The organism is Pseudomonas sp. CJQ_9 (assembly GCF_043106615.1).
Classification (GTDB): Bacteria; Pseudomonadota; Gammaproteobacteria; order Pseudomonadales; family Pseudomonadaceae; genus Aquipseudomonas; species Aquipseudomonas juntendi.
On record NZ_JBICMS010000102.1, the window covers coordinates 1 to 56,741 of the forward strand.

Annotated in this window: 49 protein-coding genes, 2 tRNA genes and 2 pseudogenes (1 of these 53 running past the window's edge); 19 read left to right on the forward strand and 34 right to left on the reverse strand. The window is 63.0% G+C overall.

Annotated elements, in window-relative coordinates; genetic code table 11:
• Positions 1 to 34: 34 nt before the first annotated feature.
• From ACF8SD_RS23045 to alaS, 5 genes are all read right to left on the reverse strand, one after another.
• Positions 35 to 111: transfer RNA gene (locus ACF8SD_RS23045), tRNA-Arg, on the reverse strand.
• 106 nt (positions 112 to 217) lie between these two features.
• Positions 218 to 308 (reverse strand) — tRNA-Ser (locus ACF8SD_RS23050).
• Between the two features lie 72 nt (positions 309 to 380).
• Positions 381 to 569 carry a carbon storage regulator CsrA gene (gene csrA, locus ACF8SD_RS23055; protein ID WP_003254503.1) on the reverse strand — a complete coding sequence of 63 codons (189 nt, stop codon included), beginning with the start codon at positions 567 to 569 and terminating at the stop codon, positions 381 to 383.
• 166 nt (positions 570 to 735) lie between these two features.
• Positions 736 to 1,971 carry an aspartate kinase gene (locus ACF8SD_RS23060; protein WP_009681473.1) on the reverse strand — a complete coding sequence of 412 codons (1,236 nt, stop codon included), beginning with the start codon at positions 1,969 to 1,971 and terminating at the stop codon, positions 736 to 738.
• 145 nt (positions 1,972 to 2,116) lie between these two features.
• Complete coding sequence (gene alaS / locus ACF8SD_RS23065; protein ID WP_009681474.1) at positions 2,117 to 4,741, reverse strand: alanine--tRNA ligase; 2,625 nt, start codon at positions 4,739 to 4,741, stop codon at positions 2,117 to 2,119.
• A gap of 265 nt (positions 4,742 to 5,006) precedes the next feature.
• On the opposite strand from alaS, the gene ACF8SD_RS23070 reads away from it, so the two are divergent.
• Positions 5,007 to 6,284, forward strand: coding sequence for a M91 family zinc metallopeptidase (locus ACF8SD_RS23070; protein WP_392484025.1), 1,278 nt, complete (start codon positions 5,007 to 5,009; stop codon positions 6,282 to 6,284).
• Positions 6,285 to 6,292: 8 nt separating this feature from the next.
• On the opposite strand, the gene astE is transcribed toward ACF8SD_RS23070, so the two are convergent.
• From astE to acs, 13 genes are all read right to left on the reverse strand, one after another.
• Entirely contained in the window at positions 6,293 to 7,300 is a 1,008-nt protein-coding gene (gene astE / locus ACF8SD_RS23075) for a succinylglutamate desuccinylase (protein WP_392484026.1), read from the reverse strand.
• Positions 7,301 to 7,310: 10 nt separating this feature from the next.
• Complete coding sequence (locus ACF8SD_RS23080) at positions 7,311 to 7,601, reverse strand: hypothetical protein (RefSeq protein WP_009681477.1); 291 nt, start codon at positions 7,599 to 7,601, stop codon at positions 7,311 to 7,313.
• A gap of 13 nt (positions 7,602 to 7,614) precedes the next feature.
• Positions 7,615 to 8,964 (reverse strand): N-succinylarginine dihydrolase, encoded by a 1,350-nt coding sequence (gene astB / locus ACF8SD_RS23085; protein ID WP_392484027.1) that lies wholly within the window; start codon positions 8,962 to 8,964, stop codon positions 7,615 to 7,617.
• Between the two features lie 23 nt (positions 8,965 to 8,987).
• A complete protein-coding gene (astD, locus tag ACF8SD_RS23090; RefSeq protein WP_392484028.1) occupies positions 8,988 to 10,451 on the reverse strand; it encodes a succinylglutamate-semialdehyde dehydrogenase in 1,464 nt (487 codons plus the stop codon).
• Positions 10,452 to 11,480 carry an arginine N-succinyltransferase gene (gene astA, locus ACF8SD_RS23095; protein WP_054912724.1) on the reverse strand — a complete coding sequence of 343 codons (1,029 nt, stop codon included), beginning with the start codon at positions 11,478 to 11,480 and terminating at the stop codon, positions 10,452 to 10,454. It lies immediately after the preceding gene.
• Positions 11,481 to 11,558: 78 nt separating this feature from the next.
• The gene (gene aruF, locus ACF8SD_RS23100) at positions 11,559 to 12,578 is read right to left on the reverse strand and encodes an arginine/ornithine succinyltransferase subunit alpha (RefSeq protein WP_392484029.1); all 1,020 of its coding nucleotides are present in this window, start codon (positions 12,576 to 12,578) and stop codon (positions 11,559 to 11,561) included.
• Positions 12,579 to 12,713: 135 nt separating this feature from the next.
• The gene (locus tag ACF8SD_RS23105; protein ID WP_392484030.1) at positions 12,714 to 13,934 is read right to left on the reverse strand and encodes an aspartate aminotransferase family protein; all 1,221 of its coding nucleotides are present in this window, start codon (positions 13,932 to 13,934) and stop codon (positions 12,714 to 12,716) included.
• 372 nt (positions 13,935 to 14,306) lie between these two features.
• Entirely contained in the window at positions 14,307 to 15,287 is a 981-nt protein-coding gene (argR, locus tag ACF8SD_RS23110; RefSeq protein ID WP_009681484.1) for a transcriptional regulator ArgR, read from the reverse strand.
• 98 nt (positions 15,288 to 15,385) lie between these two features.
• Positions 15,386 to 16,150 (reverse strand): ABC transporter ATP-binding protein, encoded by a 765-nt coding sequence (locus ACF8SD_RS23115; protein ID WP_009681485.1) that lies wholly within the window; start codon positions 16,148 to 16,150, stop codon positions 15,386 to 15,388.
• Between the two features lie 22 nt (positions 16,151 to 16,172).
• Complete coding sequence (locus tag ACF8SD_RS23120; RefSeq protein ID WP_029887202.1) at positions 16,173 to 16,871, reverse strand: ABC transporter permease; 699 nt, start codon at positions 16,869 to 16,871, stop codon at positions 16,173 to 16,175.
• Positions 16,868 to 17,557 (reverse strand): ABC transporter permease, encoded by a 690-nt coding sequence (locus ACF8SD_RS23125; RefSeq protein ID WP_392484031.1) that lies wholly within the window; start codon positions 17,555 to 17,557, stop codon positions 16,868 to 16,870. The genes ACF8SD_RS23120 and ACF8SD_RS23125 overlap by 4 nt, the downstream gene beginning before the upstream one ends.
• 88 nt (positions 17,558 to 17,645) lie before the next feature.
• Positions 17,646 to 18,431, reverse strand: coding sequence for an ABC transporter substrate-binding protein (locus ACF8SD_RS23130; protein WP_173888014.1), 786 nt, complete (start codon positions 18,429 to 18,431; stop codon positions 17,646 to 17,648).
• A 536-nt stretch (positions 18,432 to 18,967) separates the two neighbouring features.
• Positions 18,968 to 20,929, reverse strand: a complete 1,962-nt coding sequence (acs, locus tag ACF8SD_RS23135) for an acetate--CoA ligase (RefSeq protein ID WP_173888013.1) — start codon at positions 20,927 to 20,929, stop codon at positions 18,968 to 18,970.
• A gap of 398 nt (positions 20,930 to 21,327) precedes the next feature.
• Here acs and ACF8SD_RS23140 point away from each other — a divergent pair, with 398 nt between their 5' ends.
• Positions 21,328 to 21,582 carry a DUF2790 domain-containing protein gene (locus tag ACF8SD_RS23140; protein WP_009681490.1) on the forward strand — a complete coding sequence of 85 codons (255 nt, stop codon included), beginning with the start codon at positions 21,328 to 21,330 and terminating at the stop codon, positions 21,580 to 21,582.
• 84 nt (positions 21,583 to 21,666) lie between these two features.
• Here ACF8SD_RS23140 and ACF8SD_RS23145 read toward each other — a convergent pair whose 3' ends face one another.
• Positions 21,667 to 23,226, reverse strand: coding sequence for a sigma-54-dependent transcriptional regulator (locus ACF8SD_RS23145; protein ID WP_392484032.1), 1,560 nt, complete (start codon positions 23,224 to 23,226; stop codon positions 21,667 to 21,669).
• Between the two features lie 253 nt (positions 23,227 to 23,479).
• Here ACF8SD_RS23145 and phhA point away from each other — a divergent pair, with 253 nt between their 5' ends.
• The 4 genes from phhA (at position 23,480) to ACF8SD_RS23165 (ending at position 26,316) form a co-directional block, all read left to right on the forward strand.
• Positions 23,480 to 24,268, forward strand: a complete 789-nt coding sequence (gene phhA, locus ACF8SD_RS23150) for a phenylalanine 4-monooxygenase (protein ID WP_173888011.1) — start codon at positions 23,480 to 23,482, stop codon at positions 24,266 to 24,268.
• 39 nt (positions 24,269 to 24,307) lie between these two features.
• Entirely contained in the window at positions 24,308 to 24,664 is a 357-nt protein-coding gene (locus tag ACF8SD_RS23155; protein ID WP_173888010.1) for a 4a-hydroxytetrahydrobiopterin dehydratase, read from the forward strand.
• Between the two features lie 245 nt (positions 24,665 to 24,909).
• On the forward strand, positions 24,910 to 25,038 hold the full coding sequence (locus ACF8SD_RS23160) for a hypothetical protein (protein ID WP_256222019.1): 129 nt from the start codon (positions 24,910 to 24,912) through the stop codon (positions 25,036 to 25,038).
• A gap of 90 nt (positions 25,039 to 25,128) precedes the next feature.
• A complete protein-coding gene (locus ACF8SD_RS23165) occupies positions 25,129 to 26,316 on the forward strand; it encodes an MFS transporter (RefSeq protein ID WP_173888009.1) in 1,188 nt (395 codons plus the stop codon).
• A 44-nt stretch (positions 26,317 to 26,360) separates the two neighbouring features.
• Here the strand turns inward: ACF8SD_RS23165 and ACF8SD_RS23170 are convergent, their stop codons facing one another.
• Positions 26,361 to 29,381, reverse strand: a complete 3,021-nt coding sequence (locus ACF8SD_RS23170) for an FAD-binding and (Fe-S)-binding domain-containing protein (RefSeq protein ID WP_392484033.1) — start codon at positions 29,379 to 29,381, stop codon at positions 26,361 to 26,363.
• Positions 29,382 to 29,532: 151 nt separating this feature from the next.
• Between ACF8SD_RS23170 and ACF8SD_RS23175 the strand changes: the two genes are divergently transcribed.
• Positions 29,533 to 30,417, forward strand: a complete 885-nt coding sequence (locus tag ACF8SD_RS23175; RefSeq protein ID WP_392484034.1) for a LysR substrate-binding domain-containing protein — start codon at positions 29,533 to 29,535, stop codon at positions 30,415 to 30,417.
• Positions 30,418 to 30,695: 278 nt separating this feature from the next.
• Here the strand turns inward: ACF8SD_RS23175 and ACF8SD_RS23180 are convergent, their stop codons facing one another.
• From ACF8SD_RS23180 to ACF8SD_RS23205, 6 genes are all read right to left on the reverse strand, one after another.
• Positions 30,696 to 32,114: an amino acid permease gene (locus ACF8SD_RS23180; RefSeq protein ID WP_392484035.1), complete on the reverse strand. Its 1,419-nt coding sequence runs from the start codon at positions 32,112 to 32,114 to the stop codon at positions 30,696 to 30,698.
• Between the two features lie 702 nt (positions 32,115 to 32,816).
• Positions 32,817 to 33,884, reverse strand: a complete 1,068-nt coding sequence (rluB, locus tag ACF8SD_RS23185) for a 23S rRNA pseudouridine(2605) synthase RluB (RefSeq protein WP_009683647.1) — start codon at positions 33,882 to 33,884, stop codon at positions 32,817 to 32,819.
• A 190-nt stretch (positions 33,885 to 34,074) separates the two neighbouring features.
• Positions 34,075 to 34,845, reverse strand: a complete 771-nt coding sequence (gene scpB / locus ACF8SD_RS23190) for an SMC-Scp complex subunit ScpB (protein WP_392484036.1) — start codon at positions 34,843 to 34,845, stop codon at positions 34,075 to 34,077.
• Entirely contained in the window at positions 34,832 to 35,557 is a 726-nt protein-coding gene (locus ACF8SD_RS23195; RefSeq protein ID WP_392484052.1) for a segregation and condensation protein A, read from the reverse strand. Before ACF8SD_RS23195 ends, scpB begins: the two co-directional genes overlap by 14 nt.
• 125 nt (positions 35,558 to 35,682) lie before the next feature.
• Positions 35,683 to 36,312, reverse strand: a complete 630-nt coding sequence (locus ACF8SD_RS23200; protein WP_392484037.1) for an L-threonylcarbamoyladenylate synthase — start codon at positions 36,310 to 36,312, stop codon at positions 35,683 to 35,685.
• Between the two features lie 13 nt (positions 36,313 to 36,325).
• Positions 36,326 to 37,186, reverse strand: coding sequence for a PHP domain-containing protein (locus ACF8SD_RS23205; RefSeq protein ID WP_392484038.1), 861 nt, complete (start codon positions 37,184 to 37,186; stop codon positions 36,326 to 36,328).
• A gap of 67 nt (positions 37,187 to 37,253) precedes the next feature.
• On the opposite strand from ACF8SD_RS23205, the gene ACF8SD_RS23210 reads away from it, so the two are divergent.
• The 5 genes from ACF8SD_RS23210 (at position 37,254) to ACF8SD_RS23230 (ending at position 41,104) form a co-directional block, all read left to right on the forward strand.
• The gene (locus ACF8SD_RS23210) at positions 37,254 to 37,847 is read left to right on the forward strand and encodes a septation protein A (RefSeq protein WP_029887818.1); all 594 of its coding nucleotides are present in this window, start codon (positions 37,254 to 37,256) and stop codon (positions 37,845 to 37,847) included.
• A 1-nt stretch (position 37,848) separates the two neighbouring features.
• Positions 37,849 to 38,148, forward strand: a complete 300-nt coding sequence (locus tag ACF8SD_RS23215) for a YciI family protein (protein WP_054881893.1) — start codon at positions 37,849 to 37,851, stop codon at positions 38,146 to 38,148.
• 207 nt (positions 38,149 to 38,355) lie between these two features.
• Complete coding sequence (locus tag ACF8SD_RS23220; protein WP_392484039.1) at positions 38,356 to 39,033, forward strand: response regulator transcription factor; 678 nt, start codon at positions 38,356 to 38,358, stop codon at positions 39,031 to 39,033.
• A gap of 257 nt (positions 39,034 to 39,290) precedes the next feature.
• Positions 39,291 to 39,707: a Spy/CpxP family protein refolding chaperone gene (locus ACF8SD_RS23225; RefSeq protein ID WP_392484040.1), complete on the forward strand. Its 417-nt coding sequence runs from the start codon at positions 39,291 to 39,293 to the stop codon at positions 39,705 to 39,707.
• Positions 39,708 to 39,766: 59 nt separating this feature from the next.
• Positions 39,767 to 41,104: an ATP-binding protein gene (locus ACF8SD_RS23230; RefSeq protein WP_392484041.1), complete on the forward strand. Its 1,338-nt coding sequence runs from the start codon at positions 39,767 to 39,769 to the stop codon at positions 41,102 to 41,104.
• 56 nt (positions 41,105 to 41,160) lie between these two features.
• Here the strand turns inward: ACF8SD_RS23230 and ACF8SD_RS23235 are convergent, their stop codons facing one another.
• Positions 41,161 to 41,718, reverse strand: coding sequence for an NAD(P)H nitroreductase (locus ACF8SD_RS23235; protein WP_392484042.1), 558 nt, complete (start codon positions 41,716 to 41,718; stop codon positions 41,161 to 41,163).
• Between the two features lie 171 nt (positions 41,719 to 41,889).
• Here ACF8SD_RS23235 and ACF8SD_RS23240 point away from each other — a divergent pair, with 171 nt between their 5' ends.
• Entirely contained in the window at positions 41,890 to 43,344 is a 1,455-nt protein-coding gene (locus ACF8SD_RS23240; protein ID WP_054881891.1) for a TrkH family potassium uptake protein, read from the forward strand.
• Here ACF8SD_RS23240 and ACF8SD_RS23245 read toward each other — a convergent pair.
• Complete coding sequence (locus ACF8SD_RS23245; protein ID WP_392484043.1) at positions 43,301 to 44,362, reverse strand: AraC family transcriptional regulator; 1,062 nt, start codon at positions 44,360 to 44,362, stop codon at positions 43,301 to 43,303. The genes ACF8SD_RS23240 and ACF8SD_RS23245 overlap by 44 nt on opposite strands.
• Positions 44,363 to 44,514: 152 nt before the next feature.
• Here ACF8SD_RS23245 and ACF8SD_RS23250 point away from each other — a divergent pair, with 152 nt between their 5' ends.
• Together ACF8SD_RS23250 and ACF8SD_RS23255 are read left to right on the forward strand one after the other, a co-directional pair.
• Entirely contained in the window at positions 44,515 to 44,826 is a 312-nt protein-coding gene (locus ACF8SD_RS23250) for an Mpo1-like protein (RefSeq protein ID WP_392484044.1), read from the forward strand.
• A gap of 89 nt (positions 44,827 to 44,915) precedes the next feature.
• The gene (locus tag ACF8SD_RS23255) at positions 44,916 to 45,800 is read left to right on the forward strand and encodes a DMT family transporter (protein ID WP_392484045.1); all 885 of its coding nucleotides are present in this window, start codon (positions 44,916 to 44,918) and stop codon (positions 45,798 to 45,800) included.
• 1 nt (position 45,801) lies between these two features.
• Here the strand turns inward: ACF8SD_RS23255 and ACF8SD_RS23260 are convergent, their stop codons facing one another.
• Positions 45,802 to 46,083: a SelT/SelW/SelH family protein gene (locus ACF8SD_RS23260; protein WP_009683663.1), complete on the reverse strand. Its 282-nt coding sequence runs from the start codon at positions 46,081 to 46,083 to the stop codon at positions 45,802 to 45,804.
• Positions 46,084 to 46,150: 67 nt separating this feature from the next.
• On the opposite strand from ACF8SD_RS23260, the gene ACF8SD_RS23265 reads away from it, so the two are divergent.
• A complete protein-coding gene (locus ACF8SD_RS23265; protein ID WP_392484046.1) occupies positions 46,151 to 48,337 on the forward strand; it encodes a patatin-like phospholipase family protein in 2,187 nt (728 codons plus the stop codon).
• Positions 48,338 to 48,417: 80 nt separating this feature from the next.
• Here ACF8SD_RS23265 and ACF8SD_RS23270 read toward each other — a convergent pair whose 3' ends face one another.
• A complete protein-coding gene (locus ACF8SD_RS23270) occupies positions 48,418 to 48,855 on the reverse strand; it encodes a MarR family transcriptional regulator (RefSeq protein WP_392484047.1) in 438 nt (145 codons plus the stop codon).
• Positions 48,856 to 49,005: 150 nt separating this feature from the next.
• Complete coding sequence (gene recQ, locus ACF8SD_RS23275) at positions 49,006 to 51,153, reverse strand: DNA helicase RecQ (protein ID WP_173888000.1); 2,148 nt, start codon at positions 51,151 to 51,153, stop codon at positions 49,006 to 49,008.
• Positions 51,154 to 51,395: 242 nt separating this feature from the next.
• On the opposite strand from recQ, the gene ACF8SD_RS23280 reads away from it, so the two are divergent.
• The 3 genes from ACF8SD_RS23280 (at position 51,396) to ACF8SD_RS23290 (ending at position 54,019) form a co-directional block, all read left to right on the forward strand.
• Positions 51,396 to 51,977: a UPF0149 family protein gene (locus ACF8SD_RS23280; protein WP_392484048.1), complete on the forward strand. Its 582-nt coding sequence runs from the start codon at positions 51,396 to 51,398 to the stop codon at positions 51,975 to 51,977.
• Positions 51,978 to 51,984: 7 nt separating this feature from the next.
• Positions 51,985 to 52,350: a YbaN family protein gene (locus ACF8SD_RS23285; RefSeq protein WP_173887999.1), complete on the forward strand. Its 366-nt coding sequence runs from the start codon at positions 51,985 to 51,987 to the stop codon at positions 52,348 to 52,350.
• Positions 52,351 to 52,660: 310 nt separating this feature from the next.
• Positions 52,661 to 54,019, forward strand: coding sequence for a TolC family outer membrane protein (locus ACF8SD_RS23290; protein ID WP_009683671.1), 1,359 nt, complete (start codon positions 52,661 to 52,663; stop codon positions 54,017 to 54,019).
• A gap of 574 nt (positions 54,020 to 54,593) precedes the next feature.
• Here ACF8SD_RS23290 and ACF8SD_RS23295 read toward each other — a convergent pair.
• From ACF8SD_RS23295 to ACF8SD_RS23305, 3 genes and pseudogenes are all read right to left on the reverse strand, one after another.
• A complete protein-coding gene (locus tag ACF8SD_RS23295) occupies positions 54,594 to 55,193 on the reverse strand; it encodes a tRNA-uridine aminocarboxypropyltransferase (protein WP_173887998.1) in 600 nt (199 codons plus the stop codon).
• Between the two features lie 93 nt (positions 55,194 to 55,286).
• Positions 55,287 to 56,264 (reverse strand): annotated as a pseudogene (locus tag ACF8SD_RS23300) (methyl-accepting chemotaxis protein); the annotation flags it as partial.
• A 279-nt stretch (positions 56,265 to 56,543) separates the two neighbouring features.
• Positions 56,544 to 56,741 (reverse strand): annotated as a pseudogene (locus tag ACF8SD_RS23305) (PAS domain-containing protein) (its annotated part continues 111 nt past the right edge of the window); the annotation flags it as partial.

The following is a 56,741-nucleotide window of genomic DNA, read 5'->3' on the forward strand; positions in this document are numbered from 1 at the left end:
TGAAGCAGCCTTGAAAACAAAGCCACTTCAAAAGTGGCGGACTCAGCAGGATTCGAACCTGCGACCGCTCGGTTCGTAGCCGAGTACTCTATCCAGCTGAGCTATGAGTCCGTGTCTTGCCGCGCATTATAGGTCGCTGAAACATTTTTGCAAGAACGTTTTCGTTTAAAATCAACTACTTAGCGTTCCTACCCGTTACAGCGCCCTACGCAAATAATGGCGGTGAAGGGGGGATTCGAACCCCCGATACCCTTATGAGGTATACTCCCTTAGCAGGGGAGCGCCTTCGGCCACTCGGCCACCTCACCGCAACACGAGGCGAATATTAAAGAACCTCTTTCACCTTTGCAACCCTTTTTTTGAAAAAAACTTCAAAAAAATTAAAGGCTTGGCTCTTCATCCTTCTCTTTCTTGATCCGCAGGTAGATTTCCTCGCGGTGAACAGCCACTTCCTTCGGCGCGCTGACGCCTATACGTACCTGGTTGCCCTTCACGCCGAGCACCGTCACGGTAATCTCGCCGTCTCCAATGATCAGGCTCTCGGCGCACCGACGAGTCAGAATCAACATAGCTTTCTCCTTACGCAAAACATTCAGGGGTAACAGTCTTGGGGGTCAGGGCCGGCCGCGGACGACGACCAGCCCGGCAGCACGCTACACAGGTTAGGACAGGGCCTGCGCAGCGAGCAGAAACACGAAGGGCGCGGCTGGTGCCGCGCCCTTGCAGTGCAGCGCCTTACTCGCCCTGTCGGGCAGGGGCGTCAAGCTCGAACGCGGTGTGCAGCGCGCGTACGGCCAGCTCGAGGTACTTTTCTTCGATAACGACCGAAACCTTGATCTCGGAGGTGGAGATCATCTGAATGTTGATGCTCTCCTTGGCCAGCGCCTCGAACATGCGGCTGGCAACCCCGGCGTGCGAACGCATGCCGACGCCAACGATGGAAACCTTGGCGATCTTGGTGTCGCCGATCACTTCGCGGGCACCGATTTCGCGGGCGGTGTTTTCCAGAACGCTCTGCGCCTTCTCGTACTCGTTGCGGTGCACGGTGAAGGTGAAGTCGGTGGTGTTATCGTGGGCAACGTTCTGCACGATCATGTCCACTTCGATATTCGAAGCACTGATCGGGCCGAGGATCTTGAAGGCCACGCCCGGGGTGTCCGGCACGCCGCGAATGGTCAGCTTGGCTTCATCACGGTTGAAGGCGATACCGGAAATGATCGGCTGTTCCATGGATTCCTCTTCATCAATGGTAATGAGGGTACCCGGACCCTCCTTGAAGCTGTGCAGCACGCGCAGCGGAACGTTGTACTTGCCGGCGAACTCCACCGAACGGATCTGCAGCACCTTGGAACCGAGGCTGGCCATTTCCAGCATTTCTTCGAAGGTGATCTTCTCCAGGCGGCGAGCCTGCGGCACAACACGCGGGTCGGTGGTGTAGACGCCATCCACATCGGTGTAGATCTGGCATTCGTCAGCTTTCAGCGCCGCCGCCAGGGCCACGCCGGTGGTATCGGAGCCGCCGCGACCGAGGGTGGTGATGCTGCCGTGCTCGTCGACCCCCTGGAAGCCCGCAACCACGACCACGCGGCCTTCCTTGAGGTCGGCACGAATCTTGTGGTCGTCGATTTGCAGGATGCGCGCCTTGTTGTGCGCGCTGTCAGTGAGAATGCGCACCTGGTTGCCGGTGTAGGACACCGCTGGCACACCACGCTTGATCAAGGCCATGGTCAGCAAGGCAATGGTCACCTGCTCACCGGTCGACACGATCACGTCCAGTTCACGCGGAACCGGCTGATCGGTGATCTGCTTGGCCAGGTCGATCAGGCGATTGGTTTCACCGCTCATGGCCGACAGCACGACGACCAGGTCGTCGCCCGCTTCACGGTGTTTCTTGACCTTATCGGCTACCTGCTCGATCCGCTCGATGGAACCGACAGAGGTGCCGCCAAATTTCTGTACGATCAACGCCATTTCAATGGTGCCTCAGCCCATACAGGGCCCCAAAAAACAATCCAACATGAAGGGGTGGCGGAAGTGGCCGGTGACCCTGCTGCCTGCCCCCGGGTGCGGCACCCGGGGGCTTCGCACCCGCCACTGAACCGCCTACCCCTTCATCTCAAAGTCCCTGCTCTGCGAATGGCACGGCCAGCGCCAGGGCCTTGTCCAGCGCAGCGACGTCGACGCCACCACCCTGGGCCATGTCCGGACGGCCACCGCCCTTGCCACCCACCGCCGCAGCGGCTTGCTTCATCAGATCACCAGCCTTGAGTTGGCTGGAGAGGTCTTTGGTCACGCCGGCCACCAACACGACCTTGCCCTCATGCTCGCTGCCCAGCAGGATCACTGCGTGGCCGAGCTTGTTCTTCAACTGATCGACCAGGGCCAGCAGGGCCTTGCCATCCTGCCCATCCAGGCGGGCGGCGAGGACCTTGGCACCCTTGACCTCAACAGCCGCGTTGGAGAGATCGTCCCCTGCGGCGCTGGCGGCCTTGGCCTGCAGCTGCTCCAGCTGCTTCTCCAGCTGACGGTTGCGCTCGAGCACAGCCGACAACTTGTCGATCAGGTTGTCACGGTTACCCTTGACCAGTTGCGCGGCTTCCTTGACCTGCTCTTCGGCAGCGTTCAGGTAGGCCAGCGCAGCGGCGCCGGTGACTGCTTCGATCCGGCGTACGCCAGAGGCCACGCCGCCTTCGCTGATGATCTTGAACAGGCTGATGTCACCGGTACGCTTGGCGTGGATACCGCCACACAGCTCAACCGAGAAATCGCCACCCATGGTCAACACGCGCACGGTATCGCCGTATTTCTCACCGAACAGCGCCATGGCACCTTTGGCCTTGGCGGTTTCGATGTCGGTCAGTTCGGTCTCGACCGGCGTGTTCTTGCGCACTTCGCGGTTGACGATGTCTTCCAGCTGCTTGAGCTGCTCCGGTTTCACCGCTTCGAAGTGGCTGAAGTCGAAACGCAGGCGCTGGCTGTCGACCAGCGAGCCCTTCTGTTGCACGTGCTCGCCCAGCACCTGACGCAACGCTTCGTGCAGCAGGTGGGTAGCCGAGTGGTTCAGCGAGGTGGCGTGCTGAACGTCTGCATCGACCTTGGCCTCCACCGGCGCACCGATCAGCAGCGCACCGCTGGTGACCACACCGTGGTGCAGGAAGGCCCCGCCGGTCTTGGTGGTATCGCGTACGTCAAAGCGTGCAGCACCCGCCTGCAGGTACCCGCTGTCACCCACCTGGCCGCCGGACTCGGCGTAGAACGGCGTGCGGTCGAGCACCACTACGCCCTGCTCGCCCACCCCCAGCTGGTCGACCGATTGGCCGTCCTTGTACAGGGCGATGATCTTGCCCTGGCCTTCGGTTGCGTCGTAGCCGAGGAACTCGGTGGCGCTGTCGACCTTGACCAGGCTGTTGTAGTCCATGCCGAAGGCGCTCGCAGAACGGGCGCGCTCCCGCTGGGCGTCCATTTCGCGTTCGAAGCCGGCTTCGTCGATGGTCAACTCGCGCTCACGGGCAATGTCGGCCGTCAGGTCCATCGGGAAACCGTAGGTGTCATACAGCTTGAACACCACATCGCCGGGTACCACGGCGCCTTGCAACTGGGCCAGATCTTGCTCGAGGATGCGCAGGCCCTGCTCCAGGGTCTTGGCAAACTGCTCTTCTTCGGCCTTGAGCACGCGCTCGATGTGCGCTTGCTGGCTGGTCAGCTCGGGGAAGGCTTCGCCCATTTCGGCCACCAGGGCAGCAACGATCTGGTAGAAGAAGCTGCCCTTGGCGCCCAGCTTGTTACCGTGGCGGCAAGCGCGGCGGATGATGCGGCGCAGTACATAGCCACGGCCTTCGTTGGATGGCAGCACGCCGTCGGCAATCAGGAAGCCGCAGGAGCGGATGTGGTCGGCCACCACTTTCAGCGAAGCCTGGCCGTCATTGCTGCAACCGATGGCCTTGGCCGCCGCTGCCAGCAGGTTCTGGAACAGGTCGATCTCGTAGTTGGAGTGCACGTGCTGCAGCACGGCGCTGACACGCTCCAGGCCCATGCCGGTGTCCACCGACGGCGCTGGCAGTGGGTGCAGCACGCCATCGGCAGTGCGGTTGAACTGCATGAAGACGTTGTTCCAGATCTCGATATAGCGGTCACCGTCTTCTTCCGGCGAACCGGGCGGGCCACCCCAGATGTCCGGGCCGTGGTCGTAGAAGATCTCGGTGCATGGACCGCACGGGCCGGTATCGCCCATGGTCCAGAAGTTGTCGGATGCGTAGGGGGCACCCTTGTTGTCACCGATGCGCACCATGCGCTCGGCAGGCACGCCTACTTCCTTGGTCCAGATGTCGTAGGCTTCGTCGTCGGTGGCGTAGACCGTGACCCAGAGCTTTTCCTTGGGCAGGTTCAGCCATTTTTCCGAGGTCAGGAAGGTCCAGGCGAAGGTGATGGCGTCGCGCTTGAAGTAGTCGCCGAAGCTGAAGTTGCCCAGCATTTCGAAGAACGTGTGGTGACGCGCGGTGTAACCGACGTTTTCCAGGTCGTTGTGCTTGCCGCCGGCGCGCACGCACTTCTGGCTGCTGACCGCACGGGTATAGGCACGCTTCTCGGCACCGAGGAAGCAGTCCTTGAACTGGTTCATGCCTGCGTTGGTGAACAGCAGGGTCGGGTCGTTGTTCGGGATCAGCGAACTGGAGGCAACTCGGGTATGGCCCTGCTCTTCGAAGAAGCGAAGGAAGGCTTCACGGATTTCTGCGCTTTTCATAGGTTCTTCCACGGAAACGGCGGCCGTTTGGGCTAATACGTCGAATCGACGAAACGACGGCAAAGGGCGCCATTATAGCCAGCCTGAACAGGAGATACAGTGTGTTTGTACACCAGAACGGCATTCGGCGGATGAAAAGCCGTTCATCGACACTGTCAAGGTCGCCAGGCAAGGCGGCACGGCCACGCAGGCGGTACATAAGCAACACCTGGCCACCCAGCCACCAGGGGATGCTGCGCCTTTCTTCTCGATACCGGAATGCGCCATGCCTGAGCTGAACCTGTCCAAACTGCACTCGGACCCACACCCGCTCCCCCACCCTACGCCATTGATCAATGCCAGCCCCGTCTATTACCTCGACGATCGGCAGGCTGGCAGCCACCACACCGCATTCATCAACAAGGACCACCCCCAGCAGCAGACAGAGGTGAAATACATACAGGCTGATGACAATGTGCGTATCACCCTGGAACGCGCGTATGCGCTGGGGCGACGCTACCGTCGCCTGGCGCCCAGCACCGAGCTGCTGGTGTTCAATGTCGCCCCGCGCGCCACAGGTTCGGATGCACGGCAAAAACGCGTGCAAATCACGACCCACGACTGCTTGCTGGAAGTCACGGTCAACGGCGCCGTATTCATGGTCGCCCAGCACACCGCTGAAGCCATTGCCATTCGCCTGACCGACGGCGGGCACCAGGTGGTCATTGCCGGGCAGGTACGCAAGCCGGTACTGATCGACATGATCGGCAGCGGCAACAACATCGAGACAGGGGCCGGCATGGTGCACATCGATGCGCACACCGGCACGCACCAGATAGTCGTCGGTAGCGGCCCTGTCCTGATCGACAAAGGCCATGCGGTGGTCAATGTCACCGGCCACTGCCTGCTTGGCCAGGCCAATTCCAGCACCGTGCTCTACCGCAACACGGCGTACGATGCGCGCCTGGCCCAGCCTGTAGCTGCCGAGCATCAGGCGCTAGGGCGCGTCGGCGTGCACGTGACAGGTGATGAGGCGTTCCGGCAGGCGGTCGAGGATGCACTGGTGCTGATGCGCAAATTGCCTTGCGGCCAAGCGCTGCTGGCAGGCCTGGACAACAAGGCCGGGCATACCGGAAAACCGATCAGGGTGAGCGAAGCGACCAGGCAACAGTTCACCTGCTACACGCCCAGCGATGACGAGCAGGACGAAGACGAAGGCCACTTCATCATCAACGAAAACCAGAGCAGCTGGGGCTACAGCGGTGGGGTTCTGGCCTACAACCCGAACTGGTCCACGGCAACCCAATTGCCGCTGCTCGACCTGTACCGCTGCCTGTGCCAGGGCTGGAATTCCATGACTGGCACCGTGTTCCCGGGCCAGACAGAGGTTCAGGGCACCTACGGCGTATACCCGGTAGACAACCTGTTACTGCAAAGCATCGGCTTGCCCACCGACTGCAGATTCAACTTTGGGGGCGCTACTGCGCTTAACACCAACCCCGCCGCTTTCACTGAAAACGGATTACGCCAGGCACTGCAACTGGAACTGCGCACGCAACTGTAAGCAACGCCTCAGCTCAACCGCTGCCCAGCATCGGGCACGATCAAAAGCCCTGCCCTGAGGCCATTCTTGACCTTGGGGTTGGGGAAGATGATGCGCGCGCCCTCTTCCTCGACCACCCAACGCATCTCGGCCAGGTCTTCAGCCAGCAGGTAACCTTTGCTCAGTTCGGAAAAATTCTCGATATCCGCCGGCAGGTGCAGGTGGAAGCTGTCGCTGTGCTTGATGATTTCGCGGGAGACACTGAACAGCTGCAGGCCTTCCAGCGAGTCTTCGTCCTCGGGTTCTTTAGCCTGAATGATCTTGACCAGGCGGTCTTCGAGCTTGTCGAGGTTGACCTGCTCGTTCTGGCCGAACGGGCGAGCCTTGCCCAGCTCCAGGGTGAACGCTTCAGCCTGCAGCTGTTCGTAGGTAAAGGCGCTGAAGGTGATGGAAGGCTTGCTTTGCAGCAACACCGCCTGCATACCCGCCGCTGCCAGGCGCGCCAGTTGGCGACGGGAGTGCTGGCGCCCCTCTTTATAGGGGTACAGGGCAAATTGCTCGATCTTCGAACCGCGGATGGCAGTATGCAGGTCGTAATGCAGGCGGCTGCGCCCGGGCTTGCCGAAGAACACCCGGGCGAACTGCTCGAGCTCGGCCGCACGCAACGCCTCGAAACCACTGGTCAGTTCGTGGCGCCCGTTGAACAGGCGGTTGATGTCCTGTTCGATGAAACGCTCACCCTTGCGCATCGCCACCGGGTTGCCGAACAGGAACAACACCCGCGCCTTGGGCTTGATCGACCCATCGGCCACGCCATGCAGCAGCCGTTCGAGCAACTCGATCGGCGCTGTCTCGTTTCCATGAATGCCGGCAGACAACAGCAAGTCCAGCCCGCAATCCTCGCCTTCGGGTGGGCGCACTTCGAGCGCCCCCTCCCCCAGCCAGCGCAAACGCGTGCCCTTGGTCGTCACTTGGGTCTTCTCGGCCGGTTCGTGATCGGTGAGGGTCAGCTCAAGCAATTTGCCAAGGGCGAGCATAGGAACTTCCTTAGTGGGTGTGGCCGCAGTCGGGGCCATGGACGTGATCGTCGTCTTCGCCAAGCTCTGCAGGTTCCATTTCCAGCTGCAGGCTGACCAGGTTGGTGGCCATGGGGCGCAGCAGCAGGTTGGCGTACTCGGCGTCACCTTCCTCGACATCCACACCGATCAGCAACTGGCCGCGGCCATCCTGCTGGATCCACACTTCCTTGCCTTGCCAGACCACGGCAAAACGGGTGCAGGAGGTTTCGAGCTGGGTGCCGTCTTCATCTTCGAGGATCAGGCGCAGGGCGTCGGTCATTACAATTCTCTCTTCAAGGTTGGCGTTGGAACGGGTACACCGAGCCCAACTTCAGGATCTGGGTCAATTCGTCCAGTGCGGTACGGCACTCCACCAGCAGTTGCGGGTCGGCTAGGTCCGCCTCGACCAGTCGATCACGATAGTGCCTGTCGACCCATTGCAGCAGGGTGTCGTACAGCGGGGCGGTCATGATAACGCCTTGGTTGACCGCCGCCAGTTCCGTTTCATTCAAAGCCACCCGCAAACGCAGGCAAGCCGGGCCACCGCCGTTCTGCATGCTCTGCTTGAGGTCGAACACCTTGACCTCCTTCACCGGGCCGCCCTGGCGGGTCAACTGCCCAAGGTACGCCCAGACGCGCTCATTGTTGCGGCACTCTTCCGGCACCACCAGCAGCATGGAGCCGTCGTCACGGCTGAGCAGCTGGCTGTTGAACAGGTAGGAACGCACTGCATCTTCTACCGCCACTGCCGAGCGGGGCACGCAGATGGCCTGGAAACGGCCGCCCTTACTGGCCAGTTTAGCGCGCAACTGGCCCAGTACCGTATCAGTCTCGAGGAATGCGTCCTCGTGGTAGAACAGCACCTCGCCATTACCCACGGCAATCACGTCATTGTGGAACACGCCCTGGTCGATCACCGCCGGGTTCTGTTGAGCGTAGACCACCCCGTCCTCACGCAGGCCATGCAACCGGGCCACGGCCTGCGAAGCCTCCAGGGTCTGCCGGGCGGGGTATTTCTGCGGTGCCGGGTAACGGCTGTCGAATGCACTGCGGCCGTAGACGAAGAACTCCACGCCAGCCTCCCCATAGGCGCGGCAGAAGCGCGTATGGTTGGCAGCGCCCTCGTCACCGAACTGCGCCACGGCAGGCAACGCCGGGTGGTGGGCGAAGCGTTGCTCGTCATTGAACATTGCGGCCAGCACGCGACTGGTGGTCGGGTGCTCGATGCTGCGATGGTATTTGCAATTGAGGTTGGCGGCGGTGAAGTGGACGCGACCATCGGCGGTGTCGGCACTGGGGCTGACCGTGGCAGCGTTGGCCACCCACATGCTCGAAGCCGAACAGGTGGCGACCAGCAACGGCATGGCCTCCTTGGCGGCACGCTGGATCACGTCGGCATCGCTGCCGCTGAAGCCCAGACGGCGGAGTGCGGCCACATCCGGGCGCTCCTGCGGTGCCAGCACGCCCTGCTTGAAGCCCATGTCGGCCAATGCCTTCATCTTCGCCAGGCCCTGGCGCGCAGCTTCACGCGGGCTGGAGCCTTGCTGGCTGTTGCTTTGCGAAGCCACGTTACCGTAGGACAGGCCGCCATAGTTGTGGGTAGGCCCTACCAGGCCATCAAAATTCACTTCATAGGATTTCATCGGCAAGGCTCCGTGACCTGTTGTTATAGGGTGAGGCCCGGCGTAAGGGTGGCCGGCAAGGCAAGGCTGGCAGTCTCCAGCGAAGCCACGGGGTAAGCGCAGTAGTCCGCCGCGTAATAGGCACTGGCGCGATGGTTGCCACTGGCACCGATGCCACCGAAGGGTGCGCTGCTGGCTGCACCGGTCAGTTGCTTGTTCCAGTTGACGATGCCGGCGCGGCTGCGCAGCCAGAAATGCTGGTAGCGGGCGCGCGAATCGGACAGCAAGCCGGCAGCCAGGCCGTACTGGGTGTTGTTCGCTTCATCGATGGCCGCATCGAAATCGGCATAGCGGACCACTTGCAGCAGCGGCCCGAAGAACTCTTCATCCGGGCGCTGCGCCACGGCGCTCACATCGATGATGCCAGGGGTAAGCAATGCGGCATCGGCTTGCGGCTGCGTCATTTCCAGCAGTTTCACCCCGCCCTTGGCGGCCAGTTCGGCCTGGGCAGCCAGCAGCGCCTGCGCGGCCTGCAGCGAAATCACCGAGCCCATGAACGGTGCCGGCTGTTCATCGAACGCCCCCACCGTGATGGTTCTGCACACCTCGACCAGGCGTGCGAGCAGCGCATCGCCCCAGGCACCCTGGGGCACCAGCAGGCGACGTGCGCAGGTGCAGCGCTGGCCGGCGGAAATGAACGCCGACTGAATGATGGTGTAAACCGCAGCGTCGAGGTCCTTGACCTCGTCTACCAGCAATGGGTTGTTGCCGCCCATTTCCAGCGCCAGGATCTTGTCTGGGCGCCCGGCAAACTGCTGGTGCAACAGGTTGCCAGTGCGGCTGGAACCGGTGAAGAACACGCCATCGATACCTGGGTCGCCAGCCAGTGCCACGCCGGTTTCACGCCCGCCCTGAACCAGGTTCAGCACACCCGCCGGCAGGCCGGCGGCGATCCAGCAGTGCACCGTCAGTTCGGCCACCTTGGGGGTCAGCTCACTCGGCTTGAACACCACGCAGTTGCCCGCCAGCAGCGCCGGAACGATATGCCCGTTCGGCAGGTGGCCTGGGAAGTTGTAAGGGCCGAACACCGCGACCACACCATGGGGCTTGTGCCGCAGCACTGCCGTGGCATCGGCCAGCGGGCCGCTCTTTTCACCGGTACGCTCACGGTAACTTTGTACGGAAATGGCCACCTTGTTGATCATGCTGGTCACTTCGGTGGCCGACTCCCACAGCGGCTTGCCGGTTTCCTCGCCAATGCACTGGGCCATGGCTTCGGCATGCGCCTTCAACTGTGCGGCAAATTGCTCCAGCACACCGATGCGTGCGTCCAGGCTCAGTTGCGCCCAGGCTGGGAACGCCTGGCGCGCAGCCTTTACGGCGGCGCCGACCTGGCTGGCGTCAGCGCCCTGCCCCTGCCAGATCACGGCCTGGGTGACCGGGTTCAGCGATTGCAGGGGCTCGCCCTGGCCGGCCTGCCAATTGCCGGCGATGTAGTGCGTGGTCATTTACTGGCCCTCCCGGCTCGCCGACATAGGTACCGCGCGCACATTGTCGCCGGCGCCCATGCGCAGGCGTTTGGCGGTCAGCGGGTCGACCACCAGGGTTCCGGCGGCCAGCCGCGCAGGTGCAGCGGTGATACGGCAGTCGTCGCGCTTGCGGTTGTGAATGATGTAGGGGGTGGCGTCATCGCCCGGCGTGCCCACCGCCAGCACCAGCGTCTGGCTGTCGCGCACGGCGCGAATCCTGGCGGTGTCACACTCGATGGCCGGGCCGGCGTCGAAAATGTCGACGTAGCCCTGGTAAGTGAAACCTTCCTGCTTGAGCATGGCCAGCGCCGGCTCGGTGTCCTTGTGCACACGGCCGATCACGTTGCGCGCCGCGTCGGACAGGAAGCAGGTGTACAGCGGGAACTTCGGCATCAGCTCGGCGATGAACGACTTGTTGCCCACCCCGGTCAGGTAGTCCGCCTGGCTGAACTCCATCTTGAAGAAGTGCCGGCCCAGGCTTTCCCAGAACGGCGAACGCCCCTGCTCATCCGACATGCCGCGCATTTCGGCGATGATCTTCTTGCCGAACAACTCGGGGAACTCGGCAATGAACAGCATGCGCGCCCGCGACAGCAAGCGGCCGTTGAGCCCGGCGCGGTAGTCGCTGCGCAGGAACAGCGAGCACAGCTCGGAGTTTCCGGTCAGGTCGTTGGCCAGAAACAGCGTGGGGATTTCACGGTAGATCTTCAGCTCCTGCGAGGCACTGACGGTCAGGCCGACCCGGTAGTTGTACCAAGGCTCGCGCAGGCCAACGGCACCGGCGATGGCACTGATGCCTACCACCAGGCCTTCGTCGTTTTCCAGCACGAACAGGTAGTCGGTGTCGCCACGCTCGGCCTCGCCCCGGAAGCTCTTTTCCGCCCAACCCACGCGGTGCTCCAGGCGCTCTTCGTTGGCCGGCAGCGTGGTCAGCCCGGTAGTGCCGGTGCTGCGTGCCAATTCGATCAACGCAGGCAAATCGCTGCTGCGTACAGGACGAACGATCATGCTATCTCCTTGTGCGGCGGCATGGGCCGGCGCGAAACTCTGCTAACGCATCAATCCCGAAACGCCTGTTGCCAGACCTCAGGCAGCCACCAGGCGCACGCTGGCACCCTCGCCCACGCCCAGCGCCTCGGCTGCGGCAACGTTCAGGCTGACCGGCTTGCCGGGCACCCAATCCAGCTCCAGCAGCACTGCCCGGTAGTCCTGCAACAAGCCGTTGCACACCAGGTACGGGCGCCCGCCCTTGGCCGGCGCGTCGTCGACCTTCACCGGTGCCACCCGGCTCTGGGCGATCGAACGGATGCCCGAGGTACGCGCATGCAGGGTTGGGCCGCCGTCGAATATGTCGATGTAGTGCTCGGTCTCGAAGCCCTCACGCATGAGGATGTCGAAGGTGATCTGCGCCCGCGGGTGCACCTGGCCCATGGCTTCCTGCGCCAGGTCTGGCAGCAGCGGCACGTAGATCGGGTAGTGCGGCATGAGTTCGGCGAGAAAGGTCCGGCTCTTCAGGCCGCACAGGCGCTCGGCATCGGCATAGTTGAGGTCGAAGAAATTGCGCCCGATCGCATCCCAGAATGGCGATTCGCCCTTTTCGTCGCTGTAACCGACGATCTCGGTCACCACTGAGTCAGCGAAGCGTTCCGGGTGCGCAGCCATGAACAGCAGGCGGCCGCGGGAATTGAGCTCGGCCCAGCCGCTGTTCACCAGCTCTGGCAACACGTAGAAACTGGTCAGCAGGCTGTTGCCAGTCAGGTCGTGGCACAGCGACAGCACGTGGATCTTGTTGTGGATCTTCAGCTCGCGCGAGGCGTGCACGAAGGTCTCGTTGCGGAAACTGTAGAACGGCTCGGAGTAGCCAGCCGAGGCCACGATGGCCGAGCAGCCGGCGAGCTTGCCGGTTTCGCTGTCTTCGAGCACGAAGAAGTAGCTTTCCTCGCCGTTGAAGCTGACCTCCGCGGCGAAGGACGTCTCGGAGGCGGCAATCTTGTCGCCCAGGCGAGCAGAGTCGTCTGGCAGCGAGGTGACACCAATGGGGCTGTCGGCAGCCATGCGCTGCACTTCGTTCAGATCAGCCATTTGCGCGGGGCGCATCACCAGCATGGTGTCACTCCTTTGGAATACGGGCCGCTCATGGCGGCACGGAAAAACGGCAGGCGCTTGTGCACCTGCTGTGGAATCGCAAATCGCCGGCCTGGTACAGCCTTGGTTGGGGCCGGCGAAGGTACCGCAGGCGGTTCAGCCTTGGGTCAGCGTGGCCACGGCGCGTTCGAAGCGATCCAGGCCTGCATCGATATCGACGTCTTCAACCACCAGGCTTGGGGCGAAGCGGACCACGTCCGGACCGGCCTGCAGCACCATCACGCCTTCTTTCTCGGCGGCATTGAGTACGTCCTTGGCCTTGCCTTGCCAGGCCTCGGCCAACACGCAACCGAGCAGCAGGCCAACACCACGCACTTGGCTGAACAGGTTGTACTTCTGGCCGATCTGCTCCAGGCGGGCCTTGAACCGCGCGTGCTTGGCCTTGATGCCGGCCAGGGTTTCCGGGGTGTTGACCACGTCCAGCACCGCGCAGGCAACCGCGCAGCCCAGCGGGTTGCCGCCGTAGGTGGTGCCGTGGGTGCCCACGGCCAGGTGCTTGGCCAGCTCGGTAGTGGTCAGCATGGCGCCGATCGGGAAACCGCCGCCCAGGCTCTTGGCGCTGGTGAGGATGTCCGGGGTCACGCCGTAGTGCTGGTAGGCATATAGCGAGCCGGTACGGCCCACACCCGTCTGCACTTCGTCGAAGATCAGCAGGGCATTGTGCTCGTCACACAACTTGCGTGCGCCTTCCAGGTAAGCCTTGTCGGCCGGCACCACGCCGCTCTCACCCTGGATCGGCTCGATCACCACGGCGCACGTCTTGTCGGAGATCTGTGCTTTCAACGCTTCCAGGTCGTTGTACGGCACGTGGCTGATGCCGGTGATCTTCGGGCCGAAGCCATCGGAGTACTTCGGCTGACCGCCGACGCTGACGGTAAACAAGGTGCGACCGTGGAAACTGTTCACGGTGGAGATGATTTCGTGCTTTTCCGGGCCGAAGCGGTCATGGGCAACCCGACGGGCCAGCTTGAAGGCGGCCTCGTTGGCCTCGGCGCCAGAGTTGCAGAAGAACGCACGGTCGGCGAAGGTGGCGCTTACCAGCTTGCGGGCCAGGCGCAAGGCCGGTTCGTTGGTGAATACGTTGGAGACGTGCCAGAGGGTGTTGGCCTGCTCGGTCAAGGCCTTGACCAGCGCCGGGTGGCAGTGGCCCAGGGCGTTTACCGCGATACCGCCGGCAAAGTCGATCAACTCGCGACCGGTCTGGTCCCAGACACGGGAACCCTCGCCTCGCACAGGAATGAAGGCCGCCGGAGAATAGTTGGGGACCATGACCTGGTCGAAATCGGCACGTTGCACCGGGGCTTGCTCAACGGACATCTGAGTCTCCTGAAGAGGAACGCTGGCCTGGAAGTGGCGAGCGATGGGGGGGATTGTAAGGACTGATCTGCGCCTGTCCTTGCGGCCAAGCGACAACTTGTTACAGCGCAAAACCCAGTTTTGGCAAGGTTTTCGGCAATGCGACAAACACTGTCGCAATCGCGCAGTGTACGGGAGAGAGGGGGCTGGGTGAACGGGTGTTCACCTGGAGATGAAGGAGTAGAAGGTGCAAGCCGATATTTTTATGCCGGGGCGGGTGTGAGGCGTTGGTATCGCGCCGTGGCGGGTGCATGACGTTGTTCTAGTAGCGCGGCGCACGATATCCGCCCCACCATCACCTTCAAGGCATACACCCCGACCCCAACCGAGCTATCAACCCTTTTCAGCCGGCGCCGAACTCAACTCGAACGGGCTGCTGCTACGCCGCTGGTTACGGTCTTCCCGCGGCGTGGCACCAAAGAAATTGCGGTACGCACTGGAAAAATGCGGCCCCGACGAGAAACCACAGGAAAGCCCGATCTGGATGATCGATTTGCTGGTCTGCATCAGCATCTGCCGCGCCTTGTTCAGCCGCAGCTCCAGGTAGTACTGGCTCGGCACGCGGTTCAGGTACTGCTTGAAAATGCGCTCCAACTGCCGGCGCGAGACGCATACGTGCTGGGCAATTTCGTCGGTGGTCAGCGGTTCTTCGATATTGGCTTCCATCAGCAACACCGCCTGGGTCAGCTTGGGGTGGCTGGAGCCAAGACGATTCTGCAGCGGAATGCGTTGGCGCTCGCCCCCCTCGCGGATACGCTCGACCACCAGTTCCTCCGACACCGCACCGGCAAGCTCGGCGCCGTGATCGCGGGCCAGCACCGCCAGCAGCAGGTCGGTAACGGCCATGCCGCCGCACGCCGTGAGGCGGTCACGATCCCAGTCAAACAGGTGGCTGGTGGCGATGACCCTGGGGAAGCGCTCGGCAAAATCATCCTGCCAACGCCAGTGCACGGCAGCCCGGTAACCATCGAGCAAACCCAGCATCGCCAGCGGGTACACACCGGCTGCAAGCCCCCCGATCATGCAGCCGCTGCGCGCCAGCTGCTTGAGCGCGGCCGACAACGCAGCCCCTACCGCCACGGGTGGCTCGTCTGCCAGCAGGAACAGCTTGTGACAACCTTCCAGGCCACCGTTCCAGGGCTCGCCTGGCAGGCGCCAGGCACCTTCCGGCGCAGGCTCGGCCTGCAGGAACGACAGTTCGTAGACCACGTCCGGATGCACCCGCTGCGCCACCTGCAACACTTCCTCGGCCAGCGCCAGGGTCAAGGGCCTGGTGCTGGGCCAGATGAGAAAACCGATTCGCTGGGTGGTCATAAGGTACGGTCCGAAACCTGAGGTCGTTCGAGTCTGTGCGCCGGGTCAGGCCGCGCTCGCCGCGCAGCATGCCCTATTCTGGTGCAAAAATGCAGCTTTTACTTCAGGCTGCCGGAGAGGAACTGCTTCAGGCGTTCCGACTGCGGGTTGGCCAGCACTTCACGCGGGCAGCCGGTCTCTTCCACCAGCCCCTTGTGCAAGAACACCAACTGGTTGGACACCTCGCGGGCAAAGCCCATTTCGTGGGTGACCACGACCATGGTCCGGCCTTCCTGGGCCAGCGCCTGCATTACCTTCAGCACATCGCCGACCAGCTCGGGGTCGAGTGCCGAAGTCGGCTCGTCGAACAGCATAACCTCCGGCTCCACCGCCAGGGCCCGGGCAATTGCCACACGTTGTTGCTCCCCGCCAGACATGTGCCCCGGGAAGGCGTCCTTGCGGTGGGCGACACCCACCTTGGCCAGGTAGTGCTCGGCCTTTTCCAGGGCTTCCTTGCGGTTCACGCCCAACACATGCACCGGCGCCTCGATGATGTTCTCCAGCGCGGTCATGTGCGACCACAGGTTGAAATGCTGAAACACCATCGACAGCCGCGAGCGCATGCGCTGCAGCTGACGCGGGTCTGCGGCCTTCAGCGCGCCGTCCTTGCCAGCGACCAGCCTGAGCTCTTCGTTGTTGAGCAGGATCTTGCCGGCGTGCGGCTGCTCCAGCAGGTTGATGCAACGCAGGAAGGTCGACTTGCCCGAACCGCTGGAGCCGATGATGCTGATGACGTCGCCGGCCTTGGCCGCCAGCGACACGCCCTTGAGTACTTCATGGCTGCCGTAGCGCTTGTGCAGGTCTTGGACTTCGAGTTTGTACATGCTGTCGATTCTCACAAAGCGGTCAGTGCTTGCGTGGCGCCAGGTAGCCGAGCCAGCGGCGTTCGGCCATCTTGAACAGGCGCACCAGGATGAAGGTCAGGCACAGGTAGAACACGCCCGCCGTGATATAGGCCTCGAAAGGCAGGTAGTACTGCGCATTGACCGTGCGTGCGGCGCCGGTTATGTCGATCAGGGTGACGATCGACGCCAGGCTGGTGGTCTGCAGCATCATGATCACTTCGTTGCTGTACTGCGGCAGCGCCCGGCGCAGGGCCGAAGGCAGCAGGATGCGGCGGTACATCTTCATGCGCGACATGCCCATGGCCTTGGCCGCCTCGATCTCGCCATGCGGCGTGGCCTTGAGGCTGCCGGCGATGATTTCTGCGGTGTAGGCACTGGTGTTGATGCCGAACGCCAGGCACGCACAGAAGGTGGCGCTGGACAACAGCGGCCAGAAGACACTGTCGCGTACCGCTTCGAACTGGGCCAGGCCGTAGTAGATCAGAAACAGCTGCACCAGCATCGGCGTCCCGCGGATCACATAGGTATAGAGCCAGGCGGTGAAGTTGACCACCGGCTGCCGCGACACCCGCATCAGGCCCAACGGAATAGCCCCCAGCAAGCCGAAGAACAACGAAATGGCCAGCAGCTTGAGGGTGGTCAGCAGGCCGCCGAAGTACATCGGCAACGCCTCCCAGATGACGTTGTAGTCGAAGATCATAGTTCAGCCACCTTGACGCCCACCGAGTAGCGGCGCTCCAGAAACTTCAGGGCCAGCAGCGAAACACTGGTCAGCACCAGGTACAACGCGGCCACCGCCAGGAAGAAGGTGAACGGCTCGCGCGTGGCGTCGGCCGCCTGTTTGGCCTTGAACATCAGGTCCTGCAGGCCGACCACCGAAATCAGCGCGGTGGCTTTGGTCAGCACCAGCCAGTTGTTGGTAAAGCCAGGGATCGCCAGGCGGATCATTTGCGGAACCTGGATACGGAAGAACACCTGGCGCGGGCTCATGCCATAGGCGAGCCCCGCCTCGGCCTGCCCCTTGGGAATGCCGAGGAAAGCGCCGCGGAAGGTTTCCGACAGGTAGGCACCAAAGATGAAGCCCAGGGTACCGATGCCCGCGATCAGCGGGTTGAGGTCGATGTAGTCTTCGTAGCCGAGCAGCGGCGCCACCCGGTTGATGATGTCTTGCCCGCCGTAGAATATCAGCAGGATCAGTACCAGGTCCGGTATGCCACGGATGACCGTGGAATACAGGTCGCCAAGCCAGGCCAGCCAGCGCACCGGCGACAAGCGCAGCGCCACACCGATCAGGCCGAGCACGATGGCCAGGGCCATCGACGACAGGGCGAGCTGTAGCGTCAGCCACGCCCCGTCGAGGATGACTGCCCCGTAGCCTTTCAACATGATGAGGTCCTCGACCTAGAGAATGAAAAATGGTGCAAACCTCAGAGCCTCTGCTGTTTGCACCATTGCACAGGTGAAACCCGACGTCTTAGTTCGAGTCTGGACCGTAGATGTCGAAGTTGAAGTACTTCTTCTCGATTTCTTTGTACTTGCCGTTGGCCCGAATGGCATCGATGGCCGCGTTGATACGGTCGACGTTGGCCTTGTCACCCTTGCGCACGGCGATGCCGATGCCATCACCGAAGTACTTGGCGTCGGTGAAGGCCGGGCCTACGAAGGCAAAGCCCTTGCCGGCGTCGGTTTTCAGGAAGCCGTCTTCCAGCAGGGTGGCGTCAGCCACGGTGCCATCGAGGCGACCGGCTGCCACGTCCAGGTAGATTTCGTTCTGGGTGCCGTAAGGCACGACGGTGGCACCTTTGGCGCCCAGCACTTCCTTGGCGAAGCGGTCGTGGATCGAGCCGCGCTGTACGCCGATCTTCTTGCCCTTGAGTTCGTCCAGGCTGGCGCTGACGGTGGTGCCTTCCTTCATGACCAGGCGCGCCGGGGTCAGGTAGTAGCGCTTGGTGAAGTCGACCGACTTCTTGCGGTCTTCGGTGATCGACATCGACGACAGGATGGCGTCGATCTTGCGCACCTTCAGCGCCGGAATCAGGCCATCGAATTCTTGCTCGACCCAGGTGCACTTGGCCTTCATCTCTTCGCACAAGGCGTTGCCGATGTCGTAGTCGAAGCCAGCGATGCTGCCGTCGGGCTGTTTGAAGGCGAAGGGTGGGTAAGCGGCCTCGATGCCGATTTTCAACGGCTTTTCATCGGCCTGCGATACCAGGGAAAACACGGACAGCGCCAGGGCGCCAAGCAGTGCAAGCTTCTTCATCAGGTAACTCCATCGGTACGGGGCAATACAAGGCAGATCACGGCTGCCCGATATGCGAATGAGTACAACGCGAGCCGCGCAGGGTTCGACCAAGGCCGCATACCACGAGCGAGTGAGTGGCATTCTAACGACAGCCCGGTAGTCGATATTTCTTCAAAGCGACAACTACTTATAGAAGCGCCTGAAACCGCCGCGGGCGATGTTGACAGCCATTGCAAAATATGCAAAAGCGCAAGAAATAGAACCTATAGAACTAGCAATTCCTGGGCCTATTATTGGCAAAGCCTCGAATTACGGCAAGTGGGGCGAGCCGCAGGGCGTCAAATGTCATGAACCTGCACTGATATGGGCCGGTTTTGTTTCCGCGCGCCCCGCCATTGTGCGGCACCGGTGACACAACGGTTACCGATGATTGTCGGGTAACAGTAAAGCAAAAACCCCGCCGGTTGCCCGGGCAGGGTTTCTGTAGGAGCGGCCTTGCGTCGCGATGGGTCGCAAAGCGGCCCCTGTCATTCAGCGCACCCGCGGGGCCGCCATCAGGCCGAAGCCAGGCTCATCGCCTTGTGAGTGTCGATCAGGTGCTGCACCACCCCAGGGTCGGCCAGGGTCGAGATATCGCCCAACGCATCGTACTCACCGGTAGCAATCTTGCGCAGGATGCGGCGCATGATCTTGCCGGAGCGGGTCTTGGGCAGCCCAGGCGCCCACTGGATCACATCCGGTGAAGCGATAGGGCCGATCTCCTTGCGCACCCAGTTCTTCAATTCCAGGCGCAACTGCTCGCTGGCCTCGACACCCGCATTGAGGGTGACATACACGTAAATGCCCTGCCCCTTGATGTCGTGGGGTACACCCACCACTGCAGCTTCGGCCACCTTGGCGTGAGCCACCATGGCGCTTTCGATCTCGGCCGTGCCCATGCGGTGGCCCGACACGTTGAGCACGTCGTCCACGCGACCGGTGATCCAGTAGTAACCGTCCTCGTCCCGGCGCGCGCCGTCGCCAGTGAAGTACATGCCGCGGAAGGTCTTGAAATAGGTATCCACGAAACGGTCGTGGTCGCCATACAGCGAACGCGACTGCCCAGGCCAGGAATCGAGGATCACCAGGTTGCCCTCGGCCGCACCGTCGATCAGGTTGCCCAGGTTGTCCACCAGTGCCGGCACCACGCCGAAGAACGGCCGGGTTGCAGACCCTGGTTTCAGGCCGGTGGCACCCGGCAGCGGGCTGATCAGGATGCCGCCGGTTTCGGTCTGCCACCAGGTGTCGACGATCGGGCAGCGCTCCTTGCCCACGGCCTTGTAATACCAGTTCCACGCTTCCGGGTTGATCGGCTCGCCCACCGACCCCAGCAGGCGCAGGCTGGAGCCATCGGCCCCGGTCACGGCGGCCTGCCCTTCGGCCATCATGGCGCGGATGGCCGTTGGCGCGGTGTAGAGGATGTTGACCTTGTGCTTGTCGATGATCTTCGACACCCGGGTGATGTCCGGGTAGTTCGGCACACCCTCGAACAGCAAGGTGGTGGCGCCGTTGGCCAGCGGGCCATAGACGATATAGCTGTGGCCAGTGACCCAGCCCACGTCGGCGGTGCACCAGTACACCTCGCCGGGGCGGTAGTCGAACACGCGCTCATGGGTCAGCGCGGCATACACCAGGTAACCGCCCGTGGTGTGCAGCACCCCTTTTGGCTTACCGGTGGAACCCGAGGTATAGAGGATGAACAGCGCTTCTTCGGCGCCCATTTCTTTCGGCGCGCAATGGCTGGAAGCCACCTTCATCAGGTCTTCGTACCAGATGTCGCGGTGCTGGTGCCAGGCGATGTCGCCACCGGTGCGCTTGCACACGATGATTTTCTGCACGCTGTTGGTTTCAGGGTTGGTCAACGCCAGGTCGACGTTGGCCTTGAGTGGGGTACGACGACCACCGCGCAGGCCCTCGTCGGCAGTGATCACCACCTTGGACTTGCAGTCGATGATCCGGCCGGCCAGCGCTTCGGGCGAGAAGCCGCCGAACACCACCGAATGGATCGCCCCGATGCGCGCACAGGCCAGCATGGCGACCACGGCTTCGGGGATCATCGGCATGTAGATGGTGACCACGTCACCACGGTGCACGTCCTGGCCACGCAGGGCGTTGGCAAACTTGCAGACCTGCTCGTGCAGTTCGCGGTAGGTAATGTTGCGGTGTTCGGAAGGGTCGTCACCTTCCCAGATGATCGCCAGCTGGTCACCGCGCTCTTCCAGGTGACGGTCCAGGCAGTTGGAGGAAACGTTCAGAGTGCCGTCGGCGAACCATTTGATATCGACGTGGTGGTCGTCGAACGAGGTCTGCTTGACCTTGGTGAACGGCTTGATCCAGTCGATACGCTGGGCCTGCTCGCGCCAGAAGCCGTCCGGGTTGATCACCGATTGCTGGTACATGGCCTTGTAGGTGGCCTCGTCGGTCAGCGTAGTGGCCGCAACCTCGGGACGAACGGGATACAGTGGAGCCGCACTCATCTGTGTTACCTCGGTGTAATAGTTGTTTTTGTATGGGACCGTTTGTAACTGTACCAGAGCAACAAAAGCCATTCGACGTTGGTAGTAATTTGGTACGGCCGTACCGGCAGAAAGCTCTGGCGCGGGCCTTACAGCCTGCCTGGCATGCAGCGAAACGCGCCGGCCGAAGGATTGTTACAGATTCTGTTAAAAGACTTTATCAAAACACCCCCTGTTTCAGCCCGGGTGGCAGCCATAAAATTCACTTCGCCAGCAACGGCAAGGCGATTAACAACTGGTAACAGCCCCCACGAAGGCACACGTTGATCTCCCTTTATCTGGTTTAGTTGAAACTTGTTGTACACGCGGCGCCACAAGTGCCGCGCGCCCCCTCACGACCTTAGGCAGGTATATTTAAAATGAAAGCTTTACTGGTATTGGTACTGGGTAGTCTTTGCGGCGCGGCACTGGCCGATGAAGCCAAAGATGCCGAGCAGATTCCGGTTGAACAATACAGTTACTCTCAGCACCTGGATATTGCGCGCGTCATCTCCATGAGCGAAGTGCCCAATGTGTGCGAAGTCGTGCCAGCGCGCATGACCTACGAGGACTCCCAAGGGCAGAAGCACATCCTCGAATATCGCGTGATGGGGAACGGCTGCTCTAACGGCTGAAGACCTTGAATCGGGGGCCCTGCGGCCCCCTTCGCGACGCAATGCCTGTAACTTGAAAGTAGTAACAAAGTTGTTGCCCGACCTCTAATCGCCCGACTTGTTAAGCGAATAATCCCTCAACTTGTTGGCAATGGTGGTATGCGAAACACCCAATCTTTTCCCCAGCGCCCGGCTACTGGGAAACTCGCCCATCAAACTTTCCAGCACCACTTTTTCAAAGCGCCCGACGATCTGCGAAAGATCCCCTTCCAGCGAAAAATCACCCAGCGGCTGGCGCACGCCATAATCAGGCAACCGTATATGCTCGCTCTTGACCACGCCGCCTTCGCATAACGAAACTGCCTGGAACAAGACGTTTTCCAACTGCCTTACATTACCCGGCCAATGATAGTGCCCAAGTTTGTCCATCGCTGCCGGTGCCAAACGCGGCAAGGCACAGCCGATCTGCCGGCTGGCCTGATCAAGAAAATGCTGCACCAGCCCTTCCAGGCCATCCATGCACTCGCGCAAGGGCGGAATGTGCAGCGACAATACGTTGAGGCGGTGATACAAGTCCTGGCGGAACTCACCACGGGCACACAATTCGGACAAGTCCACCTGCGTGGCGCAGATCACCCGTACATCCAGGTAGACCTCTTCATCGCTGCCGACCCGGCGGAAGCAACCGTCCTGCAGGAAGCGCAGCAGCTTGACCTGCAGGCGCGGGCTCATCTCCCCCACCCCGTCAAGGAACAAGGTGCCCCCCGCAGTCAGTTCCAGTAACCCAAGCTTGCCCTCGGCCCGCGCCCCTTCGAATGCCCCCGGGCCATAGCCGAACAGCTCGGTCTCGGCCATCGACTCTGGCAACCCGGCACAGTTCAGCGCCATCAATGGCGACTGCCCGCGCGGGCTGGCCAGGTGGCACGCCCGCGCCAGCAGCTCCTTGCCGGTGCCGGTCTCGCCCTCGATCAGCAACGGCGCATCCAGCGGCGCCATGCGCCGCGCTTCACGCACCACGGCTGCCATCACCCGCGAACTCTGGAAGATGCTGTCGAAACCCCGCAACTCCTGCTTGCGCACGTTGTAGATGCGCTCGCCAATGCGGTCGGCACGGTGCAGGGTAAGCACGGCACCGGCCAGCGCCTCGCTCTCGTCATGCTCGGACTGCAGCGGCGCGATATCGGCCAGGAACACATCACCCTTGACCTGGATGCGCAGGCCGTTGATACGCGACTTGTTGGCGCGCACCAGCTCCGGCAGGTCGAAATCTTCGACGTAGCGGGCCAATGGCATGCCCGGCACTTCGTCCACGCGTACCCCCAGCAGCTGCGCCGCGGCACGGTTGGCCGCAACGATGCTGCCGCCCATGTCTACCGACAGCACCGGGAAATCCAGGGCCCCCAGTAGCGCATTCAGCTCCATGTGCCGGCGCTCGCTGGGCATCAGCCCCACGCGCTTTACGCCGAACACCCCGGCAATGGCCTCGAACTTCGGGCGCAGGGCCTGGAACTGCAAATTGACCAGGTTCGGGCAGTGCAGGTAGATGGCGTTGCCATGGTCACCCCCCACCTCGCCGCGCAACACGTTGATGCCGTATTCGACCAGCAGGTTAAGGATGTCCCGCAGGATGCCAATGCGATTCTGGCAATGCACTTTGATACGCATGAGGGCTCTCGCAGCGCCGATGTTCTTCAACACAGCGCAAAAATTCGTAAAGATAAGCTGACAAAAGCCGGACAAACATCAGCCGGATACGGCGTATTTTCCACACCACCGCCAAACTTGTAAAATTTTCGTTACGAAATTCACCTGGCGCGGTGCTTCAACGCAGCCAGCCCCCCGTGCAAAGCGGTGAGCAAAAGCCTAATGCTTGGGTATGTGCCGTACATAACAAGAAAGCCCTCACCAGGAGAGCCTTATGAAACAGACGCACTACGTGGCCCGCGAGCCCGATGCGCATGGTTTTATCGATTACCCGCAGCAAGAGCATGCGGTATGGAATACCCTGATCACCCGCCAGTTGAAGGTGATCGAAGGCCGCGCGTGCCAGGAATACCTGGATGGTATCGAGCAACTCAAGCTGCCCCATGAGCGCATTCCGCAGCTGGGTGAAATCAACAAGGTGCTAGGTGCCACCACCGGTTGGCAGGTGGCCCGGGTACCTGCCCTCATCCCCTTCCAGACCTTTTTCGAACTGCTGGCCAGCAAGCGCTTCCCGGTCGCTACCTTCATTCGCACCCCGCAGGAGTTGGACTACCTGCAGGAACCAGACATCTTCCACGAGATTTTTGGCCACTGCCCGCTGCTGACCAACCCCTGGTTTGCTGAATTCACCCACACCTATGGCAAGCTAGGCCTGGCCGCGACCAAGGAACAACGGGTGTACCTGGCCCGTCTGTACTGGATGACCATCGAATTCGGCCTGATGGAAACCGCCCAAGGCTGCAAAATCTACGGTGGCGGCATTCTTTCATCGCCTAAAGAGACCGTATATTGCCTGTCTGGCGAACCCGAACACCAGGCTTTCGACCCCGTCGAAGCCATGCGTACACCGTACCGCATCGACATCCTGCAGCCCCTGTACTTCGTGTTGCCAAACATGAAGCGCCTGTTCGACCTGGCCCACGAGGACATCATGGGCATGGTCCACACCGCCATGCAGCTGGGCCTGCATGCGCCTAAATTTCCACCCAAGGTTGCTGCCTGAGCGACCTTGCCGATAACAACTCGAAGCGGAAACCATTCCATGAATGCCTTGAACCAAGCCCACTGCGAAGCCTGCCGCGCCGACGCGCCGAAAGTCACCGACCAAGAGCTGGCAGAACTGATTCGCGAGATCCCGGACTGGAACATCGAAGTACGTGACGGCCATATGGAGCTGGAGCGCGTCTTCCTGTTCAAGAACTTCAAGCACGCCTTGGCGTTCACCAATGCCGTTGGCGAAATCGCCGAAGCCGAAGGCCACCACCCTGGGCTGCTGACCGAGTGGGGCAAGGTGACCGTGACCTGGTGGAGCCACTCGATCAAGGGCCTGCACCGCAACGACTTCATCATGTGCGCGCGTACCGACAAGGTGGCGGAATCGGCTGAAGGCCGCAAATAAAGCCGCGGCTGCCTCACTGGCACCGGCAAGGCCGCTGCCCTGCGCCCACCCCTGCCTGGCGGGCGAATGCGCCACATAGCCGCCGTTTTTCGGCCAGACGTTGTGCGCTGTTCGCCCGCAAACCCGACCGGCGAGCGGGAAAAAAACCAAACTGTCATCCAGACTTGTGTATCCTGCCCCAGCTTTGTAAAGCTTCAAACGCGCCTGGCGCAGACTTTTCACTCACACTTGCGAGGAACGACGAGATGCATGAGATCCCGAATCTTCCCTTCCCAAGCCTGAACCCAGAAGAGCCAACCGTGACCGCCCACGCCGAACCGGCAACTGCCGTCGAGCAGGATGGTGACGATCAATCCAGCGCTGACCAGGACTAACTGCGCATCCCCGACTGTGTGAAAACGGCTGACCTGCGGGCCACCCCCGTCAGCACGTTTTCACACCGTCCAGAACCCATGTAGGCCCTCATGCCCGACTCACCCCGCCCCCTTGCGGTCACCCTGCAAGTCGTCTCCATCGTTCTGTTCACCTTCATTGGCTACCTGAACATCGGCATTCCGCTGGCCGTACTGCCCGGCTACGTACACAACGACCTGGGTTTCAGTACCGTCGTCGCCGGCCTGGTGATCAGCGTGCAGTACCTCGCGACCCTGCTCAGCCGCCCCACCGCCAGCCGCATCATCGACAACCACGGCAGCAAGAAAGCCGTGATCTACGGCCTTGCCGGCTGCGGCATCAGCGGCGTGTTCATGCTGGCCTGCGCCTTCCTGACACACCTGCCCGGGTGGAGCCTGGCCTGCCTGCTGGCTGGCCGACTGGTGTTGGGCAGCGCCGAAAGCCTGGTGGGTTCGGGCTCGATAGGCTGGGGCATCGGTCGGGTCGGGGCTGCCAACACGGCCAAAGTCATTTCCTGGAACGGTATCGCCAGCTACGGCGCCCTGGCCATCGGCGCGCCGCTGGGCGTACTGATGGTCAAGGGCCTTGGGCTATGGAGCATGGGCCTGAGCATCATCCTGCTGTGCGCGGTCGGCCTGCTGCTGGCCTGGCCCAAACAGGCTGCGCCCATCGTCCATGGTGTGCGCCTGCCGTTCCTGAGCGTACTGGGCAAAGTCTTCCCGCATGGCTCGGGGCTGGCCCTGGGCTCGATCGGCTTTGGCACCATCGCCACCTTCATCACCCTGTATTACGCCAGCCAGGGCTGGGCCAACGCCGCACTGACCTTGAGCCTGTTCGGTGCCAGCTTCATCAGTGCTCGCCTGCTGTTTGGCAACCTGATCAACCGGATTGGCGGGTTTCGCGTGGCCATTGCCTGCCTGGCGGTAGAAACGCTGGGGCTGCTGATGCTGTGGTTGGCGCCCAGCGCAGAGCTGGCACTGGCAGGGGCAGCACTGAGCGGGTTTGGCTTTTCGCTGGTATTCCCGGCGCTGGGCGTTGAGGCAGTGAACCAGGTCTCGGCGGCCAACCGCGGGGCGGCGGTAGGGGCGTATTCGCTGTTCATCGACTTGTCACTGGGGGTAACCGGGCCTTTGGTGGGCGCGGTGGCGGCCGGGTTCGGGTTTGCCTCGATGTTCGTGTTTGCCGCGGCCGCTGCGGCCTGTGGGTTGCTGTTGAGCCTGTATCTGTACCGGCAGGCTCAACAGGCCCGGGCGCGGTAAAACGCAGCCGCGCTGGGCTGCAAGGCAGCCCGCGCCGCTGAAGGTCAGCGCTGAGCGTACTGCAACACCACTTCCAGCGGGTGGCGCAGCTGGCGTTCGGTCATGCGCTTGACCTGGCTGCGGCACGAATACCCGGTAGCCAAGGGTTCGCCCTCCTTGTCCAGCTTGGTGGCCCAGCTTTGCTCGAAGATGGTCCGCGAGGTTTGCTGATTGCGCGCCTCATGCCCGTAGGTACCGGACATACCGCAGCAACCAGTGGCTTCGGTCACCAGCTTCAGGCCCAAACGGGCAAACACTTGCTCCCATTGGCGGGTACTGGCCGGCACATTGGTCTTCTCGGTGCAGTGCGCCATCAGGCGGAAGTTGCCCGGCGCGGTCGGTGCCTGTTCGGGCAGCACATTCATCAGCCATTCCTGCGGCAGCAGCACCTGCGGGCAACCGTCCACGCCAGGTACTTTCTGGTACTCCTGGCGGTACACCAGGGTCATGGCCGGGTCCAAGCCCACCAGCGGCACGCCGCAATCGGCCAGGGCCTTGAGCTGGCTGGCATTGCGGATCGCCGCCTTGGCGAATGCACCGAGGAACCCCTGCACATGCAGCGGCTTGCCGTTGGCGCTATACGGCGCCAGGAACACCCGATGACCGAGGCGATTGGCCAGGTCGATGAACGCCGAGAGCAACGGTGTTTCGAAGTAACGGGTGAAGGCATCCTGCACCAGCACGATGCTGCGCTCGCGCTGGGCCGGGGTCAGTTCGCGAAGCGCCGGCACCGTGGCCACGCCAACCCGGCAGCGGGTCAGGGTGGCCTGGAAGTTGAAGCGGCTGATCAATGGGCTGTCGACCATGCCGACCTTTTCGGCCAGCAGCCTGCTCACCCATTTCGACCCCATCACCGCGTTGTACAGCCCCGGTGCGTGTGCCAGGTAGGGGATGGTGTACTCCAGCGAGCCGATCAGGTAGTCACGCAGGGGGCGCTGATAACGGCCGTGGTACAGCTCGAGAAAGCGCGAGCGGAAGTCCGGCACGTTGACCTTGATCGGGCACTGCCCGGCGCAGGACTTGCACGCCAGGCAGCCGGCCATGGCGTCATACACCTCATGGGAGAAGTCGGCCTGGCCCTGGTTGCGGGCGCGGTTGTTACGCAGGCGCGCCGGCAGGCCCTTTAGCCACGAGACCTTGTTACGCGCCGCAGCCAGCACGTCGATGTTCGCTTCGCCCTGCAGGCGCAGCCATTCGCGCATCAACGAGGCACGGCCCTTGGGCGAGTGCTGGCGCTCACGAGTGGCTTTCCATGAGGGGCACATGGCGTCGTTGGGGTCGTAGTTGTAGCAGGCGCCGTTGCCGTTGCAGTGCACGGAGCTGCCGAAGTCTTGCCAGACTCGTTCGTCGATGCTGCGGTCCAGGTCCCCGCGCAGGGTCACGCCATCGACCTTGGTCAGGCCTTCGGGGCTGTCAGGCGGCGTGCAGATCTTGCCCGGGTTCAGCTGGTTATGCGGGTCGAAGGCGCCCTTCAGGCGCTGCAGTGCTGGGTACAGTTCGCCAAAATACTCCGGCACGTACTCCGAACGCAGGCCCTTGCCATGCTCGCCCCACAACAGGCCGCCATAGCGTTTGGTCAATGCCGCCACCGCATCGGAAATCGGCTTGACCAGCGCGGCCTGGGCCGGGTCTTTCATGTCCAGCGCGGGGCGTACGTGCAGCACGCCGGCATCCACGTGGCCGAACATGCCGTAGGCCAGGCCATAACCATCGAGCAAGGCCCGGAAGTCGGCGATGTAGTCGGCCAGTTGCTCCGGCGGCACCGCGGTGTCCTCGACGAAAGGTTGCGGGCGCACCTCGCCCTCGACGTTACCCAGCAGGCCCACCGAGCGCTTGCGCATGGTGTAGACGCGGGTGACGGCCTCGGAACCCTCGGCCAGTGTGTGGCCCAGGCGCTCGACACTGGTGTCGCTCTGCAGGTGCTGGATGAACGCCTGCACCTTGGCGTTGACCTGCGCCGGCTCGTCCCCGCAGAACTCCACCAGGTTGATGCCCAGGGTCGGCCGCTCGGGGTCGGCCGGGAAGTATTCGGCAACGCTGTGCCAGACGATATCCTTCATCGCCAGCATGAGCACCTTGGAGTCCACGGTTTCGATGGACAGCGGCTTGTGCGCCATCAGCGCGTTGGCGTCGCGCAGGGCATCCATGAAACTGCTGTAGCGCACATTGACCAGTACCGCGTACTTGGGGATCGGCAGCACATTGAGCTTGGCTTCGACCACATACCCAAGCGAGCCCTCGGCACCGCACAGCACGCTATTGAGGTTGAAACGGCCCTGCTCGTCGCGCAGGTGCGCCAGGTCGTAGCCGGTCAGGCAGCGGTTGAGCCTGGGGAAGGTGCGCTCGATCAGGTCGCCTTGGGTTCGCTGGATGTCCCGCGCCATGCGGTACACCTCGCCCACCCGGCCAGGCGCGGCACAGGCCTGCTCCAGCGCGGCCTCATCGATCGGCAGGCTGTGCAGGCGCTCGCCACCGAGCAGCACGCTGTGCAACTCCAGGACGTGGTCGCGGGTTTTGCCATAGGTGCAGCTGCCCTGGCCGCTGGCGTCGGTGTTGATCATGCCGCCGACGGTGGCGCGGTTGGACGTGGACAGCTCAGGGGCGAAGAACAGCCCGTACGGCTTGAGCGCAGCATTGAGCTGGTCCTTGACGGTGCCAGCCTGCACCCGCACCCAGCGCTCCTCGACGTTGATTTCGAGGATGTTGTTCATGTGCCGCGACAGGTCGACGACAATGCCATCGGTCAGCGACTGGCCGTTGGTGCCGGTCCCCCCGCCACGCGGGGTGAGCTTTACGTGCCGAAAGCGTGCTTCGGCCATCAGCGTGGCCACGCGCGCCACATCGTCGGCATCCAGCGGGAACACCGCTGCCTGCGGCAGGCGCTGATAGATCGAGTTGTCGGTGGCCAACACCGTGCGGGTCGCGTAGTCGGCACTGATCTGGCCACGAAAGCCGCTGTTGCGCAGGGCTTCGAGGAATTCGGGGTAGTTGGCGCTGGGTGCAACGGTTGGCAGCTGGGCGATCATCGAAGGATGGCCTCTAGATATTGGCTATTCACGGGATTGCTGTCGTTCCGGCATGGGTCAAACCAGGCGGGGATGACGTATAAGCCAATGTTCCTGTAGTTTGCGCTCAGGGGCAAACGGATAATCCTGCCGCTATCAATGACTTTTATGAATGAATTACCGCCACCTGACTCCGTCCATGTCGCTGCTGCTGGCATTCGAGGCCGCCGCCCGGCATGAAAGTTACACCCGCGCCGCTGCCGAACTATCACTGACCCAGAGCGCGGTCAGCCGCCAGGTGCAGGCACTGGAACAACAACTGGGCCTGACCCTGTTCCGCCGTGAAGGGCGCCAGGTGCAGCTGACCGATGTCGGCCGGCTGTACCAGGGCGAGCTCAGCGAGGCGCTGGGGCGCATCCGTAGCGCCACCCTGCAGGCGCTGGCTTACCAGTCCGGGGTAGGCACCTTGCGCCTGGCCACCCTGCCCACCTTCGGCTCCAAATGGCTGTTGCCGCGCTTGCATGCGTTCTACAGCGCGCACCCAGGCATGCTGGTGCACATTCATTCACGCATCGAAGCCATCAACTTCGAAACCAGCGAGATAGATGCCGCTATTGGCGTGGCCAGCCACGACCTGCCAGGGCTAATCTGCCATCGCCTGCATGCCGAGGAACTGGTGGTGATCGTGCCGCCGCAGGCCCGCGCCGACCGCCAGGGCTGGAGCCCCGCCAGAATCAGCGAAGAGGTACTGCTGAACGTGGCCAACAACCCGCACGCCTGGGGCGAGTGGTTTTCCCACCATGGCCTGCCGCACCGGGCGATGCGCCTGGGGCCGAGTTTCGAGCTCACCTCGCACCTGATCCAGGCCGTGCGCGCCGGGATCGGCATCGGGCTGGTACCGCGCATTCTCGTGGAAGAAGAACTGGCCAAGGGTGAACTGCACAGCCCCGGGGCAGCTTTTGCCAGCCAGCGCAGTTACTACCTGATCTACCCGCCGAGGAATGAGGCATTACCGTCGTTGCGGGCGTTCAGGGGGTGGTTGCTGGAGCAGATCTGAGTCCTGCCTCGACCGCATAGGCCCCAAGCCCTGTGCAGTACCTGTAGGAGATTCTATGGTTTCTGGCAAGGGTAGCCGCAGCATCTTCAGCGCCTGTGAGAGCGAGCGCCGCCCGCGCGGCGCTCGATCTCACGGGCGCTGCATATCTTCTGACAAACACCTATCAGCCCTGATGCGATCCCTGTGGGAGCTGGCTTGCCGGCGATAGGGCCCAAACAGGCCATAAAAAACCCGAAGCCAGTTCCCCGGCTTCGGGTTTCTCTATTTTCTGCAGAGCCTTACTTGGCTACGGTTCCAGCAACCCCACCGGTATTCAGCCGCCGACGTGGCTTGACCATGTACACCACGAACATCGCAAACAGCCAGATCGGAATCGCGTACACCGACACCTTAATGCCTGGAATCATCAGCATGATGCCGAGAATCAGCACCACGAAGGCCAGCACCACATAGTTGCCATAGGGGTACCACAGCGCCTTGAACAGCGGCTTCTGGCCAGTGCGGTCAAGGTGCTGGCGGAATTTCAGGTGCGAATAACTGATCATCGCCCAGTTGATCACCAGGGTAGCCACCACCAGCGACATCAGCAGTTCCAGAGCATTTTGCGGCATCAGGTAGTTGAGCAGCACGGCCACGAAGGTCACCGCTGCCGACACCAGAATCGAGCGCACCGGCACACCGCGCTTGTCGACCTTGGCCAGCGCTGCCGGGGCATCACCCTGCTCGGCCATGCCCAGCAGCATGCGGGCATTGCAATAGGTGCCGCTGTTGTACACCGACAGCGCGGCCGTCAGCACCACGAAGTTCAGCAGGTTGGCGGCCACGTCACTGCCCAGCAGCGAGAACACCTGCACGAATGGGCTGCTGCCATAACTGCCGCCCGAGGCGTCGATGCTGGCCACCAGGTTGTCCCACGGGGTCAGCGACAGCAGCACCACCAAGGCACCGACGTAGAAGATCAGGATACGGTAGATGACCTGGTTGATCGCCTTGGGGATCACGGTCTTGGGCTTGTCGGCTTCGGCAGCGGTGAACCCGAGCATTTCCAGGCCGCCGAACGAGAACATGATGAAGGCCAGGGCCATGACCAGACCGCTGACGCCATTGGGGAAGAACCCGCCATGCGACCAGAGGTTGGCGACGGTGGCCTCCGGGCCGCCGCTGCCGCTGGTCAGCAGGTAGGCGCCCAGGCCGATCATGCTGACGATGGCAACCACCTTGATGATGGCGAACCAGAATTCGGCTTCACCAAAGAACTTCACGTTCATCAGGTTGATGGCGTTGATCAGCACGAAGAAGGCGGCTGCGGTAACCCAGGTCGGGATTTCCGGCCACCAGTAGTGGACATACTTGCCAACCGCCGACAGCTCCGACATGCCCACCAGGATATACAGCACCCAGCAGTTCCAGCCAGACAGGAAACCGGCGAAGCCGCCCCAGTAGGTGTGGGCAAAATGGCTGAATGAGCCGGCCACCGGCTCCTCGACGATCATCTCGCCAAGCTGGCGCATGATCATGAAGGCGATGAAGCCGCAGATGGCGTAACCGAGGATCATCGACGGGCCGGCGGATTTCATCACGCCTGCCGAGCCGAGGAACAGGCCGGTACCAATTGCGCCGCCAAGGGCGATCAACTGGATGTGACGGTTCTTCAGGCCCCGCTTGAGCTCGCCTGAATGCTTGTTTTGTCCACTCATGAACGAAGTCACCTGCATTGTTTTTATCTGTGACGGAATCGGACCCACCGCGCTCGTGGCGCAGCGGAATGGGCAAGGTGGTTACCTTGGGTTTCTCGACCTCAGGTGCCGCCGGGGCGGGTCAACCAGGCGTGATCAAGAGTGCGCGGTACGCAAGGGGGTCACAGGTAAAACGCGGCGCACTGTATACCCCTGCAAACGCGCAGGCGTCAACGCGTTGCATCCTTTCCTCGGGAAAAAACGCAGCGATCCTGTGGTGTGGGCCTTCAAAGGCGGAGTGATCGGCGTACATGGCGCCTCCATTTGTTGTTTTGTCAGCCAGGCGCTGTGGACCGGCTGTTGCACACGGCAATAGCGGCTATAACACCGTGGGGCGGGGGTTTGGGCAAGGGTGGTGGGGATTGGCGCAGGGGGTTTGCAGCGTTGGCAGCGGCAAGTTTTTTTGACAGGACGGGGCGAATTCCGAAAGACGAACGGAAACCGGCTGACTTTGTACACATTTCTTTACAGCGTGGTTCGAGGACTTGCCAGTCGTCCGAAAAATTCTTTTGCTTCAGTGTCTTGGGGCTGCTTTGCAGCCCTTCGCGGGCACGCCCGCTCCCACATGTTTGGCGCTGAACTCAAGCAATGCGCGACCCCCTGTGGGAGCGGGCGTGCCCGCGAAGGGCCGCAAAGCGGCCCCAAATGACTTAACTGGGCCAATCAACCACGCGGTTTGCCGCGGCCACGGCCGGCAGGCTTGTCGCCCTCAGGCTTGGCGGGGCGCTTGCGCATTTCGCTTGGGCGCTCGGCCACGGCGCTGCCGCGGTTGCCTTTGCGTGGGGCTTCTTCACGCGGCTGGCGTGCCGGGCGCTCGCCAGCGGCAGCACCTTCGTGGGCCGGGCGCAGGTTGCGCACGCGCTCGCCACGGCCAAGCGGGCGGGACGATTTGCGCTGCAGGCGCTCCATCTTGTCCTTGGCCTTGAGGTTCAAGGCAGGCAGCGCAACCGGCTGCAAGCCGACTTCAGCGGCCAGGATGTCGATTTCGCCCTGGGACATTTCCCGCCAGCGGCCCATCGGCAGGTCGGAGTTGAGGAACACCGGGCCAAAGCGCACGCGCTTCAGGCGGCTGACCACCATGCCCTGGGATTCCCACAGGCGACGCACCTCGCGGTTACGGCCTTCCATCACCACGCAGTGGTACCAGTGGTTGAAACCTTCGCCACCGGGTGCCTTCTGGATGTCGGTGAACTTGGCCGGGCCGTCTTCGAGCATTACACCGGCCTTCAGGCGCTCGATCATCTCGTCGTCGACTTCACCACGCACACGCACCGCGTACTCGCGGTCCATCTCGTAAGATGGGTGCATCAGGCGGTTGGCCAGCTCGCCGTCGGTGGTGAACAGCAGCAGGCCGGTGGTGTTGATGTCGAGCCGGCCAATGTTGATCCAACGGCCTTCTTTTGGCCGCGGCAGGCGATCGAACACGGTCGGGCGGCCTTCCGGGTCGTCACGGGTGCAGATTTCGCCATCGGGTTTGTTGTACATGATCACCCGGCGGGTGGCCTCGGCGGCCTCCTCGCGCTTGATCAGCTTGCCGTCAACGGCAATGGCGTCATGCAGGTCGACGCGTTGGCCGAGGGTAGCCGCGACGCCGTTGACTTTGATCCGGCCCTGGCTGATCCAGGCCTCGACGTCACGGCGCGAGCCCACGCCAATGCGGGCCAGCACTTTCTGCAGTTTTTCGCCGGACGGCGGGGTAATTGCGGTGTCTTGCAGGTCTTGCTCACTCATCTGGGCACCTCCCGGTGTAGGAATGACAAAGGGTTTCTGGCGACGAATGCGCCAAAAGGCCGCGCATCATACGCGGTTCGGCGGGGGAACGCACTGCAGGTTAGAAGGTTTTGCGGGGGCAGGGAGAGGTTTCTGCCTAACGGTGAGGTGCCCGCTGCCGCGTATAGGGCCGCTGCAGGCAACAGCACGATCAGGGCTGCAGCTTGCCCTCTTCTTCCACCGCGGCCTCAGCTGTTTGCCCACGCAAATCGTCAAAGTCGGTCTTCAGCCCTTCTTCCATGGCATCCAGCTCCACCAGCAAGCTGCGGAAGCTGGTTTCCTCCTGCGGCTCGTCAACCGCGTCCTGCTCGCCCAGGCTGGCATCGGCCAGGGCCTGCAGGTGGGCCGGCACCGGTGCATCATCCGGGTCGAGCAGCGGCTCAGGCTGCAGCTCGCGCAACTCGGCCAACGCCGGCAACTGCTCCAGGCTCTTGAGGTTGAAGTGGTCCAGGAACGCCTTGGTGGTGGCGAACATCGCCGGCCGGCCGGGCACCTCGCGGTAGCCCACCACGCGTATCCACTCGCGCTCCATCAGGGTCTTGATGATATTGCTGTTCACCGCCACCCCGCGCACATCCTCGATCTCGCCACGGGTGATCGGCTGGCGATAGGCGATCAACGCCAGGGTTTCCAGCAAGGCACGCGAATAGCGCTGCGGGCGCTCTTCCCACAAGCGGCCGACCCAGGGGGCATAGGCTTCGCGAATTTGCAGGCGGTAGCCGCTGGCCACTTCTTTGAGCTCGAAAGCGCGGCCGTTGCACGATTTGCCCAGCACCTCCAGCGCCTGCCTGAAAACCTTGGGCTCGGGCCGCTCGGCTTCCTCGAACAACTCGAACAGCCGCTCCAGTGATTGCGGTTTGCCCGACGCCAGCAGGAAGGCTTCGATCAGCGACGCCAGGTCGCGGGGTTCATTCAGGTTCATCGGGTTCTTCAACAAGCGCCGGGCGAAGCCGCACGTGGATGGCGGCGAAGGGTTCATTCTGCACCAATTCGATCAGCGCTTCCTTGACCAGTTCGAGGATCGCCATGAAGGTGACCACTACCCCCAGCTTGCCCTCATCGTGCCCGAACAGTTCGACGAACGGCACGAAAGCACCGCCCTTGAGGCGCTCCAGCACCTGGCTCATGCGCTCGCGGGTGGACAGCGTTTCACGGCTGATCTGGTGGCTCTCGAACAGGTCGTTGCGCCGCATCACCTCGGCCATGGACACCAGCAGCTCTTCCAGGCTGACCTGCGGCAACAGCTTGCGCACCTTGGCCTGCGGCGCCTCCAGGCGCGGCACCCGCACCTCACGGCCAACCCGTGGCAACGCATCAATGCTTTCGGCTGCAGCCTTGAAACGCTCGTACTCCTGCAGCCGGCGGATCAACTCGGCGCGCGGGTCACCCTCCTCTTCCTCGGCCTCGGCCGAGCGCGGCAGTAGCATGCGCGACTTGATCTCGGCCAACATGGCAGCCATTACCAAGTATTCGGCGGCCAGTTCCAGGCGCACGCTTTTCATCAGCTCTACATAGCCCATGTACTGGCGGGTGATTTCAGCCACGGGGATGTCGAGGATGTCGATGTTCTGCTTGCGGATCAGGTACAGCAACAGGTCCAGCGGCCCTTCGAAGGCTTCCAGGATGACTTCCAGGGCGTCTGGCGGGATGTACAGGTCCAGCGGCATCTCGGTCAGGGCTTCGCCGTAGACCAAGGCCAGTTGCAACTGCCGCGGCTCGTCGACCTGCGTGGCCGGCGCCTCGGGCGCTTGCAACTGGCTCACGCGCTGGCCATGAACGGCGAAGGGTCGCCGCAGCCTTCGCGAATCAGCTCAGGTTCGTCGCCGGAAAGGTCGATGATGGTCGACGCCTTGAGGTCACCGTAACCGCCATCGATCACCAGGTCGACATGGTGCTCCAGGCGCTCACGAATTTCGTAAGGGTCGGTCATCGGCTCGCTATCGCCAGGCAGGATCAGGCTCACGCTCATCAGCGGCTCGCCCAGCTCAGCCAGCAACGCCAGGGTAATGCCGTGGTCTGGTACCCGCAGGCCGATGGTGCGGCGTTTTTCGTGCAGCAGCAGGCGGGGCACTTCGCGGGTGCCGTTGAGGATGAAGGTGTAGGGCCCAGGCACGTGCGCCTTGAGCAGGCGGAAGGTGCCGGTATCGACCTTGGCATACAACCCCAGCTGCGACATGTCGCAGCACATCAGGGTAAAGTTGTGCGTCTTGTCCAGGCCACGCAGGCGCCGGACGCGCTCGATCGCCGCCTTGTCGCCGATCTGGCAACCCAACGCATAGGCCGAATCGGTGGGGTACACCACCACGCCGCCCTTGCGGATGATCTCTACCGCCTGGCGGATCAGCCGCGGCTGTGGGTTCTCCGGATGAATCTGGAAAAATTGGCTCACGTAGTCGTCCTGTTCATACCGTAATAGGCTGTTCATGGCTGAATCGGCGCCACAAAGGTGGCAGGTCCTCGGGCAAAGGCCGGTAGGCACCGATCTCGCCCCAGGTGCCGGGGCCGTGGAAGTCACTGCCAGCGCTTGCCAGCAGGCCGAACTCACGGGTAAGGATGGACAGGGTGCCCACCTGCTCGGCGGGCATCATCCCGTTGACCACTTCAAGCGCCTGCCCACCTGCCTGAATATAGTCGGCAATCAGCCGCCTGCGCTTGCTGCGAGTCAGGTCGTAGTGCATCGGATGGGCCAAGCTCACCCAGGCTTTGGACTGGCGCAGCGTGGCAACGGTTTCATCAAGGGTTGGCCAATGCTGCTTGACGTCGCCCAGCTTGCCCGCCCCCAGCCACTTGCGAAACGCCTCGCCGCGGTCTTTGACGTGCCCGGCACGCACCAGGTACTCGGCGAAGTGCGGGCGCGCCGGTGCGTTGCCGCTGTCGCCCAGCTCGTGCTGCACGGCGCGGGCGCCGTCGAGGGTGCCTGGCATGCCCTTGGCGGCCAACCGCTTGTCGATTTCTTCGGCGCGCAGCCAGCGGCCGCGGTGCAACGCGTCGATCGCCGCCAGCAATGGCGGCGCATCGAGCGGGAAGTCGTAGCCCAGCACGTGAATGGTGGCGCCCCCCCAGGTGCACGAAAGCTCGACCCCGCTGACCCAGCGCATGCCCCGCTCAACACAGGCCAGGCGCGCTTCGGGCAGGCCTTCGAGGGTGTCATGGTCGGTCAGGGCCAGCGTTTGCACCCCGTGCTCATGGGCCCGGGCGACCAGAGCCGTGGGCGACAGGGCGCCGTCGGAGGCCGTGCTGTGACAGTGCAGATCAACATTCATGGAGGAGCGCTTTCGCAGGAATCGATGTTTGTTATTATGCCGTCACATCCCGATTCTGGCTGCCATTGTGAAACAATTCATCGATTTCATCCCGCTGTTGCTGTTCTTCATCGTGTACAAGCTGGACCCACGCCCGCTTGAAGTCGCTGGCCACAGCTTCGAATTCGGCGGTATCTACAGCGCCACGGCCATGCTGATCGTCAGCTCGCTGGTGGTGTACGGCGCGCTGTTCCTGCGCCAGCGCAAGCTGGAAAAGGGCCAGTGGCTGACCCTGGTGGCCTGCCTGGTGTTCGGCGGCCTGACCCTGACCTTCCACAGCGAGACTTTCCTCAAGTGGAAGGCGCCGGTGGTCAACTGGCTGTTCGCCCTGGGCTTTGCCGGCAGCCACTTCATCGGTGACCGGGTGCTGATCAAACGCATCATGGGCCACGCCCTGACCCTGCCGGATGCCATCTGGACGCGCTTGAACCTGGCCTGGATCGCGTTCTTCCTGTTCTGTGGTGCGGCCAACCTGTTCGTCGCCTTCACCTTCCAGGACTTCTGGGTAGACTTCAAGGTGTTCGGCAGCCTGGGCATGACCGTGATCTTCCTGGTGGCCCAAGGCGTGTACCTGTCGCGCCACCTGCACGACGACCCTTCAACTTCCAAACCCAAGGATTGACATGCTCTACGCCATCATTGCCAGCGACGTCGCGAACTCCCTGGAAAAACGCCTGGCTGCCCGCCCGGCGCACATCGAACGCCTGCAGCAGCTCAAGGCCGAAGGCCGCGTGGTGCTGGCCGGCCCACACCCGGCCATCGACAGCAACGACCCGGGCGAAGCCGGCTTCAGCGGCAGCCTGATCGTCGCCGAGTTCGCCTCGCTGGCCGAAGCCCAGGCCTGGGCCGATGCCGACCCGTACATTGCGGCAGGCGTGTACGACAAGGTCGTGGTCAAGCCGTTCAAGCAAGTATTGCCGTGATCCGAGACCGCATCGCTTTCTTCGCGGGCTTGCCCGCTCCCACAGTGGCCCGCACAAACCTTCGGAACTGCACGGTCGTTGTAGGAGCGGGTTTACCCGCGAAGCAGGCGATGCGGGATCAGCAGTTATACGGTTGCCATCAGTCTGCGGTATCTTTGCCATTGGCGGGCCGACTTGACCGCCGTCAATGGTGGAATTGAGTGAGTCATGAGCGAGCTGTTACTGATTGATGATGACCAGGAACTGTGCGAGCTGCTGTGCAGCTGGCTGACCCAGGAAGGGTTTTCCGTACGTGCCTGCCACGATGGGCAGAGTGCACGCCTGGCCTTGGCCGAGCATGCACCTGCGGCCGTGGTGCTGGATGTCATGTTGCCCGACGGCAGCGGCCTGGAGTTGCTCAAACAGCTGCGCAGCGAGCACGCCGAACTGCCAGTGCTGATGCTGTCGGCCCGTGGCGAGCCGCTTGACCGTATTCTCGGCCTGGAACTGGGTGCCGACGATTACCTGGCCAAACCGTGCGACCCACGCGAGCTTACCGCCCGCCTGCGTGCAGTATTGCGCCGCAGCCACCCCGTTGCCGCCACCAGCCAGCTGGAGCTGGGCGACCTGGTCTACAGCCCGGCCCGCGGCGTGGCCAGCATCGATGGCCGGGAAATGACTCTGACCTTGTCCGAAAGCCGCATACTCGAAGCGCTGCTGCGCCAGCCTGGCGAGCCGCTGGACAAACAGGAACTGGCGCAGATCGGCCTGGGCCGCAAGCTCACCCTCTACGACCGCAGCCTGGACATGCACGTCAGCAACCTGCGCAAGAAGATCGGCCCGCATGCCGATGGCCGGCCACGCATCGTCGCCCTGCGCAGCCGCGGCTATTACTACTGCCTGTGAGCAGCTGCAAGCTGCAAGCTACAAGCTACAAGCTGCAAGCTACAGGCTACAAGCTCCAAGTAAGCCGATCGCGATTCTGCTCTTGCTTGCAGCTTGCAGCTTGTAGCTTGTAGCTTGTAGCTTGAAGCTTGAAGCTTGAAGTTTGCAGCTTGCAGCTGTTCTTTACCCAGCCTTTACCATCCACTGACTGCGCTTGACGGTGATCTCCCTAGACTGTGCTCATCCGGTAATCACCGGCCTATGAAAGGAGAGACACCATGCGCAAGACCCTTATCGCCCTGATGTTCGCCGCCGCCCTGCCGACCGTAGCCATGGCCATGCCTGACGGCGGCCCACGTCACGACGGCCCGCATCACCGCGGTGACGCGGCCTTCCAGCAACTGGACCTGAGCCGTGACCAGCGCCAGCAGATCGGCAAGCTGATGGGCGAGCAAATGCAGCAGCGCCGCGACATCACCGAGCGTTACCTGGCCAAACTGCCGGCTGCCGACCAGAAAGCCATGAAGGACGAACTGCAAGCCAGCCGCACCAAGACCGACACCGCCGTGCGCAACCTGCTCAAGCCAGACCAGCAGAAGAAGTTCGACGAACTGCAAAAGGAACGCGCTGCCAAGAAAGCCGAGTGGCAGGAGTTCCAGGCCTGGAAAGCTGAAAAAGCCAAAAAGGCCCAGTAAGCTGTCAGCCTGATGCCCGGCTCGCCCCAGCGCGAGCCGGGCTTTTTCTGTTTTAGGAGGTGCTCTTGCGTTCACTGTTCTGGCGCATTCTGGCCAGCTTCTGGTTGGCCATCACCCTGGTTGCAGGGCTGTCGATCTTGCTTGGGCACATGCTCAACCAGGACGCCTGGATCCTCAGCCGCCACCCCGGCCTGAACACGCTGGCCAGCCAGTGGGCCAGGCACTACGAGCAGGAGGGCGTGAATGCCGCGCAGCAGTTCCTGGAACAACGCAAGGACCGCTACAAGATCGACGTGCAGGTGCTCGATGACAGTGGTGACGCTGTGGTGCCCGGCACGTTCCCGCGCCGGGCGGCAGCCTTCGAGGCACGCCAGCACAACGACCAGCGCCGCTTGCCATGGCGCCGGCTGACCGAGGAATACACCAGCCCCGACACCGGCCAGACCTACCTGCTGATCTACCGCATACCCCACCCGGCGCTGGATGAGTGGCACCGGGACAGCCTGATGTGGCCACTCAGCGCACTGGGCATCGCCCTGGTGGTGTTGACCCTGTTCAGCCTGCTGGTCACGCTGTCCATCACACGCCCGTTGAGCCGCCTGCGCAGCGCTGTGTACGACCTGGGCCAGAGCACCTATCAGCAGAACAGCCTGGCGCGCCTGGCAGCCCGGCGTGACGAATTCGGCGTGCTGGCCAATGACTTCAACAAGATGGGCGCGCGCCTGCAAAGCACCCTCGCCAGCCAGCGCCAATTGCTGCGCGACGTGTCCCACGAGCTGCGCTCACCGTTGGCCAGGCTGCGCATTGCCCTGGCCCTGGCCGAACGCGCCGAACCCGAGCAGCGCCAGGCCCTGTGGCCGCGCCTGACCCGCGAGTGCGACCGGCTGGAAGACCTGATCAGCGAAATACTCACCCTGGCCCGCGTGGATGCCGAACAGGCCCACGCCGAAGCGGTGGACCTCAATGCCTTGCTGGGCAGTGTGCGCAAGGACGCCCTGCTCGGCGCGCCCGACCAGGATGTGCGCCTGGAGGCGCAACCGGGGCTGGTCTTGCAAGGTTGGCCGACACTGATCGAGCGGGCCGTGGACAACCTGCTGCGCAACGCCCTGCGCTTCAACCCGGCAGGCCAGCCCATCGAAGTCAGTGCCGTGCGCGATCAGGCGCGGGTGGTGATCAGTGTGCGCGACCATGGCCCGGGGGCAGCCCCGGAGCACCTCGCCCAGCTGGGTGAGCCGTTCTTCCGCGCACCGGGGCAGGAGGCCCCAGGGCACGGCCTGGGGTTGGCGATTGCGCGCAAGGCGGCGGAACGGCATGGCGGCAGCCTGGTCCTGCACAACCACCCGCAGGGCGGTTTTGTCGCGCGGCTTGATCTGCCTTTGCAAGCCGCTTCAGCTTAAGGCTGCCGGAACCTTGTACGTTCAGGGCTGCAGCGCAGCCCTTGCTCGCTCACCCGTCAGCCGCCCCAGCCCGTGACGAAATCAGCGGTGTCCAGCACCGGTGCGGTCCGTGGCTCGGTCATAGGCGTGCCGACGTACAGGTAGCCGATCAGCTCCTCGTTCTCCGCCAGCCCCAGCCCCTTGTGCACATGCGCGTCGAAGGCCATGTCCCCGGTACGCCAAACGGCGCCGATGCCCTGCGCATGGGCAGCGATCAGGATGCCATGCGCCGCACAGCCCGCCGCCAGGCGCTGCTCGGACTTGGGCACCTTGAAGTGGTCCTGCAACCTGGCCACCACCACGATCAGCAACGGTGCGCGCAGCGGCATGGCGCGGGCTTTGTCCAGCGCAGCCTGGGTGGCTTCACCCTTGTGCTGCAGCGCTTCGGCGAACAGCTCGCCCAGCTTAGCGCGGCCCTGCCCTTCGATGGTCAGGAACCGCCAAGGCCGCAGCTGGCCGTGGTCCGGCGCCCGCAGGGCAGCCTGGAACAGCGCCTCGCGCTGGGCGGCATTGGGCGCAGGTTCGGTCAGGCGTGGCACGGAAACACGGTTGAGCAATGCGTCGAGAGCCTCCATCGGCTACCCTCCTGGCAGTGGAATGTGCGGCCATTCTCAAGCTGCACGCCCTAAGCTGCAAGCTGCAAGCTGCAGCACGCCGGCTTTTCGTGCAGCGTGCCGCGCCTGGCTTGCAGCTGCCCAGCCCATAGGTAGAATGGCGCCCTTCCGTTTCGAGTCAGAGCAGATCACATGGCGTTGCCGACCTTAAGGATCATTGGTTTCATCATCGGCATCTTCCTGATCACCCTGGCTGTGGGCATGGCCGTGCCCATGGCGACCCTGGTGATATTCGAACGTACCGGCGACATGCCGTCGTTCCTGTGGTCTAGCCTGATCACCTTCATTGCCGGGCTGGCCATGGTGCTGCAAGGGCGACCCGAGCACGTGCACCTGCGGCCACGCGACATGTACCTGCTGACGGTCTGCAGCTGGCTGGTGGTCTGCGTGTTCGCCGCCCTGCCCTTCCTGCTGACCCAGCACATCAGCTACACCGACGCCTTCTTCGAAAGCATGTCGGGCATTACCGCTACCGGCGCCACCGTGCTCAGTGGGCTCGACAGCATGTCACCAGGCATTCTGATGTGGCGCTCGATGCTGCACTGGCTGGGCGGTATCGGCTTCATCGCCATGGCGGTGGCCATCCTGCCGCTGCTGCGCATTGGTGGCATGCGCCTGTTCCAGACCGAGTCTTCGGACCGCTCCGAAAAGGTCATGCCGCGCTCGCACATGGTCGCCAAGTCCATCGTGGGGGTGTACGTCGGCTTCTCGATACTTGGCGCGCTGGCTTTCTGGTGGGCCGGCATGAGCCCGTTCGATGCCATCAACCACGCCATGTCGGCAATTTCCACCGGTGGTTTTTCCACCTCCGACCAGTCCCTGGCGAAATGGGACATTCCCGCCGTGCACTGGGTGGCGGTGGTGGTGATGATCATGGGCAGCCTGCCGTTCACCCTGTACGTGGCCACCCTGCGCGGCAACCGCAGGGCGCTGCTTCGCGACCAGCAGGTACAGGGCTTGCTGGGCATGCTGCTGGTCACCTGGCTGGTCCTGGGCACCTGGTACTGGTACAGCACCAACCTGCACTGGCTGGATGCGCTGCGTCACGTGGCGCTGAACGTGACCTCGGTCGTCACCACCACCGGTTTCGCCCTGGGTGACTACAGCCTGTGGGGCAACTTTTCGCTGATGCTGTTCTTCTACCTGGGCTTCGTCGGCGGCTGTTCCGGCTCGACCGCGGGCGGGATCAAGATCTTCCGTTTCCAGGTCGCCTACATCCTGCTCAAGGCCAGCCTCAACCAGCTGATCCACCCGCGTGCGGTGATCAAGCAGAAGTACAACGGCCACCGCCTCGATGAAGATATCGTGCGCTCAATCCTGACGTTCTCGTTCTTCTTCGCCATCACCATCTGCGTCATGGCACTGCTGTTGTCATTGCTGGGGGTGGACTGGATGACCGCCCTGACCGGGGCTGCCGGTACGGTCTCCGGGGTGGGGCCTGGCCTCGGGGAAGTGATCGGCCCGTCGGGCAACTACGCCACGCTGCCGGACGCCGCCAAGTGGATCCTGGCCGCGGGCATGCTGCTCGGCCGCCTGGAAATCATCACCGTGCTGGTGTTGTGCATGCCTGCGTTCTGGCGTCACTGAGCCCTTCGCCCCCGGCGCCGAGCCGGGCGCGGTACTCGCTGGGCGTGGTATCGAACCAGCGGCGGAACGCGCGGTAGAAGTTGCTGGGGTCGGCGAAGCCCAGCAGGTAGGCGGTTTCCAGCAGGGTCATGCCCGGCTGGGCCAGGTACTGCTCAGCCAGTTCGCGGCGGGTGTCGTCGAGCAACGCCTGGAAGCTGGTGCCCTCCTCCTGCAGCCGCCGCTGCAGGGTGCGCTGCGACAAGTGCAAGGCCTGCGCCAGGGTCTCACGCTTGGGCTCCCCTTGCGGCAAGATGCGGCACAGCACCTGGCGCACGCGGTGGGTCACGCGGCTTTCGGAAAACCGCGCCAGGTACTCCCCGGCAAAACGGTCGTGCAGTACCGCCATGGCTTCATTGGCCGTGGGCAAGGGCGCCTCCATGTCGGCCCGCTCGAACACCAGCGCGTCATACGGCGCGTCGAAGATCAGCGGCGAATGGAACGCCACCTTGTACGGCTCGATATTCCTGGGTTGCGGCCCCTGCACCAAGACCCGGCGTGGCTGCACCGGGCGGCCGCTCAACCATTTGCACAGCGCCAGCGCACAGGCCAACGACGCTTCGGCACTGTGCCGGGTAGGCGGCAGATGGTCGCCGTGCACGGTGAGGATCAACGAATAGCCCTCGGCGCCGAGCACAAAACTGAGATCGGAACTTTCGGCGATGATGCGCTGATACCGCACCAGCCGCTCGAAACCCTCGGCCAACGTGCGGCTGGACATCAGCGCATAGCCCACCACGTGAAACGAGGCCGGGCGCACCACACGCGCCATGTTCAGGCCAATGGCCTCGTTGCCGGACAGTTCCACTGCCAATTGCCACAGCCGGGTCATGGAGTCCTGGGGGAAGCGCGCATCGGGATCGTCGAGGGCGGCGAAATCCAGCCCCAGTTGCTTGAACATGGCCCGACAGTCCAGTCCTTCCAGCTCGAGTGCTTTGACAATCCCTGATGCCCAACTGGCTGACGTGGTTCTTTCGCTCATGACAGGTTACTTTCCTGACCGCTCCTGCGGTGAACCCCAAGGATACTCAATTGGCGCCTATTGTCACTGGTAGGCACTGCCAATGACTCTAGACTCGAATAAGGCTCCACGCCGTGCATCTTGTCCAGAAGTATTAATCCCGGAGCACAGCCATGAACCGCACAGCGCAGTTTCGCAGTTTTGCCGAGTTCTACCCGTATTACTTGGGTGAGCACAGCAACCCCACCTGCCGCCGCCTGCATTTTGTCGGCACCAGCCTGGTGATCGCCCTGCTGGCCTATACCATCGGCAGCGGCCAATGGCTGCTGTTGCTGGCCGTGCCGTTGTTCGGCTACGGCTTTGCCTGGGTGGGGCATTTCTTTTTTGAAAAGAACCGGCCGGCGACCTTCACCTATCCGTTCTACAGCCTTGCCGGTGACTTCGTGATGTTCCGCGACATTCTGCTCGGCAAGCTCAGGCTGTAAGCAGCGGGTCTGCGCCCGCCACCACGCAGTCCTCGCAACGCAGGGCTTCAGGCACAATGGCCGCCTGCCTTGCGAGGATGCCCCCTGCCATGAACCACCGCACTGCCCTTGGCGCCCTGCATATCGGCGCGCTGTTCTTTGGCCTGACCGGCGTATTCGGCAAGCTGGCGACCAGCGCCAGCCCGGTGATCATCGTATTCGGCCGCGCCGCTTTCGCCGTGGTCGCCCTGGCGCTGTTCGCCAGTGTCACCGGCCCCGGCTGGCAACGTCTGAACGGTCACGACGCGCGCCGGCTGTTGCTCGGCGGGGTGCTGCTGGCCGGCCACTGGGTCAGCTTCTTCATCGCCGTCAAGGTCGGCGGCGTGGCGATCGCCACCCTCGGCTTCGCCAGTTTCCCGGCCTTTACCGTGCTGCTCGAAGGACTGCTGTTCCGCGAGCGCATCCGCCGCAACGAAGCGCTGCTGGTGCTGCTGGTCAGCCTCGGCCTGGTACTGGTCACGCCAGCCTTCGATCTGGCCAGCGAAGCGACCGGTGGCCTGCTGTGGGCCTTGCTCTCGGGCCTGCTGTTCTCACTGCTGTCCCTGACCAACCGTGCAGGCTCTGGTCGCTTGCCTGCGGTGCAGGCAGCACTGTGGCAAAACCTGGTGGTGAGCCTGTGCCTGCTGACATTCGCTGCCCCTGGGCTGGGCGCGGTCGCGCCTGTGGACTGGCTGTGGATCGGCCTGCTCGGCGTTTTCTGCACCGGCGTGGCGCACAGCCTGTTCGTCGCCAGCCTGGCGGTCATCAAGGCCCGGACTGCCGCCGTGGTGTTCGGCATGGAGCCGGTCTACGGCATTGCCGTTGCCTGGCTGGTGTTTGCCGAGACCCCCACGGTGCGCATGCTGCTAGGCGGTGCCCTGATTATCCTCGCCATCGTGCTGTCCAGCCGCCTGGCGGCAGAGCCAGCGCAGCGGCCGCTGGCCGAGGGCGGGTGACTCAGCGGTCGTTGTGGCCCAGGTCGCGCTGGGGGTCGATCTGGTCACGCACCCGCTGCTTCAGCACCTTGGCCTCGGGGAAGCCGCCGTCGGCCTTGCGCTCCCAAATCTGCACGCCGTTGCAGGTGATGCGGAAAATACCGCCGGTACCGGGTTCCAGCGCCACCCGGCCGAGGTCGTCGGCAAACGTGCTGAGCAACTCCTGGGCCAGCCACGCGGCCCGCAGCAGCCACTGGCACTGGGTGCAATAATTGATGACGATTTCCGGCTTGTGGTCGGCCATGTTGAGATAACTCCAGCTGAGGGGCGGCTTATACTAGCGGTCTTTGACCCACGGTTTGAGACCCACGATGCGCCGTTTGCTGTTCTGCTTGCTGCTCACCCTCACCTCGCTTACAGCAACCGCCGCCGAACCGGCACGGCCCAAGGTCGGCCTGGTGCTGTCGGGCGGCGCGGCCCGTGGCCTGGCGCACATCGGCGTGCTCAAGGCGCTGGAGGAACAGGGTGTACGCATCGACGCCATTGCCGGCACCAGCATGGGGGCTGTAGTCGGCGGGCTGTACGCCTCGGGCTACAGTGTCGAAGAGCTGGAACACCTCGCCACCACCCTCGACTGGCAGCAGGCGCTGTCTGACAGCCCACCCCGCGAGGACGTGCCATTCCGCCGCAAGCAGGATGACCGCGATTTTCTGGTCAAGCAAAAGCTCAGTTTTCGTGACGACGGCAGCCTGGGCCTGCCGCTGGGGGTAATTCAAGGCCAGAACCTGTCGTTGCTGCTGGAAAGCAAGTTGGCGCACACCGCCGACACGCGCGACTTCGACAAGCTGCCCATCCCCTTCCGCGCCGTGGCCACCGACATCGCCAGTGGCGAAAAAGTGATATTCCGCCGCGGCCACCTGCCGCAGGTGATCCGCGCCAGCATGTCGATCCCGGCAGTGTTCGCCCCGGTCGAACTGGACGGCCGCCTGCTGGTGGACGGCGGCATGGTCGACAATATTCCGCTCGATGTGGCACGCGATATGGGGGTGGACCTGGCCATCGTGGTGGATATCGGTACGCCGCTGCGCGACCGCAAGCAGTTGCTGACCGTGGTCGATGTGCTGAACCAGTCCATCACGCTGACAACCCGGCGCAACTCGGAAGAGCAACTGGCCAGCCTGCACCGCGACGATATCCTCATCCAACCACCGCTGGCAGCCTACGGCCTGACCGACTTCGGCCGCGCGCGGGACATGATCGACGCCGGCTACCGCGCTACCCGCCTGCTCGACGCGCGCCTGGCGGCGCTGCGCCACCCAGACGCCGGCACCAGCCTGGCCGCAGCCCGGTCACCGCGCCAACGCACGCCCATCATCACCGCCATCAAAATCGAGAACGACGCCAAGGTCAGTGACGATGTGATCCGCTCGTACATTCGCCAGCCCATCAATGCCCCGCTGGAGCTTGGCCGCCTGGAGACCGACATGGGCACCCTATACGGCCTGGACTACTTCGACCGGGTGCAGTACCGCGTGGTGCACAAGGGCGATGAAAACACCCTGGTGATCAACGCCCGCGGCCGCCGCGGGGGCACCGACTACTTGCGCCTGGGCCTGAACCTGTCGGACGACCTGCGCGGCGACAGCGCCTTCAACCTGGGCGCCAGCTACCGGGTCAACGGCATCAACAGCCTGGGTGCCGAGTGGCTGACCCGCGGCCAGATCGGCGACCAGCAAGCGCTGTACAGCGAGTTCTACCAACCGCTGGATGTCGGCTCACGCTACTTCGTCGCCCCCTACCTGGACTTCGGCTCACAGAACATCGAGGCCACCCTCGACAACGACCCGGTGGCCGAGTACCGCCTGGAGCGCTACGGCTTTGGCCTGAACGTGGGCCGGCAGATCGGCAACAGCGGCGAAGTGCGCCTGGGGGTCGGCAAGGCCTGGGGCGAGGCCGAGGTGCGCATTGGCGACCAGGACTTGCCCAAGGTCAGTTTCAACGAAGGCTTCTACGAGCTGAAGTATTCGTTCGACACCCTCGACAACGTGTATTTCCCACACCATGGCGAAGACATCGGCCTGACCTTGCGCAAATACGACAAGTCGCTGGATTCCGACCAGGATTACCGGCAATGGCTGTTCAACCTCGACAAGGCCATCAGCAGCGGCCCGAACACCTTCGTGCTGGGCGGCCGCTACGGGCGCACGCTGGATGCCACCGAAGTGGTGACCTCCAGTTTCGTGCTGGGCGGGGCGCGGGAGCTGTCGGGCTTCCGCCAAGACTCGGTATCGGGCCAGAACATGAGCCTGATGCGGGTGGTCTACTACCGCCGGCTGACGCCACGGGCGTATGTGCCGCTGGACTTCCCGTTGTACATCGGCGGTTCGCTGGAGCGCGGGCGGGCGTGGAACAACGACAATGCGTTCGACAGTGGCTACATCAATGCGGCGAGTATTTTCCTCGGGCTGGAAACGCCGCTGGGCCCGTTGAATTTCACCTATGGCACCAACAGTGCGCATGAGCAGGCGGTGTACCTGAACCTGGGGCATACCTTCTAGGCATTACGTCCAGGGCCTGGGCATAGTGCCCGCCAAGCCGAGCGTGCGAGCCGGTGAAAGGCTGCAAGGCAGCCCCTGCCTCAGGATTTTTCCAGGTTGTCGAGGATCTTGGCATGCACCCGCATGCACACCTGCAGGTCGGCTTCATCCACCCCGCTGAACAGTTCGATGCGCAGCTGGTTGGCGATGGTCTCGATCTGTTCGATCAGCGGCTTGGCCGGCGGGCACAACACGATCTTCTTCGCCCGCCGGTCTTCCAGCACTGCCTGGCGGCGCACAAGCCCCTGGGCCTCCAGGCTATCGAGCAGACGCGCCAGGGTCGGGCCTTCGACACCCACACTCTGGGCCAGCTCACGCTGGGTCGGGGCGTCTTCGAAGCGGGCCAGGTGCAGCAACACCAGCCAGCGCGCCTGCGACAGATTGAGCCCGGCCAGGCGGCGATCCAGTTCGGCACGCCAACCCCGGGACATCTGGGCCAGTTGCATGCCGAAGCGGTGTTGGTTGTCGGTTAGAGGCATAGGTAACTCATCGAGTAGATCTAATTATTAGGCAGCTAACCATGCCCCGCCCCATGAGGCAAGGCTCGGCCAGGGTAACTTGGGCGAAAATCGTCAAAAAGCATGACAAAGGTCAGCAGATGGCGCATGTGCCTGCGAACAGGCGCAGGCCTACAGCTCGAACTCAGCTGCCAGTGCCGCGCGTACGCAATACAGCACCCCTTCCGGCACTCGCCCGGCAAACAGGGGGGCGATGGTCGCAACCGGCGGCAGCTCGCCCTCGCCATCGAGGAAGGCGTCCTGCACCTCCATCAGCAGGTCTTCTGGCAAGTCCAGCGCCTGGTCCAGGCTCAGCTCCTGGCGCCCCAGGGCCTCGGCCAGCAAGCTGTACACATTCTTTTCGCTGCAGTTGAGCTGCCCGGCGATTTGCGCTGGGGTCATGCCGGCGCGGGCCAGGCTGACCAGTTCATGGCGCAGGTCGAGCACCACCTTCGGCGCCTCGCTGGTGCCGCCGCTGTCGTTCAGTACCTCAAGGAATGCCTGGCCATAGCGCTCCAGTTTGCGCGCGCCCACGCCACTGACCTGGGCCATGTCGCTGAGGCTGACCGGCTGGCTGCGCAACATTTCCAGCAACGTGGAGTCGGGGAAGATGACGTAAGGCGGTACGCTGTGTTCTTCGGCCAGCTTGCGCCGCAAGGTGCGCAACGCCTCCCACAGTTCCCGCTCTTCGGCCCGCACCAGTTGGCTGGCCGGGCTGCCGCCACTGGACGACGCGCTTTTGGCAGTGATCTGCGGCTTGAGGTCACGGCGCAGTTGCAAGGTGACCTCGCCACGCAACAGAGGCCGGCAGCTGTCGGACAAGCGCAGGCCGCCGTAGCCTTCCAAGTCGATGTCGACCAGCCCGCGCGCCACCAACTGGCGGAACAGCGAACGCCATTCGGCTTCGGCCAGGCCTTTGCCCACGCCGAAGACCGAAAGCTTTTCATGGCCGAAATTGCGCACCTTTTCGGTGTCCTTGCCCAGCAACACGTCGACCAGGTGGCCCACACCATAGCGCTGGCCAGTGCGAAACACCGCCGACAGGGCTTGGCGCGCCGGCTCGGTAGCATCCCAGGTCTGGACGTTGTCGACGCAGTTGTCACAGTGCCCGCACGGCTGCTCAAGGATTTCGTCGAAGTAGGCCAGCAGCGACTGGCGGCGGCAGCGGGTTTCTTCGCACAGCGCCAGCATGGCATCGAGCTTGTGCTGCTCGATGCGTTTGTGGCGTTCGTCCCCTTCGGAGTTCTGCAGCATCTGCTTGAGCATGACCATGTCCTGCAGGCCATAAGCCATCCAGGCATCGGACGGCAGGCCGTCTCGGCCGGCACGGCCGGTTTCCTGGTAGTAGGCCTCAAGGGACTTGGGCAGGTCGAGGTGGGCCACGAAGCGTACGTTGGGTTTGTCGATACCCATGCCGAACGCAATGGTGGCGACCATGATCAGCCCCTCTTCGTTGAGGAAGCGGTGCTGGTTGGCGGCGCGTGTTTCGGCCGCCAGGCCGGCATGGTACGGCAGCGCCGGGAAGCCCTGCTGGCAAAGAAAGGCGGCGGTTTCGTCGACCTTCTTGCGCGACAGGCAGTAAACGATGCCGGCGTTGCCGCGGCGCTCGGCAAGGAACGCCATCAATTGCTTGCGCGGCGCTTCCTTGGGCACGATGCGGTAGAAGATGTTCGGCCGGTCGAAGCTCGACAAGAAGCGCTCTGCGCCCTGCAAGTGCAGGCGCTGAACGATTTCTTCGCGGGTACGCATGTCGGCGGTGGCGGTAAGGGCAATGCGCGGAACATGCGGGAACAGTTCGGCCAACTGGCCCAGTTGCAGGTATTCGGGGCGGAAGTCATGGCCCCATTGCGAAACGCAATGGGCTTCGTCGATGGCGAACAGCGAGATATCAAGGTCGCGCAGGAAGTCGAGCATGCGCGGTTGCACCAGGCGTTCGGGTGCCAGGTACAGCATTTTCACTTCGCCACGGCGCAGGCGCCCGGCCAGGTCGCGCTGCTGCTCGGCCGTGAGCGTGGAGTTCAGGGCGGCTGCGGCTACGCCCAGCTCGTCAAGCGTGGCAACCTGGTCGTCCATCAGCGCGATCAGCGGCGAGACCACCACGGTCAGGCCAGGGCGCAGCAGGCCCGGCACCTGGAAACACAACGACTTGCCGCCGCCGGTCGGCATCAGCACCAGGGCGTCGCCACCATTGGCCACGCATTCGATGATCGCTGCCTGGCGCCCTCGGAAACTGTCGTAGCCAAAGATGTCCTTGAGAACGCGCTGAGCCTGTTCGAGCATGTGCAACTCCAAATCGCCGTACCACCCTGCACACAGGCTGGACGAAAAACCCGCCCCGCACACGCCAAATGCGTAAGCGGTTTTTGCCAGGCCGCCGGTAAAACCGCACCTGGATGAAAAATCGCGGAGTATACCGCAGCACCGGCCTGCGCAGGGCACCACGGCGATAGACGTTCCTTTGCCCCGCTGCCGCCGCAAGGTGCTAGAATTCGTTATCGTTTATTCCCCAAGGTAGCCCTGTAATGTCCTTCGCCGAGCAACTGACCCGCCTGCAAGCCTTCCTCGACGCCGACGAGCTGCACGAAGAAGCGCTGGACTATGTCGCCGCCCACGGCTACCTCACCGCGCTGTCGATCAACGCCGTGCCCGAGCGCGAGTGGATCGACGCCCTGTTCGCCGAAGAGCCGCACTACAGCAGCGAAGCCCAGCGTACCGAAATCGAGGCGACCCTGGTGGCGCTCAAGGCCCACATTGCACGTCAGCTGGCCAGCGACGATGAATTCGAACTGCCCTGCGACCTCGACCTGACTGACGAGCCGGACGATTCCGACCTGCGCGGCTGGTGCATCGGTTTCATGGAAGGCGTGTTCCTGCGCGAAGAGGCCTGGTTCGAGAACGCAGAAGAGGAAGTCAGCGAAATGTTGCTGCCGATCATGGTGGGTTCGGGCCTGTTCGACGAGCAGCCGGAATTCGCCGACATCGCCAGCAACGCCAACCTGCAGGACGACATGATCGTGCAAATTCCCGAAGCGCTGACGGCCTTGTTCCTGCTGCTGCACGCACCTGACGAAAAGCCGGCGCTGCTCAAGCCACGCCACCACTAAGCCAGCTGTGCGCTACCTGCTGCTGGCCATCGGCTGGCTCAGCGTCGCACTGGGGGTGTTGGGGATATTCCTGCCGGTGTTGCCCACCACCCCGTTTCTTCTGTTGGCGGCCGCCTGCTTCGCTCGCAGCTCGCCACGCTTTCACCACTGGCTGGTCCACCACCCCAAACTGGGGCCGTGGATTCGCGACTACCTCAGTGGCGAAGGCATTCCCCTCAAAGGCAAGGTCTACGCCATTGGCCTGATGTGGGCCAGCATCGGGCTGTCCTGCTACCTGGTGCCTTTGTTCTGGGCCCGCGCGTTCATGTTGACCAGCGCCGTGCTGGTAACCCTGTATATCCTTAAGCAAAAAACCCTGCACAGGCCAAAGTGACAATAATTTGTCGCCAAATATCACTTTCGCCTAACCCGCTGAGTATTTAGCCAAATTCGTTCTGGAACCGCCTGAAGGCCTTGAGAATATGGGCTTTACCGATGTTTGACACCTCGCCAGAGCGCTGGAAAAACAAGCCCTATTAGACATTTCCGCTATTTAATGTCATTTTGATATGAATAAATCTTCTTATCTATCGCGATGAATGTACTTAGCTGTCAGGTTAAAAACCTGCAACACTATACGCGATAAATAATCGTCATTTTTTTGGCGAGAAGCAGGACCAAATTCAAGATCAGGGAGATGTACCATGCGCGTTTTGAACCCCATCACCACCGCATTACTGTTGGCCCTGGCGAGTGCCAACGTGCAGGCGATGTCGATCACCGAAGCCGTCCAAAGCGCCGTGGACTATCACCCACAGGTCAGCTCCAACCGTAACAGCAAGCTGTCGGCTGATGAGGACGTGAAATTCGCGCGTGGTGGCTACTTCCCTACCGTTGACCTGGTCGCCGGCTACGGCCGCCAGCGTTCGGACAACACCACGACCCGTGCCGCGGGTAACCACAACAAAGAAACCCTGAACTACACCCAGTCCGAGCTGCGCCTGCGGCAGATGATCTTCGACGGCTTCAACACCGCGAACGAAGTGGGCCGGACCGAAGCGGTTTCCACCTCGCGAGCCTACTACACCCAGGCGGTTGCGCAGGATGTCGCCCTGCGTGCGATCGAGGTGTACCTGGAGGTACTCAAGCGCCGTGAACTGGTGGCCCTGGCCAGGAACAACCTGCAGGCCCACCTGCGGGTCAATGACCAGATCGGCCTGCGTAACGAGCGTGGCGTTGGCAGCACGGCCGACCTTGACCAGTCCCGCGCCCGCCGCGCCCTGGCAGAAAACAACCTGGACACCGCCGAAGTAGACCTGGCCGATGCCGAGGCCAACTTCTTCAGCGTGATCGGGCGCATGCCAGACGAACTGGAAAGCCCGCCCACCATCAAGGCCGAGGTGCCTGCCACGCTTGAAGAGGCCCGTGACGGCATGCGCCAGAACAACCCCTACATCAAGTCGGCCCAGGCTGATGTGAATGCGGCCGAGCAGCAGTACGAGGTTGGCAAGTCGACCTTCTACCCACGCTTCGACGCCATTCTGGCCACCGGTGCCAACAACAACACCGGTGGCGAGAAGGGCCACAACAACAACGACTGGCAAGCCGGCGTGGAGATGAACTACAACCTGTTCCGCGGCGGCAGCGACAAGGCTCGCCTGCAATCCGACGCGCACAAAATCAACCAGGCCTTGGACATCCGCAACAACGCCCTGCGCGAGTTGACCGAAAACCTGAGCCTGGCGTGGAACGCCATGAACAACGCCAGCAAGCAGCTGCCGACCGCGCGGGAATACGCCGAAACAACCAAGCGCGTGCGCGCCGCCTACCAGGACCAGTTCGGCCTGGGCCAACGCACCCTGCTGGACGTGCTCGACAGTGAAAACGAACTGTACAACGCCGACCGTCGCTACACCGAAGTGCGCTACACCGAAGAGTACTCACGCTACCGGGTACTGGCGACCATGGGTGAATTGCTCAGCAAGCAGCGTATTTCGCTGCCGCCAGAGGCACTGGCCGCGACCGAAGTACGTACCGAGGCACGCTTGCCCGAGATGCGTTGATCAGGATTGCCGGGGCCGCTGTGCGGCCCATCGCGACGCCGCGGTAGCGGTATCGCTACACCGCGCCCGACGTAGGAGCGGGTTCACCCGCGAAGGGGTCGGGCCTGCTGGCCAATATCTTCTGGGCATTCACCGTTGCCGCCACCATCGTATTCGCGGCTAAAGCCGCTCCTACATGGGGCGGTGGTGGCCATAGATCTGCGATAGCGGTATCTCTACACCGCCCGACGTAGGAGCGGGTTCACCCGCGAAAGGGCCGGGCCTGCTGGCCAATATCTTCTGGGCTTTCACCGTTGCCACCACCACCGTATTCGCGGCTAAAGCCGCTCCTACATGGGGCGGTGGTGGGCATAGATCCGCGGTAGCGGTATCTCTACACCGCCCGACGTAGGAGCGGGTTCACCCGCGAAAGGGCCGGGCCTGCTGGCCAACATCTTCTGGGCTTTCACCGTCGCCGCCACCACCGTATTCGCGGCTAAAGCCGCTCCACAGAGATCGCCCATGCCAATGGCGGGTGCGATGGCCTGTAGGAGCGGCCTTGTGTCGCGATGGGCTGCGCAGCGGCCCCCTGCCCTCACTCGGTGCCATGATTACGCTGGAACGTCTCTTCGCCCATGGCCCTGATCTGCCCCTCTATCAAGGCCTCGAACGGTGCCAGCAGCGCATCGAAGCAGGCCGGTTGCTCCAGTGCATTCAGCGCCCCCACCACGGCCTCAATCGTCGACAACGCTCCCGCCTGCGGCGCCTTGCGCAGGCGATAGCGTGAAGCGGCCACCTGCCCCAAGGTCACCCTCGGCAACGCCTGCAGCAGCGGATTCAGGTACAGCAGCTTGCGCGCCTTGCGCCAGGTGCCGTCGGGCACGATCAGCAGCAAGGGTTGCTCATCCATTGGGCCGTAGGCTGCCAGGGGCTGCGCTTCAGCGCCTGGGAACAACAGCGCCGGGCGGTACCCCGGGCTTGCCAGCAGCGCTGGCAGATCGTCGAATACCTCCCCAACCCGCAGTTCGGCATTGCTCAGGCCTAGCGCAGCCAACCGTGCGGTATTCAGCGCGTGGGCGCTTTCACTGGGGTGCTGCAGCAAGATCACACGGGTTCGGCTGCTTAGCGCAGGGATCAGCGAGCAAAGGCAATGATCAAGCGGGCGCTGGCAGCGCTCGCAACGGGGTCTGGGCATGAGGGTCTCCTTGGCGGGGCATTTTGCCACAGAACCCAGGCCCGGCTGGCGGGCCTTGCCCTATGCCCTGGCCGCAATGCGGCCAAGGCAACCTCAACGGTTGAAGCGCTCCGCCAGGCTATGCAGGTACTCCGCCATGCGCTCGAGGTCCTGGCTGATTTCTGCCCCCTGGCGCGCTTGCCCGGCACTTTGATCGCACAGCTGGGCGATGCGCACGATTTGCTGGTTGATGTCTTCAGCCACGTGGCTTTGCTGCTCCGATGCCGTAGCCATCTGCTGGCTCATGCCGGTGATGCGGCTCACCGCCTGGGCTATGCCGCTCAACGCCGCCTGCACCGCCTCGACACTGTGCACGCTGTCACGCGAGATCTGCTCGCCACGGCTGGCGCTAGTCACTGCGCGTTCTGCCCCGGCCCGCAACGAGGCGATGATCTGGTGGATTTCCTGGGTGGAGGTGCGGGTACGCTGGGCCAACGAGCGTACCTCGTCAGCCACCACGGCAAACCCGCGGCCCTGCTCGCCGGCCCGCGCCGCTTCAATGGCGGCGTTGAGCGCCAGCAGGTTGGTTTGTTCGGCAATCGAGGTGATCACATCCACCACGCTGCCGATCGACTGGGTCTGTTCCGCCAGGGCATTCACCGCCTGGCCAATGTCATTGACTGCATCGCTCATGCTGCCCATGGCCTTCAGGCTCTGCAGCGCCAGCTCGCTGCCCTGCTGCGCCAGCTGGTCGGCATCGCCTGCGGCATGCGCCGTGCTCTGCACGTTATGCGTAACCTCCTGGATGGTTGCCGCCATCTGCGCAATGGCGGTGGCCGACTGGTCGGTCTCGCTGCGCTGGCGGTCGAGCATCTGCGCCTGCGCGCCCGACAGGTCGGAAGATTGCGCAGCGCGTGATTTTACCCCGACCCCGGCGTCTACCAGGCGCGTCAGCGCGGTTTGCAGCCGCGCTTCTTCACTGATGATGGCAAGGTCCAACTGGCCCTGCAGCCCGGGGTTGTCGCTGTAGGTCAGCGCCACCAGCGGGCTGGTGAACGCCTTGGGGTGCTCGGCCAGCGTGCGGCGGATGGCCTGGTTCTGGCGGTGCTCGACCAGGTACCAGGCTACCAGCAGTACAGCCATCAACACCCCTAGCGCGGCATAGGGTGGCAACCACAGGTAGCCCGCCGCCGACACCAGGCCGGCGCCGAGCAATGGCCAGCCCTGGCGCAGGCCATGACCCAGGCGCGCCGCCCACGATACCGGCCGGCGGCCGTCGCGCAGGCGTGCGTACAACGCCTCGGCACGGCGGATCTGCTCACGAGTGGGCACCGAACGCACCGACTCGTAGCCGCTGATCCGGCCCTGTTCGTAGACTGCCGTCACGTAGGCACTGACCCAGTAGTAATCGCCGTTTTTTGCCCGGTTCTTGACCACGCCCATCCACGGCTTGCCTTGCTTGATGGTGTCCCACATATGGCCGAACACCGCCGGCGGCATGTCTGGGTGACGCACCAGGTTGTGCGGCTGGCCCACCAGCTCGTCGTAGGTGAACCCGCTGATCGCCAC

Coding starts and splice junctions, on each gene's coding strand:
- csrA (WP_003254503.1), bottom strand. CDS start 569: ATGTTGATTCTGACTCGTCGGTGCGCCGAGAGCCTGATCATTGGAGAC.
- ACF8SD_RS23060 (WP_009681473.1), bottom strand. CDS start 1,971: ATGGCGTTGATCGTACAGAAATTTGGCGGCACCTCTGTCGGTTCCATC.
- alaS (WP_009681474.1), bottom strand. CDS start 4,741: ATGAAAAGCGCAGAAATCCGTGAAGCCTTCCTTCGCTTCTTCGAAGAG.
- ACF8SD_RS23070 (WP_392484025.1), top strand. CDS start 5,007: ATGCCTGAGCTGAACCTGTCCAAACTGCACTCGGACCCACACCCGCTC.
- astE (WP_392484026.1), bottom strand. CDS start 7,300: ATGCTCGCCCTTGGCAAATTGCTTGAGCTGACCCTCACCGATCACGAA.
- ACF8SD_RS23080 (WP_009681477.1), bottom strand. CDS start 7,601: ATGACCGACGCCCTGCGCCTGATCCTCGAAGATGAAGACGGCACCCAG.
- astB (WP_392484027.1), bottom strand. CDS start 8,964: ATGAAATCCTATGAAGTGAATTTTGATGGCCTGGTAGGGCCTACCCAC.
- astD (WP_392484028.1), bottom strand. CDS start 10,451: ATGACCACGCACTACATCGCCGGCAATTGGCAGGCCGGCCAGGGCGAG.
- astA (WP_054912724.1), bottom strand. CDS start 11,480: ATGATCGTTCGTCCTGTACGCAGCAGCGATTTGCCTGCGTTGATCGAA.
- aruF (WP_392484029.1), bottom strand. CDS start 12,578: ATGCTGGTGATGCGCCCCGCGCAAATGGCTGATCTGAACGAAGTGCAG.
- ACF8SD_RS23105 (WP_392484030.1), bottom strand. CDS start 13,934: ATGTCCGTTGAGCAAGCCCCGGTGCAACGTGCCGATTTCGACCAGGTC.
- argR (WP_009681484.1), bottom strand. CDS start 15,287: ATGACCACCCAGCGAATCGGTTTTCTCATCTGGCCCAGCACCAGGCCC.
- ACF8SD_RS23115 (WP_009681485.1), bottom strand. CDS start 16,150: ATGTACAAACTCGAAGTCCAAGACCTGCACAAGCGCTACGGCAGCCAT.
- ACF8SD_RS23120 (WP_029887202.1), bottom strand. CDS start 16,871: ATGATCTTCGACTACAACGTCATCTGGGAGGCGTTGCCGATGTACTTC.
- ACF8SD_RS23125 (WP_392484031.1), bottom strand. CDS start 17,557: ATGTTGAAAGGCTACGGGGCAGTCATCCTCGACGGGGCGTGGCTGACG.
- ACF8SD_RS23130 (WP_173888014.1), bottom strand. CDS start 18,431: ATGAAGAAGCTTGCACTGCTTGGCGCCCTGGCGCTGTCCGTGTTTTCC.
- acs (WP_173888013.1), bottom strand. CDS start 20,929: ATGAGTGCGGCTCCACTGTATCCCGTTCGTCCCGAGGTTGCGGCCACT.
- ACF8SD_RS23140 (WP_009681490.1), top strand. CDS start 21,328: ATGAAAGCTTTACTGGTATTGGTACTGGGTAGTCTTTGCGGCGCGGCA.
- ACF8SD_RS23145 (WP_392484032.1), bottom strand. CDS start 23,226: ATGCGTATCAAAGTGCATTGCCAGAATCGCATTGGCATCCTGCGGGAC.
- phhA (WP_173888011.1), top strand. CDS start 23,480: ATGAAACAGACGCACTACGTGGCCCGCGAGCCCGATGCGCATGGTTTT.
- ACF8SD_RS23155 (WP_173888010.1), top strand. CDS start 24,308: ATGAATGCCTTGAACCAAGCCCACTGCGAAGCCTGCCGCGCCGACGCG.
- ACF8SD_RS23160 (WP_256222019.1), top strand. CDS start 24,910: ATGCATGAGATCCCGAATCTTCCCTTCCCAAGCCTGAACCCAGAAGAG.
- ACF8SD_RS23165 (WP_173888009.1), top strand. CDS start 25,129: ATGCCCGACTCACCCCGCCCCCTTGCGGTCACCCTGCAAGTCGTCTCC.
- ACF8SD_RS23170 (WP_392484033.1), bottom strand. CDS start 29,381: ATGATCGCCCAGCTGCCAACCGTTGCACCCAGCGCCAACTACCCCGAA.
- ACF8SD_RS23175 (WP_392484034.1), top strand. CDS start 29,533: ATGAATTACCGCCACCTGACTCCGTCCATGTCGCTGCTGCTGGCATTC.
- ACF8SD_RS23180 (WP_392484035.1), bottom strand. CDS start 32,114: ATGAGTGGACAAAACAAGCATTCAGGCGAGCTCAAGCGGGGCCTGAAG.
- rluB (WP_009683647.1), bottom strand. CDS start 33,884: ATGAGTGAGCAAGACCTGCAAGACACCGCAATTACCCCGCCGTCCGGC.
- scpB (WP_392484036.1), bottom strand. CDS start 34,845: ATGAACCTGAATGAACCCCGCGACCTGGCGTCGCTGATCGAAGCCTTC.
- ACF8SD_RS23205 (WP_392484038.1), bottom strand. CDS start 37,186: ATGAATGTTGATCTGCACTGTCACAGCACGGCCTCCGACGGCGCCCTG.
- ACF8SD_RS23215 (WP_054881893.1), top strand. CDS start 37,849: ATGCTCTACGCCATCATTGCCAGCGACGTCGCGAACTCCCTGGAAAAA.
- ACF8SD_RS23220 (WP_392484039.1), top strand. CDS start 38,356: ATGAGCGAGCTGTTACTGATTGATGATGACCAGGAACTGTGCGAGCTG.
- ACF8SD_RS23225 (WP_392484040.1), top strand. CDS start 39,291: ATGCGCAAGACCCTTATCGCCCTGATGTTCGCCGCCGCCCTGCCGACC.
- ACF8SD_RS23235 (WP_392484042.1), bottom strand. CDS start 41,718: ATGGAGGCTCTCGACGCATTGCTCAACCGTGTTTCCGTGCCACGCCTG.
- ACF8SD_RS23240 (WP_054881891.1), top strand. CDS start 41,890: ATGGCGTTGCCGACCTTAAGGATCATTGGTTTCATCATCGGCATCTTC.
- ACF8SD_RS23245 (WP_392484043.1), bottom strand. CDS start 44,362: ATGAGCGAAAGAACCACGTCAGCCAGTTGGGCATCAGGGATTGTCAAA.
- ACF8SD_RS23250 (WP_392484044.1), top strand. CDS start 44,515: ATGAACCGCACAGCGCAGTTTCGCAGTTTTGCCGAGTTCTACCCGTAT.
- ACF8SD_RS23255 (WP_392484045.1), top strand. CDS start 44,916: ATGAACCACCGCACTGCCCTTGGCGCCCTGCATATCGGCGCGCTGTTC.
- ACF8SD_RS23260 (WP_009683663.1), bottom strand. CDS start 46,083: ATGGCCGACCACAAGCCGGAAATCGTCATCAATTATTGCACCCAGTGC.
- ACF8SD_RS23265 (WP_392484046.1), top strand. CDS start 46,151: ATGCGCCGTTTGCTGTTCTGCTTGCTGCTCACCCTCACCTCGCTTACA.
- ACF8SD_RS23270 (WP_392484047.1), bottom strand. CDS start 48,855: ATGCCTCTAACCGACAACCAACACCGCTTCGGCATGCAACTGGCCCAG.
- recQ (WP_173888000.1), bottom strand. CDS start 51,153: ATGCTCGAACAGGCTCAGCGCGTTCTCAAGGACATCTTTGGCTACGAC.
- ACF8SD_RS23280 (WP_392484048.1), top strand. CDS start 51,396: ATGTCCTTCGCCGAGCAACTGACCCGCCTGCAAGCCTTCCTCGACGCC.
- ACF8SD_RS23290 (WP_009683671.1), top strand. CDS start 52,661: ATGCGCGTTTTGAACCCCATCACCACCGCATTACTGTTGGCCCTGGCG.
- ACF8SD_RS23295 (WP_173887998.1), bottom strand. CDS start 55,193: ATGCCCAGACCCCGTTGCGAGCGCTGCCAGCGCCCGCTTGATCATTGC.